General features: G+C 70.0%; 48 protein-coding genes (2 of these 48 running past the window's edge). 33 read left to right on the plus strand and 15 right to left on the minus strand.

Annotated features, from left to right (window positions below; all coding sequences use genetic code 11):
- Positions 1 to 1,120, minus strand: partial view of an adenosine deaminase family protein gene (locus tag COA17_RS12430; protein WP_096612997.1) — the 5' portion only. Its footprint begins 374 nt before the window's first position; only the first 1,120 of its 1,494 coding nucleotides appear in the window; the start codon lies at positions 1,118 to 1,120; its stop codon lies beyond the left edge, outside the window.
- A 326-nt stretch (positions 1,121 to 1,446) separates the two neighbouring features.
- Between COA17_RS12430 and COA17_RS12435 the strand changes: the two genes are divergently transcribed.
- The 24 genes from COA17_RS12435 to COA17_RS12550 all read left to right on the plus strand — a co-directional run bounded on the left by COA17_RS12435 (position 1,447) and on the right by COA17_RS12550 (position 28,647).
- Positions 1,447 to 3,894, plus strand: coding sequence for a DUF1592 domain-containing protein (locus COA17_RS12435; RefSeq protein WP_096612858.1), 2,448 nt, complete (start codon positions 1,447 to 1,449; stop codon positions 3,892 to 3,894).
- Positions 3,891 to 5,231, plus strand: coding sequence for a DUF1552 domain-containing protein (locus COA17_RS12440; protein WP_096612860.1), 1,341 nt, complete (start codon positions 3,891 to 3,893; stop codon positions 5,229 to 5,231). The genes COA17_RS12435 and COA17_RS12440 overlap by 4 nt, the downstream gene beginning before the upstream one ends.
- Positions 5,224 to 6,537 carry an ankyrin repeat domain-containing protein gene (locus COA17_RS12445; RefSeq protein ID WP_066490128.1) on the plus strand — a complete coding sequence of 438 codons (1,314 nt, stop codon included), beginning with the start codon at positions 5,224 to 5,226 and terminating at the stop codon, positions 6,535 to 6,537. The genes COA17_RS12440 and COA17_RS12445 overlap by 8 nt, the downstream gene beginning before the upstream one ends.
- Positions 6,538 to 6,572: 35 nt before the next feature.
- Complete coding sequence (locus COA17_RS12450; protein ID WP_245857787.1) at positions 6,573 to 7,025, plus strand: c-type cytochrome; 453 nt, start codon at positions 6,573 to 6,575, stop codon at positions 7,023 to 7,025.
- Positions 7,025 to 7,687 carry a cytochrome b/b6 domain-containing protein gene (locus tag COA17_RS12455; RefSeq protein WP_176484899.1) on the plus strand — a complete coding sequence of 221 codons (663 nt, stop codon included), beginning with the start codon at positions 7,025 to 7,027 and terminating at the stop codon, positions 7,685 to 7,687. Before COA17_RS12450 ends, COA17_RS12455 begins: the two co-directional genes overlap by 1 nt.
- A 316-nt stretch (positions 7,688 to 8,003) precedes the next feature.
- Positions 8,004 to 9,137, plus strand: coding sequence for a bile acid:sodium symporter family protein (locus COA17_RS12460; RefSeq protein WP_096612862.1), 1,134 nt, complete (start codon positions 8,004 to 8,006; stop codon positions 9,135 to 9,137).
- Complete coding sequence (locus tag COA17_RS12465; protein ID WP_096612864.1) at positions 9,134 to 10,474, plus strand: AtzE family amidohydrolase; 1,341 nt, start codon at positions 9,134 to 9,136, stop codon at positions 10,472 to 10,474. Before COA17_RS12460 ends, COA17_RS12465 begins: the two co-directional genes overlap by 4 nt.
- On the plus strand, positions 10,471 to 11,799 hold the full coding sequence (locus COA17_RS12470; protein WP_070321674.1) for an NCS2 family permease: 1,329 nt from the start codon (positions 10,471 to 10,473) through the stop codon (positions 11,797 to 11,799). The genes COA17_RS12465 and COA17_RS12470 overlap by 4 nt, the downstream gene beginning before the upstream one ends.
- Positions 11,796 to 12,704 carry a 5'-methylthioadenosine/S-adenosylhomocysteine nucleosidase gene (locus COA17_RS12475; protein WP_096612868.1) on the plus strand — a complete coding sequence of 303 codons (909 nt, stop codon included), beginning with the start codon at positions 11,796 to 11,798 and terminating at the stop codon, positions 12,702 to 12,704. The genes COA17_RS12470 and COA17_RS12475 overlap by 4 nt, the downstream gene beginning before the upstream one ends.
- Positions 12,705 to 12,709: 5 nt before the next feature.
- Positions 12,710 to 14,278 carry a gamma-glutamyltransferase family protein gene (locus COA17_RS12480; protein ID WP_096612870.1) on the plus strand — a complete coding sequence of 523 codons (1,569 nt, stop codon included), beginning with the start codon at positions 12,710 to 12,712 and terminating at the stop codon, positions 14,276 to 14,278.
- Positions 14,272 to 15,519: an allantoate amidohydrolase gene (locus tag COA17_RS12485; protein ID WP_096612872.1), complete on the plus strand. Its 1,248-nt coding sequence runs from the start codon at positions 14,272 to 14,274 to the stop codon at positions 15,517 to 15,519. The genes COA17_RS12480 and COA17_RS12485 overlap by 7 nt, the downstream gene beginning before the upstream one ends.
- Positions 15,506 to 16,744, plus strand: coding sequence for a pyridoxal-phosphate-dependent aminotransferase family protein (locus tag COA17_RS12490; RefSeq protein WP_245857789.1), 1,239 nt, complete (start codon positions 15,506 to 15,508; stop codon positions 16,742 to 16,744). The genes COA17_RS12485 and COA17_RS12490 overlap by 14 nt, the downstream gene beginning before the upstream one ends.
- Positions 16,741 to 17,613 carry an allantoinase PuuE gene (puuE, locus tag COA17_RS12495; protein ID WP_096612873.1) on the plus strand — a complete coding sequence of 291 codons (873 nt, stop codon included), beginning with the start codon at positions 16,741 to 16,743 and terminating at the stop codon, positions 17,611 to 17,613. The genes COA17_RS12490 and puuE overlap by 4 nt, the downstream gene beginning before the upstream one ends.
- 14 nt (positions 17,614 to 17,627) lie before the next feature.
- A complete protein-coding gene (gene hpxZ, locus COA17_RS12500) occupies positions 17,628 to 18,008 on the plus strand; it encodes an oxalurate catabolism protein HpxZ (protein ID WP_096613005.1) in 381 nt (126 codons plus the stop codon).
- The gene (gene uraD / locus COA17_RS12505; RefSeq protein ID WP_096612874.1) at positions 18,005 to 18,445 is read left to right on the plus strand and encodes a 2-oxo-4-hydroxy-4-carboxy-5-ureidoimidazoline decarboxylase; all 441 of its coding nucleotides are present in this window, start codon (positions 18,005 to 18,007) and stop codon (positions 18,443 to 18,445) included. The genes hpxZ and uraD overlap by 4 nt, the downstream gene beginning before the upstream one ends.
- Positions 18,442 to 19,845 (plus strand): FAD/NAD(P)-binding protein, encoded by a 1,404-nt coding sequence (locus COA17_RS12510; RefSeq protein ID WP_096612875.1) that lies wholly within the window; start codon positions 18,442 to 18,444, stop codon positions 19,843 to 19,845. The genes uraD and COA17_RS12510 overlap by 4 nt, the downstream gene beginning before the upstream one ends.
- Entirely contained in the window at positions 19,842 to 20,177 is a 336-nt protein-coding gene (gene uraH, locus COA17_RS12515) for a hydroxyisourate hydrolase (protein WP_066486369.1), read from the plus strand. Before COA17_RS12510 ends, uraH begins: the two co-directional genes overlap by 4 nt.
- A 1-nt stretch (position 20,178) precedes the next feature.
- Positions 20,179 to 21,579, plus strand: coding sequence for a xanthine dehydrogenase small subunit (xdhA, locus tag COA17_RS12520; RefSeq protein ID WP_096612877.1), 1,401 nt, complete (start codon positions 20,179 to 20,181; stop codon positions 21,577 to 21,579).
- Positions 21,572 to 23,851, plus strand: coding sequence for a xanthine dehydrogenase molybdopterin binding subunit (gene xdhB, locus COA17_RS12525; RefSeq protein WP_245857791.1), 2,280 nt, complete (start codon positions 21,572 to 21,574; stop codon positions 23,849 to 23,851). Before xdhA ends, xdhB begins: the two co-directional genes overlap by 8 nt.
- Complete coding sequence (gene xdhC, locus COA17_RS12530) at positions 23,848 to 24,774, plus strand: xanthine dehydrogenase accessory protein XdhC (RefSeq protein ID WP_096612879.1); 927 nt, start codon at positions 23,848 to 23,850, stop codon at positions 24,772 to 24,774. The genes xdhB and xdhC overlap by 4 nt, the downstream gene beginning before the upstream one ends.
- Positions 24,768 to 26,048 carry a guanine deaminase gene (gene guaD / locus COA17_RS12535; protein ID WP_096612881.1) on the plus strand — a complete coding sequence of 427 codons (1,281 nt, stop codon included), beginning with the start codon at positions 24,768 to 24,770 and terminating at the stop codon, positions 26,046 to 26,048. The genes xdhC and guaD overlap by 7 nt, the downstream gene beginning before the upstream one ends.
- Positions 26,045 to 27,055 (plus strand): adenosine deaminase, encoded by a 1,011-nt coding sequence (locus COA17_RS12540; protein ID WP_096612883.1) that lies wholly within the window; start codon positions 26,045 to 26,047, stop codon positions 27,053 to 27,055. The genes guaD and COA17_RS12540 overlap by 4 nt, the downstream gene beginning before the upstream one ends.
- Positions 27,052 to 27,537 (plus strand): DUF6265 family protein, encoded by a 486-nt coding sequence (locus COA17_RS12545; protein WP_096612885.1) that lies wholly within the window; start codon positions 27,052 to 27,054, stop codon positions 27,535 to 27,537. Before COA17_RS12540 ends, COA17_RS12545 begins: the two co-directional genes overlap by 4 nt.
- A gap of 21 nt (positions 27,538 to 27,558) precedes the next feature.
- Positions 27,559 to 28,647, plus strand: coding sequence for a nucleoside hydrolase (locus tag COA17_RS12550; RefSeq protein ID WP_096612887.1), 1,089 nt, complete (start codon positions 27,559 to 27,561; stop codon positions 28,645 to 28,647).
- A 121-nt stretch (positions 28,648 to 28,768) separates the two neighbouring features.
- On the opposite strand, the gene COA17_RS12555 is transcribed toward COA17_RS12550, so the two are convergent.
- Positions 28,769 to 29,692, minus strand: a complete 924-nt coding sequence (locus tag COA17_RS12555) for a LysR family transcriptional regulator (RefSeq protein WP_066490896.1) — start codon at positions 29,690 to 29,692, stop codon at positions 28,769 to 28,771.
- Positions 29,693 to 29,958: 266 nt separating this feature from the next.
- Here COA17_RS12555 and COA17_RS12560 point away from each other — a divergent pair, with 266 nt between their 5' ends.
- Together COA17_RS12560 and COA17_RS12565 are read left to right on the plus strand one after the other, a co-directional pair.
- Positions 29,959 to 32,424 (plus strand): TonB-dependent siderophore receptor, encoded by a 2,466-nt coding sequence (locus COA17_RS12560; protein WP_096612889.1) that lies wholly within the window; start codon positions 29,959 to 29,961, stop codon positions 32,422 to 32,424.
- Positions 32,424 to 33,524, plus strand: coding sequence for a purine nucleoside permease (locus COA17_RS12565; RefSeq protein ID WP_096612891.1), 1,101 nt, complete (start codon positions 32,424 to 32,426; stop codon positions 33,522 to 33,524). Before COA17_RS12560 ends, COA17_RS12565 begins: the two co-directional genes overlap by 1 nt.
- A gap of 50 nt (positions 33,525 to 33,574) precedes the next feature.
- On the opposite strand, the gene COA17_RS12570 is transcribed toward COA17_RS12565, so the two are convergent.
- The 4 genes from COA17_RS12570 to COA17_RS12585 all read right to left on the minus strand — a co-directional run bounded on the left by COA17_RS12570 (position 33,575) and on the right by COA17_RS12585 (position 39,607).
- Positions 33,575 to 36,184: a TonB-dependent receptor gene (locus COA17_RS12570; RefSeq protein ID WP_096612893.1), complete on the minus strand. Its 2,610-nt coding sequence runs from the start codon at positions 36,182 to 36,184 to the stop codon at positions 33,575 to 33,577.
- A 64-nt stretch (positions 36,185 to 36,248) separates the two neighbouring features.
- Positions 36,249 to 37,175, minus strand: a complete 927-nt coding sequence (locus tag COA17_RS12575) for a FecR family protein (protein ID WP_096612895.1) — start codon at positions 37,173 to 37,175, stop codon at positions 36,249 to 36,251.
- The gene (locus COA17_RS12580; protein WP_245857792.1) at positions 37,147 to 37,707 is read right to left on the minus strand and encodes an RNA polymerase sigma factor; all 561 of its coding nucleotides are present in this window, start codon (positions 37,705 to 37,707) and stop codon (positions 37,147 to 37,149) included. The genes COA17_RS12575 and COA17_RS12580 overlap by 29 nt, the downstream gene beginning before the upstream one ends.
- A gap of 115 nt (positions 37,708 to 37,822) precedes the next feature.
- Positions 37,823 to 39,607 (minus strand): ABC-F family ATP-binding cassette domain-containing protein, encoded by a 1,785-nt coding sequence (locus tag COA17_RS12585; protein ID WP_096612897.1) that lies wholly within the window; start codon positions 39,605 to 39,607, stop codon positions 37,823 to 37,825.
- Positions 39,608 to 39,724: 117 nt separating this feature from the next.
- On the opposite strand from COA17_RS12585, the gene COA17_RS12590 reads away from it, so the two are divergent.
- From COA17_RS12590 to COA17_RS12600, 3 genes are all read left to right on the plus strand, one after another.
- Positions 39,725 to 40,036, plus strand: a complete 312-nt coding sequence (locus tag COA17_RS12590; protein WP_096612899.1) for a hypothetical protein — start codon at positions 39,725 to 39,727, stop codon at positions 40,034 to 40,036.
- A gap of 25 nt (positions 40,037 to 40,061) precedes the next feature.
- A complete protein-coding gene (locus tag COA17_RS12595; RefSeq protein WP_066484631.1) occupies positions 40,062 to 40,727 on the plus strand; it encodes a response regulator transcription factor in 666 nt (221 codons plus the stop codon).
- A gap of 67 nt (positions 40,728 to 40,794) precedes the next feature.
- Positions 40,795 to 42,102 (plus strand): sensor histidine kinase, encoded by a 1,308-nt coding sequence (locus COA17_RS12600; protein WP_066484633.1) that lies wholly within the window; start codon positions 40,795 to 40,797, stop codon positions 42,100 to 42,102.
- 16 nt (positions 42,103 to 42,118) lie between these two features.
- Here COA17_RS12600 and gpmA read toward each other — a convergent pair whose 3' ends face one another.
- Together gpmA and COA17_RS12610 are read right to left on the minus strand one after the other, a co-directional pair.
- On the minus strand, positions 42,119 to 42,805 hold the full coding sequence (gpmA, locus tag COA17_RS12605; protein WP_070321920.1) for a 2,3-diphosphoglycerate-dependent phosphoglycerate mutase: 687 nt from the start codon (positions 42,803 to 42,805) through the stop codon (positions 42,119 to 42,121).
- Positions 42,805 to 43,269, minus strand: coding sequence for a GNAT family N-acetyltransferase (locus tag COA17_RS12610; RefSeq protein WP_096612901.1), 465 nt, complete (start codon positions 43,267 to 43,269; stop codon positions 42,805 to 42,807). Before COA17_RS12610 ends, gpmA begins: the two co-directional genes overlap by 1 nt.
- 78 nt (positions 43,270 to 43,347) lie before the next feature.
- On the opposite strand from COA17_RS12610, the gene COA17_RS12615 reads away from it, so the two are divergent.
- Both COA17_RS12615 and COA17_RS12620 read left to right on the plus strand, forming a co-directional pair.
- Positions 43,348 to 44,070, plus strand: coding sequence for a dienelactone hydrolase family protein (locus tag COA17_RS12615; protein ID WP_096612903.1), 723 nt, complete (start codon positions 43,348 to 43,350; stop codon positions 44,068 to 44,070).
- Positions 44,067 to 44,993 (plus strand): NAD(P)H-dependent flavin oxidoreductase, encoded by a 927-nt coding sequence (locus COA17_RS12620; RefSeq protein WP_096612905.1) that lies wholly within the window; start codon positions 44,067 to 44,069, stop codon positions 44,991 to 44,993. Before COA17_RS12615 ends, COA17_RS12620 begins: the two co-directional genes overlap by 4 nt.
- A 208-nt stretch (positions 44,994 to 45,201) precedes the next feature.
- On the opposite strand, the gene COA17_RS12625 is transcribed toward COA17_RS12620, so the two are convergent.
- On the minus strand, positions 45,202 to 45,483 hold the full coding sequence (locus tag COA17_RS12625) for a chorismate mutase (RefSeq protein WP_066485510.1): 282 nt from the start codon (positions 45,481 to 45,483) through the stop codon (positions 45,202 to 45,204).
- A 110-nt stretch (positions 45,484 to 45,593) separates the two neighbouring features.
- On the opposite strand from COA17_RS12625, the gene COA17_RS12630 reads away from it, so the two are divergent.
- Positions 45,594 to 46,601 carry a polyprenyl synthetase family protein gene (locus COA17_RS12630; protein WP_066485500.1) on the plus strand — a complete coding sequence of 336 codons (1,008 nt, stop codon included), beginning with the start codon at positions 45,594 to 45,596 and terminating at the stop codon, positions 46,599 to 46,601.
- Between the two features lie 10 nt (positions 46,602 to 46,611).
- Here the strand turns inward: COA17_RS12630 and COA17_RS12635 are convergent, their stop codons facing one another.
- Positions 46,612 to 47,589 carry a cation diffusion facilitator family transporter gene (locus COA17_RS12635; RefSeq protein WP_096612907.1) on the minus strand — a complete coding sequence of 326 codons (978 nt, stop codon included), beginning with the start codon at positions 47,587 to 47,589 and terminating at the stop codon, positions 46,612 to 46,614.
- A 124-nt stretch (positions 47,590 to 47,713) separates the two neighbouring features.
- On the opposite strand from COA17_RS12635, the gene COA17_RS12640 reads away from it, so the two are divergent.
- Positions 47,714 to 49,909: a PQQ-dependent dehydrogenase, methanol/ethanol family gene (locus COA17_RS12640; RefSeq protein WP_096612909.1), complete on the plus strand. Its 2,196-nt coding sequence runs from the start codon at positions 47,714 to 47,716 to the stop codon at positions 49,907 to 49,909.
- 51 nt (positions 49,910 to 49,960) lie between these two features.
- Here COA17_RS12640 and COA17_RS12645 read toward each other — a convergent pair whose 3' ends face one another.
- The 5 genes from COA17_RS12645 to lpdA all read right to left on the minus strand — a co-directional run.
- Positions 49,961 to 52,309 carry a TonB-dependent receptor gene (locus COA17_RS12645; RefSeq protein WP_096612911.1) on the minus strand — a complete coding sequence of 783 codons (2,349 nt, stop codon included), beginning with the start codon at positions 52,307 to 52,309 and terminating at the stop codon, positions 49,961 to 49,963.
- Between the two features lie 243 nt (positions 52,310 to 52,552).
- Complete coding sequence (gene ctrA, locus COA17_RS12650; RefSeq protein WP_066491474.1) at positions 52,553 to 53,248, minus strand: response regulator transcription factor CtrA; 696 nt, start codon at positions 53,246 to 53,248, stop codon at positions 52,553 to 52,555.
- Between the two features lie 102 nt (positions 53,249 to 53,350).
- The gene (locus COA17_RS12655; protein ID WP_096612913.1) at positions 53,351 to 54,484 is read right to left on the minus strand and encodes an AI-2E family transporter; all 1,134 of its coding nucleotides are present in this window, start codon (positions 54,482 to 54,484) and stop codon (positions 53,351 to 53,353) included.
- A 78-nt stretch (positions 54,485 to 54,562) separates the two neighbouring features.
- On the minus strand, positions 54,563 to 55,996 hold the full coding sequence (locus COA17_RS12660; protein WP_096612915.1) for a hypothetical protein: 1,434 nt from the start codon (positions 55,994 to 55,996) through the stop codon (positions 54,563 to 54,565).
- 41 nt (positions 55,997 to 56,037) lie between these two features.
- Positions 56,038 to 57,426, minus strand: partial view of a dihydrolipoyl dehydrogenase gene (gene lpdA, locus COA17_RS12665; protein WP_096612917.1) — the 3' portion only. 6 nt of this gene lie beyond the right edge of the window; only the last 1,389 of its 1,395 coding nucleotides appear in the window; the start codon falls outside the window, past its right edge — the gene reads right to left on this strand; it ends in the stop codon at positions 56,038 to 56,040.

Consider the following 57,426-nt stretch of genomic DNA (forward strand, 5'->3'; position numbering starts at 1 on the left):
TGGTCAGGTTGATTTCCACCGCCACCCGATCGCGCGCCATCCGGGCGAGCAGCGCGGTGGCATCGTCCTCATAGGAAATGTCGATGCCATGGCCGATCCGCCGCGCGCCAGCGACCGCAACGGCATCGCGAATGTGGAAGCGCAGGTCGCGCGGCGGGACCAGCCCCAGCGTCAGTTCCCCGGCATGCAGCGACAGCGGCACGGTCGGATGACGCGCCTTCAGGAAGGCGAACATCCGCATGTGCAGCGCATAGTCGCGGATCGCGACCGGATCATGCTCGGGCGCGGCGATATTGACCCCGACGAAGCGTGGATCGGCCCCGGCCAGCGCGAAGCCGAACGCCAGCTGCGCGAACACCTCCGCCGGCGGGCGGGTACGGATCGCGGTGTAGAGATAGCGTACCGCGACGTCGCAGGCGGGGGTGTGCTGCGGCGTGGTGCAGCCGTCGATCCGCGCCGCATCCGCCTCCGCGTGGTCGTACTCGGCGCGTGCGCTCGCCACGGCGGCGGGCAGCAGCGGGGACACCGCGGCGTATAGCGCGTCGAGATCGGTGCCGGTCGTGCCCTTCATCGCGGCCAGCAGCGGCCCGGTCGCCTCGCTGCCGCTGCTCAGTTCGAGATAGGAGACGTGGTCCCCCGCCGCCTGCTGGCGCACCAGCGACAATTCGCGGCCGGCATTGCCGGCGAAGGCGGGCCAGAAGGCGTCGAACGTCGCGAAGAAGCGATCGTAGCCGGGGACGGTCGGATCGCCGACCCCCTCCTCGTGATCGCGGGTCGAGAACGCCTGGATGGCGGCGGCGTAGCGGGGATAATCCTCCTCCAGCCCGCGCGCGGGAAAGCGGCCGGGGGCGTCGCACGGCGGCGAAACGATGCGATACGGATCGGTCGCGACGCAGCGCCCGTCCTGCGCCGCCCAGCGCAGGATATCCTCGGCATAGATCGCGCCGCCGGAGTGGTTGTGCAGGTCGCCGCCCTTGGGCATCCGTTGCAGGAAGATGCGCAGCCGCGGCGGGCTGTCGGCGATCGCGTCCAGCCGCGCGGCGGTGCGCGCCTCCGCCGTGGCGGCCGGCGATTGCGCAGCGGCGGGCGCGGCAAGCGCGCAGACGATCGCCAGCGGCATGGCCGGACGCGCGTGGCGTATGATGCGACGACAGGCGCGCATGACGATGATCCCCCGATCGGTTGGGCGCCCGCCCGCGTCGATCGCGGACGGCACCCGTTCGTTCCCCACTGCGGGGGGTAGCGGGTCGGCAGCGATCATCCCATGACAATTACCGCGACGCCATGTTGCGCAAATGTGCGCGGGGTGCGCATCGGGTGCGCACTTTTTTCGTTCGCTGCGCTGCGATAACGGCAATGGACCGCGGTGGCTGCTGGCCATAGCCAAGGGCGCATGTCGGCGGGGCCGGCGATGACGCGGCCGGTGCGTGCGGCCCGGCAGGGGCGATGACCATGGTGAGCAAGGGGTGGCGTCCGACGATCGGCGGAGGCGTGCTGGCGATCAGCGCGCTGACCGCCGCCGCGTCGGGCTGGGCGCGGATGCAGGCGGAGGCGCCGGTGACGGTCGCCGCACCCGTGGGCGCGGACGCCGCCGACGCGCCGCCCGCGATGCTCGGCCAGTTCTGCGCGCGCTGCCACAATGATGTCGACAAGGTCGCGGGTCTGTCGATCGACGACCTGCGCGGGCGCGATCCGGCGATCGGCGCCCATGCGGCGGAATGGGAGGCGATCCTGCGCCGCGTGTCGATCGGGGAGATGCCACCGCGCAACCGCGCGCAACCCGCGCCGGCGGAGCGTGCGGCCTTCGTCGCCTGGCTTCAGAATGCGCTGGACGGTTATGCCGCGGCGCATCCCGATCCCGGCCGTGCGACGATCCGGCGGCTCAACCGCGTCGAATATGCCAATGCGGTGCGCGAACTGCTGGCGCTGGACGTGGATGTCGTGCGCGACCTGCCGCAGGACAATTCGGGCTATGGCTTCGACAATATCGCCGACGTGCTCAGCGTGTCGCCGACCTTGATGGACCGTTATGTCGCGGTCGCCGGAAGGGTCGCGAAGCTCGCCACGGGCGTGGCTTCCCCGCGGCCGTTCACCACGTCGTGGGAGGTGCCCAAGGACGGGTCGATCCGCAATTCGGGGCGGCCGGCGTATAACGAACGCTCCGGCGACGACCTGCCGCTGGCATCGCGCGGTGGCGGCACGCTGCGTTATTATGCGCGGCGCGCGGGCGATTATGACATCGCCGGCTGGCTCAACGCCAACACCAACAACGAAACCGACCGGATGGTCGAGGACAAGGTGAGCGTGCGTGTGCCGCTCAGCGCGGGGCCGCATGTCATCGGGCTGGCGTTCCGGCGGCGGCTGGCGCCCGACGACAGCGTGCAGACGCTGCGCAACACGCTCGACGCGGTGCCGCTGCCGACCGCGCCGCCGGTGATGCTGCCGATGGACGTGCTGGTCGACGGGCGGCGGGTGCGCACGGTGCAGGTGCCGTCCTATCGCCTGTCGCCACGCTATTCGCAGGCCAATTTCCCGCGCGACGTGCTGCAGATCGACGTGACCGGGCCGTTCGGTGCCGGCGGGGCGGGGGACACGCCCAGCCGCCGGCGCATCTTCCTGTGCCGCCCGAAGCGCGCGCAGGACGAGAGCGCGTGCGCGCAACGGATCGTGGCGTCGCTGGCGCGGCGCGCATGGCGCCGTCCGGTAAGCGCCGACGACGTGGCGCCGGTGCTGCGCGTCTATGCCGCCGCGCGCCGTGACGGCGGTTTCGAACAGGGGGTGGCCGCCGCCGTCGAGGCGATCCTGGTCTCGCCCGGCTTCCTGTTCGCGGTCGAGCGCGATCCGGCCGGCGTGGCGCCCGGCACCGTCCGCGGGCTGACCGATCTGGAACTGGCGACGCGCCTGTCGCTGTTCCTGTGGAGCAGCATCCCGGACGAGCCGCTGCTGACGCTGGCGGAACGCGGCCAGTTGCGCGCGCCCGGCGTGCTGGATGCGCAGGTCGCGCGGATGCTGGCCGATCCGCGCGCCGATGCGCTGACGCACAATTTCGCGGGCCAGTGGCTGTACCTGCGCAACCTCGACCAGCAGCGGCCCGACATTGCGGTCTTCCCCGATTTCGACGTGCGGCTGCGCCAGGCGATGGCGCGCGAGACCGAGATGTTCTTCGCGCATGTGGTGCGCGACAACCGCAGCGTGCTGGATTTCATCGCCGCCGATTACACCTTCCTCAACCAGCGGCTGGCGCGGCATTACGGCATCCCCGGCGTGTCGGGCACCGCGTTCCGCAAGGTGGCGCTGGACCCGGCGTGGCACCGCGGCGGCCTGCTGGGGCAGGCGAGCATCCTGACCGTCACCTCCTATGGCAACCACACGTCGGTGGTGAAGCGCGGCAAGTGGATCCTCGACAACATGCTCGCCTCCCCGCCGCCGCCGCCGCCGCCCGACGTGCCGGCGCTGAAGGAGCGCGCCGACGGCCGGCTGCTGACCGCGCGCGAGCAGCTGGAACTGCACCGCAAGAACCCCGCCTGCGCGGCCTGCCACGTGAAGATGGACCCGCTGGGCTTCGCGCTCGAGAATTTCGACGCGGTCGGCGCGTGGCGCCAGCGTGACGCCGGGCAGGTGATCGATGCCAGCGCGACGATGCCCGACGGCGCGCGCTTCGCCGGGATCGACGGGTTGCGCGGCGTGTTGCTGGCGCGACGCGACGAATTCGTCGGCGCCTTCACCGAACGGATGATGACCTATGCGCTCGCCCGCGGGCTGACCCCGCGCGACATGCCCGCGGTCCGCCGCATCGTGCGCGATGCGAAGGCGGACCGGTATCGCGTGCAGACGATCGTGCGCGGTATCGTGACCAGCGATGCCTTCACCCTGAAGAGGACGGCCAGCCGATGAGGATATTGCGCGCCCCGATCGCCCGGCGCACGTTGCTGCGCGGTGCCGGTACCGCCATCGCGCTGCCGTTCCTGGAGGCGATGGCACCCGCCGCGCGCGCCGCCGATCGCGCGGCGCGGCCGAAGCGGTTGCAGGTATTCTATTCGCCCAACGGAATGATGATGGACGGTTTCCGTCCCGCCGGCAGCGGCGGCGCGCTGGTGCTGCCCGACACGCTGGCCCCGCTGGCGCCGTTCCGCGACCGGGTCAGCGTGGTGACCGGCCTGGGCCATCCGCAGGCGGCGGCGATGGGGGACCGGCCGGCGGGGCACGGCCGGTCCTGTCCGGCGTTTCTGACCGGGGTGCACGTGCGCCAGACCGAGGGCAGCGACATCCATTGCGGCGTGTCGATGGACCAGGTCTATGCCGCGCACCTGGGGGAGGGGACGCCGCTGCCCTCGCTGGAGCTGGGGATCGATCAGGCGAGCCTTCTGGGCAGCTGCGACATCGGCTACAGCTGCGCCTATACCAACGGCATTTCGTGGCGGAATGCGACGGTGCCGCTGCCCGTCACCGCCAATCCGCGCGACGTGTTCGAGCGGCTGTTCGGCGACGGCGACGCGCTGGACCCCGCCAGCCGGCTGGCACAGGCGCGGCGGCAGACCAGCATCCTCGACTTCGTGCGCGAGGATACCGCGCGCCTGTCCGGCACATTGGGGCAGGATGATCGGCATAAGCTGGACGAATATCTGGAGGCGACGCGCGAGATCGAGAAGCGCATCCAGCGTGCCGCCGCGAGCGGGGCGGGCGACGCGGCGGCGGGGATCGAGCGGCCGGCGGGGATACCGGATTCGTTCGATCAGCATGTGCGGCTGATGATCGACCTGCAGGTGCTGGCGATGCAGGCCGACATCACCCGCGTGGGCACGTTTATGATCGGGCGCGAATTGTCCAACCGCACCTATCCCGAGATCGGTGTGTCGGATTCGCACCATATGCTGAGCCACCATGGCAACAGCCCGGAGAAGATGGCGAAGCTGGCGCGCATCAACCGCCATCACATGGAGTATTTCGCTTATTATCTGAAGCGGATGGCCGAGACGAAGGACGGTGAGGCATCGCTGCTGGACCGCACGCTGGTGCTGCGCGGGTCGGCGTTCGGCGATTCGAACGAGCATGATCATATGGACCTGCCGGTGGTGGTCGCGGGCGGGCTGGTGCCGGGCGGGCGGCATGTCGCGGTGGAGAAGGGGACGACGATGTCCAACCTGCTGCTCGCCGCGCTGAACGTGCTGGACGTGCCGGCGACGGCGTTCGGCGACAGTACGGCGCCGCTGGGGGCGCTGACGCATGGTTAGCGTAATGATGCTGGCGGCGGTGCTGGCCGGACAGGACGCGCTGGCGCGTGCGGTGGCGGCGGACGATGTGGCGGGCGTGCGCGCAGCGATCGCGGCGGGTGCGGACGTCAACCGGCGCGGCGATTACGGCGCGACCCCGCTGCTGAAGGCGGTGGAGGTGCAGGATGTCGAGGTGGTGGCGGCGTTGTTGCACGCCGGCGCGCGCCCCAATCTGGCGGATGACGACGGCCTGACGCCGCTGGCGCTGGCGTGCGAGCGCGGTGGGGAGCGGGTTCTGACCGCGCTTCTCGACGCTGGCGCAGCCGTGCGGCATGCCGATCGCGACGGTGTGACGCCGCTGGCGACGTGCGCGGGGCGTGGCCCGGCGCCGGTCGTGGCGCGAATGCTGAGCGTTCGGGGGCCGGTGGACGTGGCGGATTCGCGCGGCCAGACGCCGCTGATGTGGGCCGCCTATGCCGGTCGCGCAGAGGCGGTGCGCGCGTTGCTGGCGGCCGGGGCGGACCTGCACCGGCGTTCGGACGGGGGGATGACCCCGCTGCTGTACGCGATCAAGGGCGGCGATGCGGGGACCGCGGAGGTGTTGCTGGCGGCGGGGGCGCGCACCACCGACCGCGCGCCGGAAGATACCAGCGCGCTGCAACTGGCGCTGTACCAGGCGAACTGGCGCGTCGCCGAGCGGCTGGCGGGGCTGCCGGGTGCGGACATGGCGGCGCGCGACCGGAACGGGCAGCAGCCGCTGCACGCCGCGGCGGCGGGGGGCGACGCGGCGCTGATCCGCGTCCTGCTGGCGCGCGGGGCGGACCCGAACGGGCTGACCGGCCCGTCGCGCATTACATGGGTGACGGAGGCCAATTTCGGCGTGCCGCCGCCGCCGGCCCCCCCGACCCCGCCGCTGCTGATCGCCGCCGCCAACGGCCATGCCGCGGCGATGGCGGCGATCCTGGCGGGCGGGGGAGACGCGCGCGCGATGCTGCGGGACGGCACCAATGTGGTGCTCGCGGCGGCGCGCGGCGGCAGTGCGGCGGCGCTGGCGCAGGCGCTGGCGATCGCACCCGACGCGACCGTGGCCGACCGCAACGGCGACACCGCGCTGCACGTCCTGCTGGGCACGATCGGCGACACGCCCCCGCCCGAGCTGGAGGCGATGCTGCGGCTGCTGGCGGCGCATGGCGCGCGCGCCGATACCGCCGACCGGCGCGGCACCACCCCGGCGCAGCTGGCGGACGGGGGATTGAGCGAGGTGCGGGCGATCTTCCGCACCGTCTATCCGCCCGCTACAAGTGCGACGGGCGCGGCGACGCGATGACGCACCGCCGACGGGCTTCGAGGGAGCGACACGAGATGACGATGATGCGCAACACGATCGGCGCCGCGCTGGTGCTGGCCACGCTGACCGCCGCGGCACCGCCCCCGCAGCAGGTGGTCGCCGCCCGCCATGCCGGTTTCAAGAAGATGGGCGCGGCGATGAAGGCACTGGGCGACCAACTGAAATCCGACGCCCCCGCCAAGCCTGCGATGGTCGCCGCGGCGCAGGCGATCGCCACCACGGCGCGCCAGCAGGCCGCACTGTTCCCCGCCGGCACCGGCCCGGGCGCGGGCGTCAAGACCGATGCGCTGCCCGCGATCTGGACCAATCGCGCGGCGTTCGATGCGCAGATGAAGGCGTTGATCGCCGAATCGGGCAAGCTGGTGGCGGTGACCAACGGCGGCGACGTCACCGCGATCCGCGCGCAGATGAAGGCGACCGGCGCGACCTGCGCCGCGTGCCACCGCCAGTTCCGCGCCGAGGATTGATGACGGCGGGCACCGCCCGTACCGCGCCGCTGTGGGACGTGCCGGTGCGCGCGTTCCACTGGCTGCTGGTCGCGCTGATCGCCTTTTCGTGGTGGAGCGGCGAGAACCATGAGATGGAGTGGCACCGCACGTCGGGCTACGCCATCCTGGCGCTGGTGGTGTTCCGGCTGTTCTGGGGCCTCGCGGGCGGGCGCACCGCACGGTTCACGCGCTTCGTCCGCGGGCCGCGCGCGGTGATCGCCTATGTCCGCGGCGGCGCGGGCGCAGCGCCGGGGCACAATCCGCTGGGCGGATGGAGCGTCGTGGCGATGCTGGCGACGGTCGCCGCGATGGTGACGGCGGGGCTGTTCGCCGTCGATGTCGACGGACTGGAGAGCGGGCCGCTGGCCGATTACGTCACCTTCGACCAGGGGCGGATGGCGGCGCAATGGCATGGCGTGATCTTCAACCTGCTGCTGGCGTTGATCGCGCTGCATGTCGCGGCGGTGCTGGTGTATCTGGTCCGCGGGCGCAACCTGATCGGCGCAATGATCCACGGGCGACGCGCCGTCGCGGAGGGCGAGGCGGTGGAGCCGCTGGGCGCGTCATGGTGGCGCGCGCTGGTGGGCGTGGTGATTGCAGGCGCGGTGGCGTGGTGTCTGTCGCGCGGATTTCGGTTCTGAGGCGCGGGGCATGCGCGAAAGTAGAAGGGTTTTTCGCGCAGAGACGCGGAGGCGCAGAGAGGTGGCGCTGACGCGAAGCGTCCCCTCTGCATTCGCGGAAAATGGCAAGAAGCGTCTGGGCGATGCGCATACATCTCTGCGCCTCTGCGCGAATTCCTTTTGATAGGTCGCCCCAGCGTAGGCTGGGGCCTTTAGGCGAGTGAGATCCCAGCTTTCGCTGGGATGACGGAGGCATCCCCCGCGCTCATTTTTGCAACGATCCGTTCCGATCATTGCGTTTGATCGATAGGGGCGGGGCAGGCATCAGGATCGCATCATGCGCCGTTTGTCCTTGCCGTCGGTCGACCCGTTCCTGTTGTGGCTGATCGGCACCGTCGCGGCGGCATCGCTGCTGCCCGCGACCGGGCGATGGGCGACGGCGTTCGGAATGCTGGCGGACGCGGCGATCGCGCTGCTGTTCTTCCTGCACGGGGCCAAGCTGTCGCGTGAGGCGATCGTCGCCGGGATGGGCAATTGGCGGCTGCACGCGATGGTGCTGGCGTCCACCTATATCCTGTTTCCGCTGGTCGGGTTGGCGGTGTTGCACGCGGGCGGGGCGGCGATCGATCCGGTAATGGCATCGGGGCTGTTGTTCCTGACGTTGCTGCCGTCGACGGTGCAGTCGTCGATCGCCTTTACTGCGATGGCGCGCGGCAATGTCGCGGCCGCGGTGTGCAGCGCGTCGATGTCCAACCTGATCGGGATCGTCGCGACGCCGCTGCTGGTGCAGGTCGCCATGCACCCCGCGGCGAGCGCAGGCGGCGGCATGGCGTGGGGATCGGTGAAGACGATCGCGCTGCAATTGCTGTTGCCGTTCGTCGCCGGGCATCTGCTGCGCCCGTGGATCGGTGGGTTCGTGGCGCGGCACAAGGCGGTGCTGCAACCGGTCGACCGCGGATCGATCCTGCTGGTCGTCTATGCCGCGTTCAGTGCGGCGGTGGTGGAGGGCATCTGGCAGCGTGTCGGCGCGCTCGATCTGGCGGGGCTGCTGCTGTGGTGCGCGCTGATCCTGGGGGTGGTGGTGGTGGCCAATGTCGTCGCCGCGCGGATCGCCGGCCTGTCGCGCGAGGATGCGATCGTGCTGCTGTTCTGCGGATCGAAGAAGAGCCTGGTGTCGGGCGTGCCGATGGCGGGCGCGCTGTTCGCGCCGGCGCAGGTCGGGCTGGTGGTGTTGCCGCTGATGGTGTTCCACCAGCTGCAATTGTTCCTGTGCGCCGCGCTGGCGGGGCGGTTCGCGCGGGATGCGGCGGCGCGCGATGCCGCGATGTTGCCGCCGCTGGGCGAGGCGGGCGCGATCGCCGCGGCGGCGCGGGCGGGGTTCGCGATCCCCGACGCCTGCCTGCCGGGGGTGGTGTCCAACCTGGAACTGCTGACCCGCCACGCCACGACATTGCGCGGGCCGGCGGCATGAGGCGTGCAGGCGAGATCGCGGCGGCGGTGCGCGCCGGCGCCGTATCGGCGCGCGAGGTGGCGCTGCGCGCGCTGGCGGCGATCGACGCGGCGGAGCCGGCGCTGTGCGCGGTGACGCGCCGACTGGGCGAGCGCGCGCTGGCGGAGGCCGATGCGGTCGACGCCGCGGTGGCGGCGGGGCGCGATCCGGGGCCGCTGGCGGGCGTGCCCTATGGCGTGAAGGACCTGTTCGACGTTGCGGGCCTGCCGACGACCGCCGGGTCGGCGCTCTATGCGGACGCGCCGCCCGCCGCGCGCGATGCGGAGGCGGTGCGGCGGATGCAGGCGGCGGGCGCGGTGCTGGTCGCGACGCTCAACATGGACGAATTCGCCTATGGTTTCGCGACGATCAACGCGCGCCACGGCACGACGCGCAATCCGCACGCGCCGGAGCGGCTGGCGGGCGGATCGTCGGGCGGTTCGGCGGCGGCGGTGGCGGCGGGAGTCGTGCCGCTGGCGCTGGGATCGGACACCAACGGATCGGTGCGCGTGCCCGCCAGCCTGACGGGACTGTACGGGCTGAAGCCAACGCACGGCGCGCTGCCGATGGCGGGGGTGTTCCCGTTCGCGGCGAGTTTCGACGATGTCGGCCCGTTCGCGGGCAGCGCGGCGGATATGGCGCTGGTGTGGACGGTATTGGCCGGACAGGACGTCGGCACCGGCGCGCCGCCGCGGCTGGCGCGGCTGGGCGGGCGGTTCCGCGAGAATGCCGACGCCGACCAGATCGCGGCGATCGACGCGCTGGCAGCGGGGGCGCCGCTGCTGGAACTGCCCGATATCGCGCGCGCGCGGTCGGCCGCGTTCGTCATCACCGCTTATGAGGGCGGCGCGCTGCATCGCGATGCGCTGGCGCGCGATGCGATGGCGTTCGATCCCGCGGTGCGCGACCGGTTGATCGCCGGCGCGCTGCTGCCGCGCGAGCTGTATGATGCGGCGTGCGCGTTCCGCGATGCGTTTCGCGCTGCGGTGGATGCGCTGATCGCGGACCATGACGTGCTGCTGGCGCCGGCGACACCGTGCGTCGCGCCGCGGATCGACGATCCGTTCATCACCATCGACGGCCGGCGCGTGCCGGCGCGCGCGGACCTGGGCATCCATACCCAGCCGATCAGCTTCGCCGGGCTGCCATCGCTGGCGGTGCCGCTGCGGCGCGTGGGCGGGGCGCTGCCGATCGGCGTGCAGCTGATCGGACGGCGCGGGGGCGAGGCGGCCTTGCTCCGCGCGGCGGCGGCGTGGGAGGATAGCGGGCTGATCGGTGCGACCGCGCCGGTCATCGAAGACGTGGGGGAATGGGCATGACGGGGGTGCTGGAACGACGGTTCGCGCTGGCGGAGCGCGGCACGTCGGCGCGGACGGAGGTGCTGGCGGGGTTCACCACCTTCCTGACGATGGCGTATATCGTGCTGGTCAATCCGGCGATCCTGGGACAGGCCGGGATGCCGGTGGCGGGGGTGGCGGCGGCGACCTGTTTCGCGGCGGCGTTTGCCTCGATCCTGATGGGGCTGTCGGCCAACGTGCCGCTGGCGCTGGCGCCGGGCATGGGGCTGAACGCCTATTTCAGCTTCACGGTGGTGCAGCAGATGGGCGTGCCGTGGCCGGTGGCGCTGGGGTGCGTGTTCCTGTCGGGCATCGCGTTCCTGATCTTGACGCTGACGGGGGTGCGCCAGCTGATCGTGGCGGTGATCCCGACACACCTGTTCGCCGCGGTGGCGGGGGGCATCGGGCTGTTCATCGGCTTCATCGGGCTGCGCAACGCCGGGATCATCGTTGCCAACCCGGCGACGCTCGTGGCGCTGGGCGACCTGACGCAGCCGGGCGCGATCCTGGCGCTGTTCGGCCTCGCGCTGATCGGGGCGCTGAGCGTGTGGAACGTGCGCGGGGCGATGCTGATCGGGATCGTCGCCACCACCGCCGTCGCCTGGATCGCGGGACAGGTGGTGATGAAGCCGGAGCCGTACAGCCTGTCGGCGCTGACCGGCACCGCGTTCAAGCTCGACCTGCCGGGCGTGTTCGGGCTGACCGGCAGCCATGGGCTGGGCCTTCTGGAAATCCTGTTCGTGTTCCTGTTCGTCGACCTGTTCGACAATCTCGGCACGCTGGTGGCGGTGACCAAGCGCGCGGGATTGATGGATGCGGCGGGGAAGATCCCGGGGCTGAACCGCATCCTGGTCACCGATGCGGTCGCCACAGTGGTCGGGTCGATGGCGGGGACCAGCACCGTCACCAGCTATGTCGAAAGCGCCGCAGGGGTGCAGGCGGGCGGGCGCACCGGGCTGACCGCGGTGGTCACCGGCGTCCTGTTCCTCGCGACGATGTTCGTCGCGCCCTACGCCCAGCTGGTGCCGCTGGCCGCGACGGCGCCCGCGCTGATCGTGGTCGGCGGGCTGATGCTGCTGCCGGTGACGGAGGTGGCGTGGGAGGACCCGCTGGCGGCGATCCCGGCGTTCCTGACGGTGGCGATGATCCCGCTGACCTTCTCGATCGCCAACGGGCTGGCGTTCGGCATCGTCGCGCATGCGGTGCTCAAGCTGCTGCGCGGCACGGCCACCCGGGGCGACTGGTTCCTGTTCCTGCTGGCGGCGCTGTTCGTCATCCGCTTCGCCTGGATGGGAGGGGCGGCATGATCCGGCGCATCCTGATCGCGGTCGCCGCGCTGATCGCCACGCCCGCATCGGCGCAACGGCTCGACGAGACGCCGCGCACCGTGGTGATGACCGCCTTCCCGCCGGAATGGGATGCCTTGGTCGGATCGGTGGAGCAGCCGCGCGAATATCGCATCAACGGCCTGACCTTCATGACCGGCACGATGGCGGGCAAGCCGGTGGTGCTGATGCAGAGCGCGGTCAGCATGGTCAATGCGGCGATGAACACGCAGCTGGTGCTCGACCGGTTCCGGGTGAAGCGGATCGTCTTTTCCGGGATCGCGGGCGGCGTCGACCCGCAGTTGTCGATCGGCGACGTGATCGTGCCGGAACACTGGGGCCAGTATCTGGAGGTGTCCTTCGCGCGGCAGACGCCCAAGGGCTGGGTCACGCCCGAGCCGGTCGATGCCGGCGCGCCCGCCAACTGGGGAATGATGTTCCCGCGCGGGGTGCGCGTGGGCAACGATGCGCAGCCGGCGGCGCGTCATTACCTGCTGAGCGTCGACCCGCAGCTGCTGGCGCTGGCGCGGCAGGTGGCGGGGCGCGTGACGCTGCGCCGGTGCGCGGATGCGGCGAAGGCGGCGTGCCTGGATCATCCACCGCAGATCGTCGTCGGCGGTACCGGCGTCAGCGCGGGGGTGTTCGCCGACAATGCGCAGTTCCGCACCTATCTGCACGATGCGTGGAAGGCGCGCGTGCTGGACATGGAAAGCGCCGCAGTGGTGCAGGTCGCCTATGCCAATCGCGTGCCCGCGGTGGTGTTCCGCAGCCTGTCCGACCTGGCGGGCGGGGACGAACATGCCAACCAGATGACGACGTTCATGGCGCTCGCTTCGGTCAATTCGGCCGATGTCGTGCGCGCGTTCGTCGCCGCGCTGCCGGATTGAGCGCGATGCGCACCGTCACCGGCCGCCACGGGATCGTCAGCGCGCCGCACTATCTGGCGGCGGAGGCGGGGTGCGGCGTGCTGCGCGACGGCGGCAGTGCGTCGGAGGCGTGCGTCGCGGTCGCCGCCACGCTGGCGGTCGTCTATCCGCACATGACCGGGATCGGTGGCGACGGGTTCTGGCTGATTGTGGAAGCCGACGGACGCGTCCATGGCATCCACGGGTGCGGCGGCGCGGCGGCGGCGGCGGACCTGTCGCTCTATGCCGGGATGGCGACGGTGCCGACGCGCGGACCGCTGGCGGCGAATACCGTTGCCGGCACGATTTCGGCATGGGAAGCGGCGCTGGCGGGCGGCACGCTTCCGCTCGACCGGCTGCTGCGCGATGCGATCGACCATGCCGAACGGGGTGTCGCCGTCACGGCGGGCGGCGCGGCGATCGCGGCGGCGAAGGGCGCGGAATTGCGGGGCCAGCCGGGCGCTTATGCCGCGATCTTCGAACCGGACGGCAGGCCGCTGGTGGCCGGCGACGTCCTGTGCCAGCCCGCGCTGGCCGCGACGCTGCGCACGCTGGCGGCGGACGGACTGGACAGCTTCTATCGCGGTGATCTGGCGCGGCGGATCGCGGCGGATCTGGCGGCGCTGGGCAGCCCGGTGTCGGCGGACGATCTGGCGGCGCATCGTGCGACGCGGCCCGACCCGCTGAGCGTCGCGATCCGCGGCGCGACGCTGTGGAACAGCGCGCCGCCGACGCAGGGGATCGCGTCGCTGCTGATCCTCGCGCTGTTCGACCGGCTGGAAATCGACAGCGTCGACGACCTGCCGTTCGTCCACGGGCTGGTCGAGGCGATCAAGCAGGCGTTCCGCTGGCGCGACCGGCATTGCGGCGACCCGGCGCACATGAGCGAGGACGCACAGGCGCTGCTGGACGATGCCGCCGTGCTGGATGCGATGGCCGCGGCGATCGATCCCGCGCGCGCGCTGCCGTGGCCGCAGCCGCCGCAATGGGGCGACACCTGCTGGTTCGGCGCGGCGGACGCGCGCGGGCAGGTGGTGTCGTGCATCCAGTCGACCTATTTCGAATTCGGATCGGGCGTGGTGCTGCCCGACACCGGCATCACCTGGCAGAACCGCGGCAGCAGCTTTCGGCTGGTGGCGGCGGGGTGGAACGCGCTGAAGCCCGGGCGCAAGCCGTTCCATACGCTGAACCCCGCGCTGGCGCGGTTCGATGACGGGCGCGTCATGGCCTATGGCACGATGGGCGGGGAGGGGCAGCCGCAGACGCAGGGCGCCGTGTTCGCCCGCTATGCGCGCGGCGTCGATCTTCAGGATGCGATCTCGGCGCCGCGCTGGCTGCTGGGGCGTACCTGGGGCGAGGAGACGACCTCGCTCAAGCTGGAGGACGGATTCGCGCCCGACGTGTACGACGGGCTGGCAGCGGCGGGGCATCAGGTGGAGCGCGTCGGCGCGCCGACCGCGACGATGGGCCATGCCGGGGCGGTGGTGCGCCACGCCGACGGGCGGCTGGACGGCGCCACCGATCCGCGCAGCGACGGCGGCGTGGCGACATGGTGACCGGCCTGCACCCCGGCGGCGCGCGCGCGGTGGCGCGGTGCGATGTACTGGGTACCGTCCCCTATAGCGACACGCCGGACGGGCTGTATCGCGGATGGCTTTCCCCGGCGTGGCGGGTGACACAGACGTTGCTGGGTGACTGGATGGCGCTGGCCGGGATGACCGTGCGCCGCGACGGTGCGACCAATCTGATCGGCCGTTATGAGGGAATGCGCGACGGCCCGCCGCTGCTGATCGGCAGCCATATCGACAGCGTGCGCGATGCCGGCCGCTATGACGGGATGCTGGGCGTCACGCTGGCGATCGAATGCGCCGCGGCGCTGCACGCGCGCGGTAAGCGGATGCCGTTCCCGATCGAGGTGATCGCGTTCGGCGACGAGGAAGGATCGCGCTTCCCCGCGGCGATGCTGACCAGTCGCGCGGCGGCGGGGACGCTGGCGGCGGTGCCCGACATGGCCGATGCGGCGGGCGTGACGCTGGCCGATGCGCTGGCGGAGGCGGGGACGACTCCCGCCGCGCTGCTGGCCGCGCGCCACCCCGGCGCGCTCGCCTATCTGGAGGCGCATATCGAGCAGGGGCCGGTGCTGGAGACCGAGGGGCTGGCACTGGGCGCGGTGACCGGGATCGCGGCGCAATTGCGCTTTTCCTGCTCCGTCACCGGGCAGGCGGGCCATGCCGGGACCAGCGCGATGCGACTGCGCCGCGACGCGTTGGCGGCGGCGGCGGAGATGGTGCTGGCGGTGGAGGCGCGCGGGCGGGCGGGCGGTGACGATCTGGTCGCCACCGTCGGGCAGCTGAAAGTGTCGCCCGGCGCGGCGAACGTGATCGCCGGCGCGGTCGCCTTCACCATCGACGTGCGATCGCCCGACGCGGCGGTGCGCGATGCCGCCGCGCAGGACATTCTGGCGGCGGCGCGAGAGATTGCGGCGCGGCGCGGCGTCGATTTTTCCGCGACGCCGATCCACGATCTGCCCGCCAGCCCGTGCGACGCGGCGCTGACCGACCTGATGGCGGACGCGCTGGCGGCGTGCGGCCACCCGCCGCGCCGGCTGGCGAGCGGGGCGGGGCATGACGCGATGGTGATGGCGGCTTTGTGCCCCACCGCGATGCTGTTCATCCGCTGTCGCGGCGGCATCAGCCACGATCCGGCGGAACAGGTGAGCGACGACGATGCCGATGCCGCGCTGGCGGTGATGCGGCGGTTCATCGACAAATTGGGAGAGCGTTGTGAGCGGGCTTGATCCGATGCTGTTCGGGGAGATCGATCCCCCGCAGCGGCTGCTGATGGGGCCGGGGCCGGTCAACGCGCACCCGCGCGTTTTGCGCGCCATGTCCGCCGACCTGCTGGGGCAGTTCGACCCGGAGATGACCGGGTATATGGAACAGGTGATGGCGCTGTACCGCCCGGTGTTCGGGACCGACAATCGCTGGACGTTCCTGATCGACGGGACCGCCCGCGCGGCGATCGAGGCGTCGCTGGTGTCGCTGGTCGAGCCGGGCGACACCGTGCTGGTGATCGATTTCGGCCGCTTCGGCCTGCTGCTGAAGGAGATATTGCAGCGGATCGGCGCGACGATCGTGTCGGTCGAGGCGCCGTGGGGCGAGGTGGTGCCGATGGACGCGATCGCCGCGGCGATCGCGCGGCACGGCCCGCGCGTGGTGGCGAGCGTGCATGGCGATACCAGCACGACGATGGCGCAGCCGCTGGCGGGGCTGGGCGATCTGTGCCGCAGCGCGGGCGCGTACAGCTATGTCGATGCGACCGCGACGATCGGTGGCATGGCGATCGAGGTAGACGCATGGGGCGTCGACGTCGTCACCGGGGGCTTGCAGAAATGCCTGGGCGGGCCGTCCGGTTCGGCACCGATCACCGTGTCGGACCGCGCGGCGCAGCGGATCTTCGCGCGGCGTCATGTCGAACAGGGGATTCGTCGCGCCGATATCGCCGACGGGCGGGGTCCGCGGATCGGGTCCAACTATTTCGACCTGGCGATGGTGATGGATTACTGGAGCGAGAAACGCCTGAACCATCATACCGAGGCGACGACGATGCTGTACGGCGCGCGCGAATGCGCGCGCGTCGCGCTGGGCGAGGGGTTGGCGGCGCGCTTCGATCGCCATGCGCGCGCGGGCGCTTCGGTGACGGCGGCGGCGCGGGCGATGGGCCTGACGGTATTCGGCGACGATGCGCACCGCATGACCAACGTCACCGCGATCCACATCCCCGATGGCGTGGATGGCGAGGCGGTGCGCCGCCGGATGCGCGAGGATTTCGAGATCGAGATCGGCACCGCCTTCGGCCCGCTGGCGGGCAAGGTGTGGCGGATCGGGGCGATGGGCTATAACGCGATGAAGCATAAGGTGGCGCTGACGATCGGCGCGCTGGAAGCGGTGCTGCGCGCGGAAGGCCATCCGGTGCCGCCGGGCGCGGGGGTCGACGCGGCGCTGACGGTGTGGAACCGATGAGCGCGCGCGACCTGATCGGCTATGGCGCGACGCCGCCCGACGCGCGCTGGCCGGGCGGTGCGCGTGTCGCGGTGCAGTTCGTCATCAACTACGAGGAAGGCGCGGAGAACAGCGTCCTCAACGGCGATGCGGGGTCGGAGGCGTTCCTGTCCGACATGGTCGGGGCGGGCAGCCATGCAGGCCGCGCGATGGCGATGGAAAGCCTGTACGAATATGGCAGCCGCGCCGGTTTCTGGCGGCTGCACCGGCTGTTCACCGCGCGCGGCGTGCCCGTCACCGTCTTCGGCGTGGCGGCGGCGATGGCGATGAACCCGGCGGCGGTCGAGGCGATGCTGGCCGCCGGCTGGGAAGTGGCAAGCCACGGCTGGCGCTGGATCGATTACCAGAACGTGCCCGAGGCGGTGGAGCGCGAGCATGTCGCGCGCGCGATCGAGGTGCACAGCCGGCTGACCGGCCAGCGCCCGCTCGGCTGGTATCAGGGGCGCACCAGCCCCCATACAGCGCGGATCGTGCGCGAGGAAGGCGGCTTCGTCTACGATGCCGACAGCTATGCCGACGATCTGCCTTACTATGTTCAGGGGCAGCTGATCGTCCCCTATTCGCTCGACGCCAACGATATGAAGATGGTGGCGCTGAACGGCTTTACCGAGGGCGAGCAGTTCTTCCGCTACCTGCGCGACACGTTCGAGGCGCTGCGCGGCGAGGGCGGGCGGATGATGTCGGTGGGGCTGCACGGGCGGATCGCCGGGCGGCCCGCGCGCGCGGCGGCGGTGGCGCGGTTCGTCGACCATGTGATCGCCAGCGGCGATGCGTGGATCGCGCGGCGGATCGACATCGCGCGCCACTGGCTGGCGGTGCACCCGGCATGACGATGACCATCCCCATCGCCATCAACGATCCGCAGGCGCTGGCCGAGGTGACCGCGGCGTTCCACGCCTATGAACGCGCGCTGATGGCGGACGATATCGCCGCGATGGACGCGCTGTTCCACGACGCGCCCACCACCAACCGCTATGGCGTGGGCGAGGTGCTGTACGGGATCGCGGCGATCCGCGCATTCCGCAAGGGGCGCGGCGGATCGCCGCAGCGGCGGCTCGGGCGGGTCGCGATCACCGTCTATGGCGGGCGGTTCGCGACCGCCGATGCGGAGTTCTTCCGCGAGGGCAGCGAACGGCGCGGGCGGCAGACGCAGGCCTGGGTGCGGTTCGAGGACGGCTGGAAGGTCGTGTCCGCGCATGTCAGCCTTGAGGGGACGGGATCGTGACCGCGCTGTTCGAACATAGCCCATGGGTGGAGGCGCGTGCCGATGCGCGGCCGTCGAGCGGCGACCGGCACACCGACCTGATGGCGGTGGTGGCGACCGCCAGCGACGCCGAGCGGCTGGCGCTGATCCGCGCGCATCCCGAACTGGCGGGCAAGGCGGCGATCGACGGGACGCTGACGCACGCATCGGCGGCGGAGCAGGCGTCGGCGGGGCTGGACCGGTTGACCGCGGAGGAGTTCGCGCGCTTCCACGATCTCAACGCGCGCTATCGCGAGCGGTTCGGCTTTCCCTTCATCATCTGCGTCCGGCTGACCGACAAGGCGGGCATCCTGGCGGCGATGGCGGCGCGGCTGGCGAACGACCGCGATACCGAGATCGCCACCGCGATCGACGAGATCGGCAAGATCACGAAGCTGCGGCTGGAGGAGGCGGCATGACGCTGACCGGGCTGGAGGCGCGGGTCGCGCGCGACCTGGAATGGCTCGACTGGGGCGGCGCGGACTGGACGGTGCCGCGCGGCGACGATGCCTATGACGTCGTCATCGTCGGCGGCGGACAGAGCGGGCTGGGCGCCGCCTTCGCGCTGATCGGCGAACGAGTGAACCGCCTCCTGGTGCTGGACGAAAATCCGGCCGGGCGCGAGGGGCCGTGGGCCACCTATGCGCGGATGCGCACGCTACGCACGCCCAAGCACCTGACCGGGATCGACATGGGCATCCCCAGCCTGACGTTCCGCGCCTGGTATGAGGCGCAGTTCGGGGCGGACGCCTGGGACGCGCTGGGCAAGATCCCGCGCGCGATGTGGATGGACTATCTGCGCTGGTACCGCCGCGTCCTGAACCTGCCGGTGCGCAACGAGGCGAAGGTGGTGGCGATCGATCCCGCCGGCACCGGGCTGTTCCGCGTCAGGCTGGCGGACGGAGAGGTGCTGACCGCGCGCAAGGTGGTGCTGGCCACCGGCATCCAGGGCGGCGGGGAATGGCATGTCCCCGCCTTCGTCGGCGACGCGCTGCCGCCGCACCTCTACGCCCATACCTCCGCCGGGATCGATTACGCCGCGCTGGCGGGCAAGCGCATCGGCATATTGGGGATCGGCGCGTCGGCGTTCGACAATGCCAACGCCGCGCTGGAGGCGGGCGTCGCCGAAGTGCACGTCTTCGCGCGGCGCGAGGCATTGCCGCGCGTCAACCCGATCCGCTTCATGGAGCGGGTGGGGATGACCCCGCGCTACCCCGCGCTGGCCGATGCCGACAAATATCGCGCGATGCGCGACTTCCTGATGAAGAACCAGCCGCCGACCACCGACATGTTCGAGGCGGCGAGCGCGCATCCCGGCTTCGCGCTGCATCTGGGCAGCCCGTGGCTGTCGGTGGAAACGGCAGGCGAGGGCGCACGGGTGACGACGCCCAGGGGGCATTTCGACTTCGATTTCCTGGTGCTGTCGACCGGGTTGCTGTCCGACCCGGCGCTACGCCCCGAACTGGGCGAGGTGGCGGACCGGATCGCGCGCTGGGCCGATCGCTACACGCCGCCGCCGGGGCAGGCGCATCCGCTGCTCGACGCGCACCCCTATCTGGGGCCGGCGTTCGAGCTGTTGCCGCGCCGGGCGGAGGATGCCGCGCTGCTGCACGGGCTGTTCGCGTTCAATTATTCGGCGTTGGCCAGCATCGGCCTGTCCGCCGCCGCGCTGTCGGGGCTGAAGCATGCGCTGCCGCGGCTGGCGAAGGGGGTGGCGGACCAGCTGTTCCGCGACGATGCCGGGGCGCTGGTCGACGCGTTCATCGCCTATGACGAGCCGGAATTCGCCGGACAATGGCCGCGCGGGGTGGCGGCATGACGACGCTGTCGACGCATGTGCTGGACACGATGCACGGCTGTCCCGCCGCCGGAATGGCGGTGACGCTGCATGGCCCCGATAGCGTGCTGGCGACCGGGACGACGGATGCCGACGGGCGGTGTCCGGGGCTGTTCCCGCCCGCGCTGGCGATGGGCACGTACCGGCTGGCGTTCTCGGTGGCGGATTACTTCCGCGCGCGCGGTGTGGCGCTGCCCGATCCGCCGTTCCTCGACGAGGTGACGATCGCGTTCGGCATCGCCGACGGGGGCAGGCATTATCATGTGCCGCTGCTCGTCTCGCCCTTTGCCTATTCCACCTATCGCGGGAGTTGAGGTGACGATCCGTTTCATCCTGGACGGCGAGCTGGTGGAGGTGGCGGATGCGCCCGCCACCGCGACGTTGCTCGACCATCTGCGCTATCGCCTGCGCCGCACCGGCACCAAGGAAGGGTGCGCCGAGGGGGATTGCGGCGCGTGCACCGTGCTGGTCGGCGAGGCGGACGGTGCGCGGGTGGCGTGGCGCGCGGTCAACGCGTGCATCCAGTTCCTGCCGATGCTGCATGGCAAGGCGCTGATGACGGTCGAGAGCCTTTCCGGCGACACGCCGCTGCAATCGTGCATGGCGGCCAACGGCAGTTCGCAATGCGGCTTCTGCACGCCCGGCTTCGTCATGTCGCTGCACGGGCGCAGCATCGGCGCGGCGGGGTGCGATCTTCCGGTCGAGGACGTGATCGCCGGCAACCTGTGCCGCTGCACCGGCTATGGCCCGATCCTGACGGCGGGGCGTGAGGTGGCGCCGGTCGTGCGCGACGATGCCGCGCTGGCCACCGCGCTGGCTGCGATCCCGGCGGGGGCGTCGGGTGACGGCTGGTATGCGCCCGCCACGGTCGACGAGCTGGCGGCGTTGCTGGCGGCGCACCCGCAGGCGCGGATCGTCGCCGGAGCGACCGACGTGGCGCTGTGGGTGACCAAGGGGCTGCGCGATCTGGGGACAGTGATCTTCGTCGGCGATATCGCCGAACTGCGCCGGATCGAGGAAAGCGAGGCGGGGCTGACGATCGGCGCGGCGGTGCGCTATGCCGAGGCGCATCGGGCGCTGGCGGCGCTGCACCCCGATCTGGGCGAACTGGTGCGGCGGATCGGCGGGTTGCAGGTGCGCAACGCCGCGACGATCGGCGGCAACATCGCCAACGGCTCCCCGATCGGCGACGGGCCCCCCGCGCTGATCGCGATGGACGCGACGCTGACGCTGGCGGGCGCGGACGGTCGGCGGACGATCGCGCTGGCGGATTACTTCCTCGACTACGGTCGGCAGGACCGGCGTTCGGGGGAGTTCGTGGAGAGCATTTTCGTGCCCCGCCCCCACGCCGGTGACGTGATCCATATCGCCAAGCTGTCGCGGCGGTTCGACAGCGATATCTCCGCGGTGTGCGGGGCGGTGCGGCTGCGCGTGGCCGATGGGGCGATTGTGGCGGCGCGGGTGGCGTTCGGCGGGATGGCGGCGACCCCGCGCCGCGCGGCGGCGTGCGAGGCGGCGCTGACCGGCCAGCCTTTTGCCGAGGCGACGATCGCGCGCGCGGCCGACGCGCTGGCGGGCGACTTCACCCCGTTGACCGACGTGCGCGGGAGTGCGGCCTATCGCCGGCAGGCGGCGGCGTCGGTGCTGTGGCGGATATGGCATCGCGCGGCGGGGCGCGACGTATCGGTGCGCGACGTGGAGGCGATCGGTGCATAAGCCATCCCTCCCGCACGACAGCGCCGCGCTGCATGTTGCCGGCACCGCGCGCTATGTCGACGATCTGCCTGAGCCGGGCGACCTGCTCCACCTCGCCTTCGGACAGGGGAGCGAGGCGCATGCGCGGATCGTCGCGATGGATCTGGACGCGGTGCGCGCGGTGCCGGGGGTGGTCGCGGTCTATACCGCCGCCGACATTCCGGGCGAGAATGACGTCAGCCCGCTGGCCGACGACGACCGGCTGCTGGCGGACGGCGTCGTCACCTATGTCGGCCAGCCGGTGTTCCTGGTGGCGGCGACCAGCCGCGAGGCGGCGCGGCGCGCGGCGCGGATGGGGCGGATCGACTACGAGCCGCTGCCGGCGCTGCTGACGATCGACGCGGCGCGCGCGGCGGGATCGCAAATCGAGCCGGTCCAGCGCATGGCGCGCGGCGATGCCGATGCGGCACTGGGCGCGGCGGCGCACCGGCTGGCCGGCGGCTTCGCGATGGGCGGGCAGGATCATTTTTACCTCGAAGGGCAGGTGGCGCTGGCGACGCCGGGCGAACAGGGGCAGGTGCATGTGCTCAGCTCCACCCAGCACCCCAGCGAGGTCCAGCATCTGATCGCGCAGGTGCTGGACGTCTCCTCCGCCGACGTGACGGTCGAGGTGCGGCGGATGGGCGGCGCGTTCGGCGGCAAGGAGACGCAGGCCGCCGCCTTCGCCGCCGCCGCCGCGCTGGTGGCGACGACAACCGGGCGCCCGGCCAAGTTCCGCTGCGACCGCGACGACGACATGGTGATGACCGGCAAGCGTCACGATTTCGCGGTCAAGTGGGATGTCGGCTTCGACGATGCCGGGCGGATCGGCGGGCTGCGGCTGACGCTGTCGTCGCGGTGCGGGGCGACGGTGGACCTGTCGCCGGGAATCAACGACCGCGCGATGTTCCACAGCGACAACTGCTACTTCCTGCCCGATGTGGAGATCGTGTCCGAACGCTGGCGGACCAACACCGTGTCCGCCACCGCGTTTCGCGGGTTCGGCGGGCCGCAGGGGATGCTGGCGATCGAGCGGGTGATGGATGCGATCGCCGCGCACCTGGGGCTGGATCCGCTCGATGTGCGCGTCGCCAACCTTTACGGGCCGGGCCGCGACGTCACGCCATACGGCATGACGGTGGCGGACAATATCGCGCCCGACCTGATCGCGCGGCTGCGCGCCGATGCGCGTTACGACGAACGCCGCGCGGCGATCGACGCGTTCAACGCCGACAGTCCGGTGCTGAAGCGCGGAATCGCGCTGACCCCGGTGAAGTTCGGGATCAGCTTCACCGTCACCCACCTGAACCAGGCGGGCGCGCTGGTGCATCTGTATGCCGACGGCAGCATCCAGGTGAACCATGGCGGCACCGAAATGGGGCAGGGACTGTACGTCAAGGTGGCGCAGGTGGTGGCCGACGTGTTCGCGCTGCCGGTGGAGGCGATCCGCATCACCGCCACGCGCACCGACAAGGTGCCCAACACCTCCGCCACCGCCGCCTCGTCGGGTGCGGACCTGAACGGGATGGCGGCGCACAACGCGGCGGTGACGATCCGCGAGCGGGTGACGGCGTTCCTGGCGCGCACTTATGGCTGCGACGAGGGCGCGGTGGCGTTCACCCCGGCCGGGGTGGTGGTGGGCGGCGAGACGATCCCGTTCGGCACGGTGGCGCGCAAGGCGCATCTGGGCCGCGTGTCGCTGTCCGCGACCGGCTTCTACGCTACGCCGCACATCCTGTACGACCGCGCGGCGCACAAGGGGCGGCCGTTCTACTATTTCGCTTATGGCGCGGCGGTGAGCGAGGTGGTGATCGACACGCTGACCGGCGAGCAGCGCGTGCTGGCGGTCGATATCCTGCACGACGTCGGCCGGTCGCTGAACCCCGCGATCGACCTGGGGCAGATCGAGGGCGCGTTCGTCCAGGGGCAGGGATGGCTGACCACCGAGGAACTGGTGTTCGACGATGCCGGGCGGCTGCTGACCCATTCGCCCGCGACCTACAAGATCCCGACCGCATCGGACCGGCCGGCGCGGCTGACGATCGCGTTGTGGGACGGCGGCAATGTCGAGCCGACGATCAACCGGTCGAAGGCGGTAGGTGAGCCGCCGTTCATGCTGGCGCTGTCGGTCTTCTCCGCTTTGTCCGCGGCGGTGGCGGCGACCAACCCGGCGGCGCGCGCGCCGGTGCCGCTCGATGCGCCGGCGACGCCCGAGGCGATCCTGCGCGCGATCGGGGCGTATCGCGCGGCATGAGCGACTGGTGGTCCGATCTGCGCGACCATGCGCCGCGCGGGCCGCTGGCGATGGTCAGCGTACTGGCGACCGAGGGGTCCGCACCGCGCGGGGCGGGGACGCGGATGCTGGTGACCGCGGACGCAACGCACGGGACGATCGGCGGCGGGCGGCTGGAATATCAGGCGATCGAACAGGCGCGCGCGATCCTGTCGCATGCGCCGGGGACGTGGCGGGTGCAGGATTATCCGCTCGGCCCGCTGCTGGGCCAATGCTGCGGCGGGCGGGTGCGGTTGCTGGTCGAGCATGTCGACCGCGACGCGCTTGGCTGGATCGCGGCCGCGGCGGCGGGGCGGCGGTTGCTGACGACACTGGCAACGACCCGCGTCGAGCGGCAGGTGACCGAGGAGGCGGCGACGGCGCCGCCGTCCGCGCGTGGCGACATGCCGCGGGCCGGGGCACGGTGGAGCGAGACGATCGGCGAACGCGCCCGCGCGCTGTACCTGTTCGGCGCCGGCCATGTCGGTCAGGCGATCGCGCGCCATGCGACCGGCCTGCCGCTGCGGCTCGCGTGGTTCGACACGCGCCCGCTGTTCGCGACGATCGAGGGGGTGACGCTGGTGCCGGAGGACGCGGTCGCGGCGTGCATCGCGGATGCGCCGGACGATGCCGCGATCGTCATCCTGACGCACGACCATGCGCTGGATTATGCGCTGGTGCGGGCGGCGCTGGCGCGCGATCGGGTGGCGTTCGTCGGCGTGATCGGATCGGCGACCAAGCGCGCGCGCTTCCTGGCGCGGCTGGAGCGTGACGGGGTGGAGGAGGGCGCCCGCGCGCGGCTGACCTGCCCGATCGGCTTGGAGGGCGTGACGGGCAAGGAACCGGACGTGATCGCCATCGCCACGCTGGCGCAATTGCTGCGGCTGGAGCGTGCGTCGTGCTGACGGCGTTCCGGGGCGAGATGCTGTCGGTGGCGCGCGATCCGCGCGACGATCCCGCTGCCGTCCGGTACGAGCCGGACGGGCTGCTGGTGGTCGAGGACGGCGTGGTCGTGGCGCGCGGGGCGTATGATGCGCTGGCCGAGCGATTCGGCGCCGTGCCGACCGAGCGGCTGGACGGGCTGATCGTCCCCGGCTTCGTCGACGCGCATGTTCATTATCCACAGCTGGACCGGATCGCCTCGCACGGGGAACAGCTGCTCGACTGGCTGGAACGCCATATCTTTCCCGCCGAACAGGCCTTTGCCGAGCGCGCGCATGCCGATGCGGTGGCGGCGGCGTTCCTCGACGAACTGCTGCGCCACGGCACCACCAGCGCATTGGTGTTCGCGACCGTCCACGAAGGATCGGTCGATGCGCTGTTCGAGGCGGCGCTGGCCCGCGACATGCGGATCGTGTCGGGCAAGGTGCTGATGGACCTGGGGCCGGAGGGCCTGCGCGATACGCCCGCGACGGCGCGCGGCGAGAGCGAGGCGCTGATCGCGCGGTGGCGCGGGCGCGGGCGGCTGGGCTATGCGGTGACGCCGCGCTTCGCGCTGACCTCCTCCGATGCGCAGATGGCGGCGGCGGGCGAGTTGCTGGCGGCGCATCCGGACGTGCTGCTCCACACGCATCTGGCCGAAAACCCGCGCGAATGTGCGGCGGTGGCGGGGCGTTTCCCGGACGCGGCGGATTACCTCGACGTCTATGACCGGTTCGGGCTGGTCGGCGCGCGCTCGGTGTTCGCGCATGGCTGTCACCTGACCGACCGGTCGTGCGCGCGGTTGTCGGCGACGGGGGCGGGGATCGCGACCTGTCCCAGCTCGAACCTGTTCCTGGGATCGGGCTTCCTCGATCTGGCGCAGGCGGACCGGTTCGGCGTCAAACTGGCGCTGGGCAGCGACGTCGGCGCGGGGACGGGGCTGTCGATGCTGCATACCGCCGGGCTGGCGTATCAGGCGGCGCTGGCGCGCGACGTGCGGCTGGACCCCTTCCGCGCGCTTTATTGGGCGACCGCGGGGGGCGCGGCGATGCTGCACCTGTCGGACCGGATCGGTGCGCTGGAACCGGGGCAGGAGGCCGATTTCGTCGTGCTGGACGATGCCGCCACGCCGTTGATGGCGCGGCGCACGCGCGGAGCGACGCTGGCGGAACGGCTGTTCGCGTTGCAGATACTGGGCGACGATCGGGCGATCCGCGCTACCTATCTGCGCGGACGCCGCGCCGGGAGCATGTCATGACCCAAGATTTCATCGCCGCTTTGCCCAAGGCCGAGCTTCACCTGCATATCGAGGGCAGCCTGGAGCCGGAGCTGATGTTCGCGCTGGCGGCGCGCAACGGCGTCGCCATCCCCTATGCCTCGGTCGAGGAGGTGCGCGCGGCCTATGCCTTTTCGAACCTGCAGGATTTCCTCGACATCTATTATGCCGGCGCGGACGTGCTGCGCACGCGCGCGGACTTCCACGATCTCGCGGTGGCCTATTTCGACCGCGCGGCGGCGGACGGCGTCGTCCATGCCGAGATCATGTTCGATCCGCAGACGCACACCGCGCGCGGCATCCCCTTCGCCGAGGTGATCGAGGGGCTGCTGTCCGCGATGGCCGAGGCGGAGGCGCGGCACGGCATGACCAGCGCGCTCATCATGAGCTTCCTGCGGCATTTGTCGGAGGAAGAGGCGTTCGCGACCCTGGAGGAGGCGACGCCGTGGCTGGAGCGGATCACCGCGGTCGGCCTCGATTCCTCGGAGGTCGGCCACCCGCCGGAGAAGTTCGCGCGCGTCTTCGCCGCGGCGCGGGGCAGGGGGCTGAAGCTGGTCGCGCATGCCGGCGAGGAAGGGCCGCCGGAATATGTCCGCCAGGCGCTGGACGTGCTGGCGGTCGACCGGATCGACCATGGCAACCGCTCGCTGGAAGACGCCGCGCTGGTCGAGCGGCTGGCGCGCGAGGGGATGACGCTGACCGTCTGTCCGCTGTCGAACCTGAAATTGTGCGTGGTCGACCGGATCGAGGATCATCCGATCGACGCGATGCTGGCGCAGGGGCTGCGCGCGACGATCAATTCGGACGATCCGGCCTATTTCGGCGGCTATGTCGCCGACAATTACCGCGCGGTCGCGGCGGCGCGCGGGCTGGACCGGCACGCGCTGGCGACGCTGGCGCGCAACAGCTTCACCGGATCGTTCCTGCCCCCCGACGCGATCGCGGCGCATGTCGCGCGGGTCGATGCGATGATGGCGGCGGCGGCGTGAAGCGCGCGGCGGCAGCCTGTGCGGTGCTGCTGGCGGCGACCGCGGCGGCGCCTGCACCGCGGTCGCTGGACGACCTGTCATGGATGACGGGCCACTGGCTGGAATGCACTCCGCGCGGCGAGGCGATGGAGACGTGGAGCGATGCGCGCGGCGGGGTGATGCTGGGGTTCAGCAAGTCGATCCGCGGCACCCGCACCGACTGGGAGCTGGCGCGGATCGAGCCGCGGCCCGAGGGGATCGTGTTCGCCACCAGTCCGAAGGGGCAGCCGGCCGCCACCTTCGCCGCGGTGTCGATCACCACCGGTGAAGCGTTGTTCGAGGCACGCGATCATGATTTCCCGCAGCGCGTCATCTACCGCCGCGACGGCGATCGGCTGACCGGCCGGATCGAGGGGACGATCGCGGGAAAACCGCGCGCGGTGGAATGGCATTATCGGCGCGCGGCGCCGGGCGAGGCCTGCCCGGCGGCGGCGTCCCAATAGGGAAAAGGGAGTGGGGGCGCCATGACGATACGCTGGATCGCGGCGCTGCTGATGCTGCTGGCGGCGGTGCCGGCCGAGGCGAAGCGCAAGGTCATCATCGACGACGAAGGCTTCGGCCTGATGCACATGATGTTGCTGGCCGATCCGGATGTGGAGGTGCTGGGCATCACCACCGTATCGGGCAACGTATGGGTCAACCGCGCCACCGCGCAGGCGCTGCGCGGGCTGGAGATCGTCGGGCGTCGCGACGTGCCGGTGGTGCCGGGCGCCACTTATCCGCTGGTCAACAGCGAGGCGGCGACCGAGCGGTGGGAGGCGCTGTACGGGAAGCTGACGTGGAAGGGCGCGTGGATGAAGGCATGGGCCGAACCCACGGTGCAGAGCACGCCGCCCTATCGCCGCCCCGACGATCCGGTCGACCTGCCCTGGGGCAACCCCACGACGAAGCCGGCGGACGAGATCGCGGCCAACTTCCTGATCCGCATGGTGCGCCGCTACCCCGGCGAGGTGACGATCATCGAGGGCGGCCCGATGACCAACCTGGCGCTGGCGCAGCGCCTCGACCCGGCCTTTGCCGGGCTGGCGCGCGAGCTGGTCTATATGGGCGGCAGCCTGAACCCGCAGCGGGTGCGCGACGACCGGTCGGCGCGCGATTTCGCGCGCGAGTTCGTCAACACGCCGCGGCGCGAGTTCAACATCCGCTTCGACCCCGAGGCCGCCAGCATCGTGTCGCGCAGCCCGTGGCGCGCGATCACGGTCGTGCCGGTCGATCCGTCGACCGCGACGCAGCTCACGCGCGCGTTGCGCGACCGGCTGGCCGTGGCGGCGACGCCGGAGGTGGCGCGGTTCGTCGCGCGGATGGAGCCGGGCTTTCCGATGTGGGACGAAATCGCCGCCGCGGTATGGCTCGACCCCGGCGTGGTAACCGCGCGGGAGCGATTGTATGTCGACTACGACACGATGTTCGGCCCGAATTACGGCGACCTGCTGTCGTGGCATGCGGCGTATCGCCCCGGGCTGGGCGAGCAGCCCGCCGCCGTGGTGCGGGCGATCGACCCGGCGCGGCTGGAGGCGTTGATCGAACGCGAAGTGGGGCGGCTGGGGCGGTGAGCCGCGCGGGAATTTGACGTCATCCCAGCGAAAGCTGGGATCTCTCGCCCTGGGTGCGCGGCCGATGGCGAAAGGCCCCAGCCTGCGCTGGGGCGACGTTCTGGTTGCGACGTCTGCCCGTCTATCCCCCCAGTGACGCGGGATAGGCGAGTTGCGCGAACCCGGCCTCGATCTCGCCCAGCACCATTCCCGCGGCGTGCGACGGCGTGCGCGAACTGGCCGTGCACAGCGCCAGCGTCATCGGGCGCAGCACCGGATCGACAATGCGGGTGAACGACAGCAGCCCGCGGCGCACCTCCGTCATCACGTCCAGCGAGGTGAGCACGCCGATGCCCAGCCCCTGTTGCACAAGCGAGATGATCATCTGGATATTGTCCGATTCGACGCGGCGTTGCAGCTCGATCCCGGTGGTGCCGGCGAGCACCTCCACCTGTTCGCACACCGCCAATGGGCGGGCGGGCAGGATCACCGGCGATCCGTCGCACGCCGAAAAGCGCACCTCGCGTCGGTCGCCGAACGGATGGCCCTTGGGCGTCAGGAACCCCAGCACGACCTCCACGAAGGCGCGGACCTGAAGATCGCGATAGGATTCGGGTTCGAACAGGATGCCCATGTCCACCTCGCCGCGCACGATCGCCTCGCGCACCGCATCGTTCTTCAGCACCTTCACCCCGATGGTGATGCCGGGATAGCGCGTCTGGATCGACTGGATCGCGGCGGGGACATGCCCCTTGGCCAGCGCGTCGATCACCGCGATGTCGACATGCCCGCGCTTCAGCCCGCGCAGATCCTCCATCTGCGCGCGCACGTCGGCCATGTTCTTCTGCCAGCGGCCGCCCGCCGCCATCATGATCTCCCCCGCGGCGGTCAGCCGCAGCCCGGTCGGCAGCCGTTCGAACAGCGGCATGCCCAGATCCGCCTCCACGTTCAGGATCTGCCGGTCGATCGCCGAGGCGGAGACGTTGAGTTCATCCGCCGCGCGGCGAATCGAGCCGAGGCGGCCCACGGCGAGGAAATAGCGCAGGAAACGCGAGAATGCGGGCATGATAGGCGCTCTAATTTTTGCAACGATGCGTGAAATTCATTGCGTTTGATTGCAATGTTATCCCGCCTTACGTCAACCATGGCGGGGCAAGGGGGCACCGTCCGGCACATGGCGAACGGCGCGGCGGGGGCTGCCGCGACCGGTAGCGGCCGGCGATCCTTCCTGTCCTTGCCGACGACAACGATAACATCGTCACGCGGGAGAGGCGGGGTCGGACACGGCCGGGCACGCGATGTCGCGCGTCGCCCGCCACAGGGGGTGAGAGCATGAATCGCATTGCATTGGGGATGGCGCGCGGTCGGCGCGGGCGTGGCTGGTCGATCGCGATCGCCGGGCTGTTGTCGTGTTCGGCGATGACGGGCGTGGCGCAGGCGCAGGCGCAGGAGAAGGCCAGCGAGGAGCCGGCGGGCGAGGATATCGTCGTCAACGGGTCGCTCAACGCGCTGCCGGTCGACGGCGTCGGCTCGATCTTCGGGTTCGACAAGACGCTGGTCGAAACGCCGCGCTCCGCCTCGACGATCAGCAAGGAGCAGATCGAGCGGTTCGGCATCACCGACATCTACGATCTGGTCGCGCAGGCGCCCGGGACCTTCACCAATTCCTTCTTCGGCGTCGGCGGCGCGCTCGACATTCGCGGCACCCCGGGCGAGGTCTATTTCCGCGGCGTCCGCCGCCTCGACAACCCCGGCAACTATCCGACACCGATCGGCGCGTCGGACCGGATCGACATCGTGCGAGGCCCCGCCTCGCCGATCTACGGCCCGTCGAAGACCGGCGGCTACATGAACTTCGTGCCGAAGTCCGCGCGCGTGAAGGGCGGGGCGCTGATGGACCGGCCGGCGGGCGAGATCACCTATACCGGCGGTAGCTGGGACCGGAACGTCCTGAGCGCGAACCTGCGCGGGCCGGCGAAGATCGGCAAGGCCGAATTCGGTTACAGCCTGTATGCCGAGATCGAGGATTCGGGCAGCTATTACCGCAACATGTCGACGCGCCAGACGATCCTGCAGGCCGCGTTCGACAATGACGTGACCGACACCGTCCGCATCGAATTCGGCGGCATGTACCATAATTTCAAGGGCCAGCAGAACGGCGGTTGGAACCGGCTGACGCAGGATCTGGTCGACAACGGCAATTACATCACCGGCAGCGCGCAGCCGCTGGACACCAATGGCGACGGGCAGATCTCGCCGGCCGAATTCGACGCCCGCGGCGCGTTCTCGCCGTTCGGCACGTTCGGGTGCGCGGCCGGCACGGTGAGCGCGCCGTCGCCGTTCGCCGCGTCCTTCACCGACGCGTGCTTCCAGCAGAGCTATCCCTATCTGGCGCTGACCAATGTCGGCACCGCCAAGCTCAGCCGCCGCGACGTCCTGACCGGGCGCAACGACCGGCTGGATAACAAGGCGAAGACGGGATATTTCGACATCATCTTCAACCCCGGTAACGACCTGGAGGTGAAGAACCAGCTGTTCTACGACGGCTATTACAACATGAACGAGAACACCTACGGATTCGCACAATTCCACGATTCCTGGGTGATCGAGGACAAGATCGTCGTATCGAAGGCGTTCACCACCAGCGCGGGCAAATTCTCGTTCCAGCTGTCGCCGTCGATCCGCTACACCAGCTTCAAGCATGGTGAGGACTTCACCTACGAATACTTCCACCGCGTTGACCTGACGCAGGGGTATACTGCGCTGTCGGACCGGTTGCTGGCGACGGAATCGGGCCGGGACTATACCGATTACGTCCTTGGCCATTACACCAATTACGCAATCGCGGCGCTGGCCGACCTCGACTTCAACTTCGGCCTCGATCTGACGCTGGGCGGGCGGTACGACAGCGTGACCGCGGTGTCGCGCAACGATCCGACCAAGATCCAGGGCGGTACGCCGGAAAGCGCGCGCGGCACCAAGGGCGGCTGGTCGTGGACCGCCAGCGCATCGTACAAGCTGCCGTTCGGGCTGATCCCCTATGCCACCGCGGCGCAGCAGACGACGCTGATCGCCGGGCAGGGCGCGGAGATCGCGCCGGGCGGGGTCGCCAGCGGCAACTGGTTCAGCGCGTCGCGCCTGTACGAAGGCGGCGTGAAGGCCAGCCTGCTGGACGACAAGCTGTATGCCGCGGTGTCGGTGTACAAACAGAAGCGCACCGACTTCAACGCGCAGGCGATCGTCACCAATCAGGCGGTGGAAACCCGCGGCGTGGAGGCGGAGGCGCGCTGGGCGGTCGACCGGCACCTGCTGCTGTCGGCGGGCTATACGCACGTCAACGTCTACAACCTGACCGGGCTGGAAACCGGATCGCTGTTCAGCTTCTTCGGGATCGAGGATCTGGTGAACGTGCGCAATCCGGCGCTGTATCTGGGCGGGCAGCCGGTCGGGCTGGTGCCGATTCCCGACCGCGAGGCGTCGCGGCGGCAGGGTATCCCGAAGAACCTGTATTCGCTGACCGGCAGCTATTCGTTCGACAATGGCATCGCGCTGACCGGCAGCCTGGTGAGCGTCGACTCGGTGTTCTCCGGCCAGTCGCAGAAGGTGCGCCTGCCGGCCTATGCGCTGGTCGATCTGGGCGCGTCGTACACGGTCAACAACTGGCTGTTCCGGGTGGTGGTGAAGAACGTGACGAACAAGCAGTATTTCCGCGCCAACTTCACCGAATTGTTCGGCGGCACGATCGTCCTGCCCGAACGCCCGCGCAGCGTTCAGGGCTCGCTGGTGTACAAGTTCTGATGATCGGGGTGCGCCGCGCCGTCGCCGCCGTCCTCATGCTGGCGGGGGGCATGCTCCCCGCCGCGGTGGTCGCGGCGACGCCCGCGGCGCTCGACTGCGCGCCGGGCGCGACATGCGCCACGCCGTTGCCTGTGCGCGTCGTCGTCGTGACGATGTTCGAGATCGGGGCGGACAGCGGCGATGCGCCGGGCGAGTTCCAGCTGTGGAAGGAACGCCGGCACCTGACGATGCGCATCCCGTTCCCGCAGGGCTATCACGACCTGTACTACAATCCCGACAGCCAAATCCTGTCGGTGGTGACCGGTGTCGGATCGATCAAGTCGGCGACCGCGATCATGGCGCTGGGGCTGGACCAGCGGCTGGACCTGTCGCGCGCCTATTGGCTGGTGGCGGGCATCGCGGGGATCGACCCCAAGGATGCCTCGATCGGGTCGGCGGCCTGGGCGCGCTATCTGATCGACGGCGATCTGGCGCATGAGATCGACGCGCGCGAGATGCCGAAGGACTGGAAGACCGGCTATTTCCCGCGCGGCCGGCGCGGCCCCAACGATCCTGCGCCGCCGCCGACGCCATCGGGCGAGGTGTTCGAACTGAACGCGGGCTTGCGCGACTGGGCCTATGCGCTGACCCGCGACATGACGCTGCCCGACGATCCCGGCATCGCGGCGGAGCGGCGGCGCTACACCGGCTTTCCCAATGCGCAGCGCGCGCCGTTCGTGCTGAAGGGCGACCAGCTGGCGGCGATGACCTTCTGGCACGGCGCGCTGCTGAGCGGCTGGGCCAACGACTGGACGCATTACTGGACGAAGGGGCAGGGCGAGTATGTCACCTCCGCGATGGAGGAGACGGGGACGATCCAGGCGATCGATTACCTGGACCGGATCGGCCGCGCCGACCGCGACCGCGTGATGGTGCTGCGCGCGGGCAGTAATTACGACCAGCCGCCGCCGGGCGTCACCGCCGCCGACAACCTGCTGCGCGAGAACGAGGGCTATACCGGCATGACCGCCGCGCTGGAGAGCCTGTACCTCGTCGGATCGAAGGTGGTCGATACGCTGCTGGCGGACTGGCCGCGGTACGAACGCGAAACGCCGAAATAGGCGCGCGCCGCCGCACCGCCGCCGGTCGCGGCGGTGCGGCGGCGGCGACGTTACGGCCGCTGGCGATAGAGCAGCGTCAGCCCGACGGTGCGCGGGCGGAAGCTGTTGTTGACGAAGAACGGCGAGCGGCCGCCATAATTGAACCGCTCCAGCGCGGGATGCGCGTCGAACAGATTGTCGACGAACACTTGCGCCTCCACCTGGTCGAACGTGATGCCGGTGCGCATCCGCACGTAATGCGTCGGCGGCCGGTCGCCCAGGATCGGATTGTAGAAGGCGGTGTCGGGATCGAGGCTGGAGCGTTCGCGGAAGTTGCGGCTGCTGAACTCGTAATTGCCGCGCACGAACGCCTCATGCCCACCCAGGTCGAAATCGTAGCGGCCGCCCGCCACCACCTGCCACGGGGTGCCCGCTTGGAACAGCGCATTGCCCGCGTCGGTGCCGAACGCGCCGGAGGTGGCGCCGCGGTTGACGTACACCCGCTGCGTGAAGCGCGCGTCGACATAGCCGACCGACAGGTCGAGCGTGACGCCCTGCACCGGGCGCGCGGTGACCGCCAGGTCGAACCCTTCCGACCGGACCTGCCCCGAATTGACGGTATAGGTGACCGCGCACGGATCCAGCGTCACGCGCTGCTGGATGTTCGACCAGTCGATGCGGAACGCGCTGGCATCGAAGCTGAGCCCCTTCAGCCGCCCCTTCGCGCCGACTTCGTAGGACCAGGCGCTGTCCGAAGTGTAGGGGATATCCGGCACCGGCCGCCCCGCCGCCGCCAGTTGCGCCAGGCAGCGTTGCCCGATCGGCGCGTTGATCCCGCCGGCGCGATAGCCCTTGGCGACGCTGGCGTAGAAATTGACGTCGCGTACCCCGTCGTAGCTGAGCACGAAGCGCGGGGTGACCGGGCGTTCGCGCGTGCGGCCCGCGTCGCGTCGCGGCGCCGTGCCGATATACGGGCCGGTGAAGACATTGTCGTTATCCAGCCGGATCTGCGACCAGCGGATGCCCGCCTGCGCATGGAGGCCGTCGATCGGCTCGACGTTGATGTTGCCGAACGCCGCGACCTGCCGCTCGCGCTCCAGGCGATCGCCGCTGTAGCTGATCCCGCCGGGCAGCAGCGGGATGCCCAGCGTGTCGACCACGCCGATGCCGTAGATCGCGCGGAAGAACTGTTCCAGCGACGGTTCGATCAGCGTTTCGACGTTGCGCTGGCGGTTGTTCGAATAGAAGCCGCCGACCAGCCATTGCACCCGCGCGGCCGGGTTCGCCGACTGGACGCGCACTTCCTGCGAGAAATTGGCCTGAGTGTTGCGCACCACGCCGTCGGAGTGCAGCCCGCGCGGCAGGATCGCGTAATTGGGGCCATTGGCGGTCAGCAACTGGCCCGCGAAATCCTCATACCCCGCGAAATTGTAGAGCGTGTTGTCGTAATAGCGCGTCTGGTGGCGATCGAACCACGCGGTGTTCGACGTCACCGAAAAGCCCGCGCCGTCGTAATGCAACGCCAGGCTGGGCAGGACGAAGCGGTCGCGGTTGGCGAGCGGCACCGGATTGGCGTTGACGTAGCGGTGCTGCGCGGGATCGGAGCGCGATTCCCAATATTGGTCGGTGTCTGCCCGCTCGCGCCGCTGGAAATAGACCGCCGGAGTGATCGACAGCCCCGGCGCGGGTTCGACGCGCAGCGCCGCGCGCGTGCTGGCGATCATCGTGTGATTGGCGTTGCGCTCGACCAGCGCATTCGTGTCGGGATTGTACCGGTCGACCCAGCCGCCGGCGCGGCGATAGTCGGTGGCGATGCGCAGCCCCGCCAGCCCTTCGACGATCGGCACGCCGACCGCCGCTCCCGCTTCCCAGGTCGGCGCGCCGCCCTGCGTGAACGCCAGTTCGCCGCGCGCGTAGACATCGGTCTGCGTCAGCGACGGCTGCGGGGTGATGTAGCGCACCGTCCCGCCCATCGATCCGGCGCCGAACAGCGTGCCCTGCGGCCCGCGCAATACCTCCACCCGGTCGAGGTCGAACACCAGCGGCAGCGCCGCCGCCGCGCCTTCGCCGAAGGTGCGCACCTGGATCGGCGTTTCGTCCAGATACACGCCGGTCGTCGCCGCGCCGGCATTGGAGGACAGGCCGCGAATCGCGATCTGGTTGATCTCGGGGCGCAGGCGTACGCCCGGCGTCAGCTGCGCGATATCGGCGAAGTCGCGCACGCCCAGCTGGTCCATGCGGGTACGCGACAGCGCGACGACGCTCGACGGCACCTTGGCCAGCGGCTCGGCGGTCCGCTGCGCCGTCACGACGATGTCGCTGGCGGTGCCGTGATCGGCGGTGTCCGGCGCGGCGTCGGCGGCCGGCACGGTCGCGGCGGCGTCATCGCGCACCACCACCCAGGTGCCGGTGCCCGCGGCGCGCGCGACCAGCCCCGACCCGGCGAGCATCCGGTCGAGCGCCTGCGTCACCGTCATGCGCCCGCGCACCGGCTGGGCGCGGCGGCCCTGCGCGACGGTGTCGGACACCAGGATCTGGACGTGCGCCTGCCGCGCCAGCGTGGCGACCGCCTCGGCGGCCGGCTGCGCCGGGATGTCGACATTCGCGACCTGCGCCGTGGCCGGCGCGGCCGTCGTCATGAGCGCCGCGGTCGCGGCGCCGAGAAACCAGTGGTTGTGCATCTTGCCCCCTTGCCGGGGCGCGATCGCCCCTTCGCCGGCAAGGACGATCGACGGCGCGGTTTCCTTATCGCCCGATGACGATCCGGTCGTTTTCGACGCGCGATCGGGTGCCGAGCGCCAGCGCGACGGTGCGCGCGAACCCTTCGGGATCGTCGTTGCGGAACGCGCCGTGCAGCGGCTGCCGCGCCAGCGCGGCGTCGGCGACGACGATCGGGCGGCGGTTGTAGCGGTTGATCGCGGCCACCGCGCTGGCCAGCGTCTGTCCCTGCAATTCCAGCCGGCCGTCGCGCCAGTCGAGCGCGCGCGCCATCGCATCCGCCGACAAAAGGTCGGTCGCTGCCGCATCGCCGACACGAAAGCGCCCGCGCTCGCCCGCGCGCAGCCGGGCGGGGCGCAGCGCGCCGGTCACCTCCACCACGCCCTCGGTCACCAGCACCTCGACGTCGTCGTCCTGCGCGACCGAGAAGGCGGTCCCGACCGCGCGGATGCGGATGCCCGCCGCCTCGACGACGAACGGGCGCGCGGGATCGTGCGCGACGCGGAACAGCGCGCGCCCGCGATCCAGCCGGATGTCGCGCGCGGCGGCGGAGAAGCGCGGCGTGACGCAGGTGGCGGTGTCCAGCACGACGCTGGACCCGTCGTCGAGCGGGGTCTGGCGGATCTCGCCGATGCCGGTGGCCAGCGATGGGGCGGGGCGCAGCGCCAGCCCCAGCCCCGCCAGCGCGCAGGCCGCCCCCCCGGCCAGCAGCGCGCGGCGGCCGAGCGTGCGGCGCGGCGGCGCCGCCGCGACCGCCTGCGCCGGCGACTGCGCCAGCGCGGCGAGCGCCGCCTGCGCGCGGATCAGCGCACCGCGATGGCGCGTATCGGTGTCGAGCCAGGCGCGCAGTTCCGCCTCACGCGCCGCCGGCAAGGGGCCGGTCGCCAGCTGCGCCGCCCATTCGGCGGCGCGGGCATCGCGTTCGTCACGCGCGTCGGCGGGTGGCCGTTCCACCGGCTAGCGTCTCACCATCGGCGCGCATCGCCGACATGAGATGACGGACCGCCTTTGCCGCATCATTCTCGACCACACCTTCGCTGACGCCCATCCGTTGCGCGATCTCCCTTTGCGAGAGACCTTCCACCCGCCGCAACCGGAAAATCTCCCGGCAGCGCGCGGGCAACCCCGCCAGCACCGCGGCGACCATCGACAATTGCCGCCGGGCATCCGCGGCGCGTTCGGGATCCGCGCGCTCGTCAATGATGGACGACGCGTGCGTTTCCGTCAGCATGTCGAACCGCACCACCTTCTGCCGGCGGAACGATTCGCGGCGCAGGTTCTGGACGATGCGCACGAAATAGGCGCGCGGCGCGTCGATATGGTCGACCGAGGACAGCTCGCCGAGCCGGCAGTAGGCGTCATGAATCAGGTCGTCCGCCTCGTCAGGGGAGGCGCCGCCCGCAATCAGCCACCGCCGCACCCCCGCCTCGTGCGGCAGGATGTGCGTCGCCAGCCATTCGATCGTCGTGGGTGTCGCGCCCGCCATAAGCCCCCCTGGACGTATCGGCTGTGGCGAACGGCGGTTGCGGCATGATGACAATCGCGACGCGGCCGGCGGGGGGGAAGAGTGGCGGGCGCGGCAAGGCTGGGGCGGGGCGGGGTCAGCCCGCTCCCTCGACCCGTTCGGCCAGTTCCAGCCAGCGCATCTCCGCCGTGTCCTTCTCGTCGCGCAGCGCGGCGATTTCCTTCGTCAGCCGGTCGAACGCCGCCGGATCGCGGGTGTAGAGCGCGGGGTCGGCCAGCCGTTCCTCGCGCGCGGCGACGTCGCGGTCGATCGCCTCGATCCGCGCGGGCAGCAGGTCGTAGTCGCGCTGGTCCTTGAAGCTCAGCTTGACGCGCGTCGGGGCGGCGGGCGGGGGCGCGGCGGTCGGCTTCGTCGCCGCGGGCCTGCGCGCGTCCGGGCGACGCTGGCGCTTGGCCTCCCAATCCTCGTAACCGCCCGCGACGACATCGACCGTCCCCGACCCGTCGAGGCCGAGCGTCACCGTCACGGTGCGATCGAGGAAGTCGCGATCGTGGCTGACGATCAGCACGGTGCCGCCGTAATCGGCGATCACCTCCTGCAACAAATCGAGCGTTTCGAGGTCGAGGTCGTTGGTCGGCTCGTCCAGCACCAGCAGGTTCGATTCGCGCGCGAACTCCCGCGCCAGCAGCAGCCGCGAGCGTTCGCCGCCGGACAGCGTTCCCACCTTCGCCTCCGCCAGCGACGGATCGAACAGAAATTCCTTGAGATAGCCGTGCAGGTGCTTGCGCGTGCCCAGTACGTCGATCCACTCGCCGCCGTCGGCCAGCACGTCGCGCACCGTCTTCTGCGGCGCCATCAGGCTGCGCTGCTGGTCGATGACGATCCCGTCCAGCGTCCTGGCGCGCTTCACCGTGCCGCTGTCCGGCGCCAGCTCTCCGGTCAGCAGGCGCAGCAGCGTCGTCTTGCCTGCGCCGTTGCGCCCGACGATGCCGATCCGGTCGCCGCGCGCGACGCGCAACGTCAGGTCGCGGATGATCGTGCGATCGCCGTAGCTCTTCGTGACATGCTCGACGTCGATCACCACCTTGGTCTTCACGTCGTCCGCGGCGACCTGCAACGCGGCGGCGCCCTGCGGCCCGATCATCGCGGCGCGCGTGGCGCGCATCTCCTTCAGCTTGGCCAGCCGCCCCTGGTTGCGCCGTCGCCGCCCGGTGACGCCGCGTTGCAGCCAATGCTCCTCGATCTTCAGCTTGGCATCGAGCCGCGCGGCATTGCGCTCCTCCTCGGCATAGACCTGCTCGGTCCAGGCATCGAACCCGCCGAAGCCGACCTCGGCGCGGCGCAGCAGCCCGCGGTCAAGCCACAGGGTCTGGCGCGTCAGCCGCGTCAGGAAGGTGCGGTCGTGGCTGATGACCACGAACGCGCCGGTGAACCGCTTCAGCCAGTCCTCCAGCCATTCGATCGCGGCGATGTCGAGGTGGTTGGTCGGCTCGTCCAGCAGCAGCACGTCCGGGTCCATCGCCAGCGCGCGGACGATCGCCGCGCGGCGCCGCTCCCCCCCCGACGCGGTCGCCGCCTCCCGCGACAGGTCGATGCCCAGCTGGTCGGCGATCGCCGCGGCCTCATAGGCGGCGGGCGCACCCGCGCCGTTCAGCACATATTCCTCCAGCGTGGCGAAGCCGGCGACGTCGGGGTCCTGCTCCAGCATCACCACCTTGGTGCCGGGCACGATCGTGCGCCGCCCCTCATCGGCGTCGATCGCGCCGGCGATCAGCTTCAGCAGCGTCGATTTGCCCGCGCCGTTGCGCCCGATCAGCGCCAGCCGGTCGCGCGCGCCGACGAACAGGTCGAGGTGGCGGAACAGCCAGCCCGCGCCCTGGACCAGCCCCAGATCCTCATATGCCAATATCGGTGCAGCCATGGCGCGCACCTAGGGAACCGGGTCGGTGGCGGCAAGTTGCATGGTCAGGTTGCCGGCGGCTGACACCGCCATTCACAGGCTGTTCAATCCCTTCCCGCTATGCCAGCAAAGGTGAGAATGCTGCTTCGCCTCCTTTCGACCGGCCCGGCCGTCCTGCTCCCGGTGCTTGCCGCGCCTGCGCTGGCCGTGCCCGGCGAACAGGCGCACGACGGGCTGGCCGCGCGGCAGGCGACGCGCGACGGCCGCATCCTGCCACTGCCGGAGATCGAGCGCCGCGTCGTGCCGACGATGAAGGGCGCGCAATATATCGGCGTCGATCTGGAGATGCCGAGCGGGGTGTACACGCTCAAGTTCCTGCGCGACGGCAGCGTCATCTGGGTCGACGTGGACGGGCGGACCGGGCAGGTGATCGGCCGTACCGGCCATTGACGATATCAGGAACAGGGAGACCCACATGCGCGTGCTCATCGTCGAGGACGAGCCGAACCTCGGCCAGCAGCTGAAATCCACGCTGGAGGGCGCCGGCTACGCCATCGACCTGGCCACCGATGGCGAGGAGGGGCATTTCCTCGGTTCGACCGAGAACTACGATGCGATCGTCCTCGACCTCGGCCTGCCGGAGATCGACGGGCTGACCGTGCTCGACCGCTGGCGCAAGGAAGGGAAGACGACCCCCGTGCTGGTGCTGACCGCGCGCGACAGCTGGTCCGACAAGGTCGCCGGACTGGACGCGGGCGCCGACGATTACGTCGCCAAGCCGTTCCAGACCGAGGAGCTGATCGCCCGGCTGCGCGCGCTGATCCGCCGTGCATCGGGCAATGCCTCGTCCGAACTGACCGCGGGCGACGTGCGGCTGGACACGCGATCGGGCAAGGTCACCCGCGCGGGCGAGCCGGTGAAGCTGACCGCGCAGGAGTATAAATTGCTTAGCTACCTGCTCCATCACAAGGGCAAGGTGGTGAGCCGCACCGAGTTGATCGAGCATATCTACGATCAGGATTTCGATCGCGATTCGAACACGATCGAGGTTTTCGTGACGCGCATCCGCAAGAAGCTGGGTCAGGACGTCATCACCACCATCCGCGGGCTTGGCTACAGCCTGGAAGATCCGGACGCCTGACGCCGTGACCGATTCGGGCGCGATCGAGCCGCTGGGGCTGCGCGCGCGCGGCTCGCTGTCGCGGCGCATGATCCTGATCGCGGCGCTGTGGATCTCCGTCCTGCTGGGCGCGGGCGGGTTCGCGCTCGACCGCGTGCTGGTGGCGGCGGTGACGACCAATGCCGACGACCAGCTGGAATATGTGCTGCGCTCGCTGCTGGTGTCCGCCGAGATCGACACCGCAGGGGAGGTGACGTTCAACCGCGAACCCGCCGACCAGCGGTTCCTGGAGCCGTATTCTGGCCTCTACTGGCAGGTTTCCGCGCCGGGGCATGAGGTGTTCCCCTCGCGCTCGCTGTGGGACCGGCAGATCGCCTATGGCGTGCAGCACGACGACCGAGGCGTCCACATCTACGACAGCAAGCAGTTCGGCGACGAGAAGCTGCGCATCGTCGAGCGCGACGTGAAGCTGCCGGGATCGCCGGTGCGATGGCGGTTCCAGGTGGCGGCCAGCCGCGAGGCGCTGGATGCGCAGATCACGATATTGCGGCGGACGCTGGTGCGCAGCTTCGTGCTGCTGGGCGTCGGCCTCATCATCCTGGCCGCGCTCCAGACCTTCTACGGCCTGTGGCCGCTGCGCAAGGTGCGGCTGGAGATCGCGAAAATGCGCGCTGGCCGTTCGAACCAGATCGCCGGCGACATGCCGCTGGAAGTGCTGCCGCTGGTCGAGGAACTGAACGCGCTGGTCGCGCACAACGAAACGCAGGCCGAGGAGGCGCGCCGCCATGCCGGAAACCTGGCCCATGCGCTCAAGACCCCGCTGACCGTCATCATGAACGCCGCCACCGCGCAGTCGGACGATCTGGCCGATACCGTGGTGCGCGAGGCGCGGACGATGCGGCGGCAGGTCGACCACCATCTGGCACGCGCACGCGCGGTCGGCCGGCGTGGCTCCGCGCACAGCCGCGCGCAGGTGTGGCCCAGCGTCGAATCGGTCGAGCGCGCGGTCCGTCGCCTGTACCCGCATGTTCGCGTCGACATGGACGGGCCGAAGGATCTGGTCGCGCATATCGAGCGGCAGGATCTGGACGAGATCATGGGCAATCTGGTCGAGAATGCCGCCAAATACGGCGGCGGCAGCGTGTTCGTGACCGTTGCGGCGCAGGCCGGCTTCGTCGAGATCATGGTCGAGGACGACGGCATGGGCATCCCCGAGGCGGATCGTATCCGCATCTTCGACCGCGGGGTGCGGCTCGACACCGGCAAGCCGGGCACGGGCCTGGGCCTCGCGATCGTGCGCGACGTCGCGGAAATCTACGACGGAACGGTCACGCTGGAGGAGAGCGAGGATCTGGGCGGGCTGCTGGTGCGGCTGCGCCTGCCGATGGCCGGGTAGGCGCAGCCGCCGCGGATTACCGCTCGTTCAGGTAATAGCGGTCGGTCGCGTTCAGCTGCGCGTCCAGTTCGTAGACGATCGGCTGGCCGGTGGGGATTTCCAGCCCGGTGATCTCGTCGTCGGAGATGTGCGACAGATGCTTCACCAGCGCGCGCAGCGAATTGCCGTGCGCGGAGATCAGCACGCGCTGCCCGTCCTTCAGCGCGGGGGCGATGCGTCCTTCCCAATAGGGCAGCACGCGCGCGATCGTGTCCTTCAGGCTTTCCGTGGCGGGGACCGCGATCCCGGCGTAGCGGCGGTCGCCCGACAGGTCGAACTCGCTGCCCGCCTCGATCGGGGGCGGCGGCACGTCGAAGCTGCGGCGCCAGATGTGCACCTGTTCGTCGCCATGCTTCGCCGCGGTCTGCGCCTTGTCCAGCCCGGTCAGTCCGCCGTAGTGCCGTTCGTTGAGGCGCCAGTCCTTCTCGACCGGCAGCCACAGCCGCCCCATCGCCTCCAGCGCAAGGTTCAGCGTCTTGATCGCCCGCGTCTGCAGGCTGGTGAAGGTCTGGTCGAAGTCCAGCCCCTTCGCCGCCATCAGCTCGCCCGCGGCACGTGCCTCGGCCGCGCCCTTTTCGGTGACGTCGACGTCCCACCAGCCGGTGAAGCGGTTTTCGAGGTTCCAGGCGGACTGGCCGTGGCGGATCAGGACGAGCGTGGGCATCAATTTTCCCCTAGGTCGAGCGTGAAGAACTGGTTGTGCGGGCTGGCGGCGTAATCGCCGAACGGTGCGCAGGGAACGAAGCCGGCGCGCCGGTACAGCGCCAGCGCCGCGTCATAGGCGGGTGTGGTGCCGGTTTCGAGGAACAGGCGCGTGTAGCCGCGCGCGCGGGCGGTGGCGATGATGTGGGTGAGCGCGGCATGGCCCGCGCCGCGCCCGCGCGCGGCGGCGGTGCTGCGCATCGACTTTACCTCACCGCTGGCGGCGTCGAGCTGTTTCAGCGCGCCGATCCCGGCCAGCGTCCCACTGTCCCAGACCGAGAAGAAGGTGACGTCGGGCGCGGAAAGACCCTCCGCACCCAGCGCGAAGGCGAAGCCGGCCGGCGTATTGCCATGCTGGTCCGCGACATGCTCCGCCAGCAGCGGCGCCACTGCGGGGTTGTGCGGATCGTCGATACGTACCTGCATTCGCTTGCCCCCCTTCGTCGCCCCGTCTAGCGAAAGAGCACGCGCAGACAAGCCGCGCAGGCGGGCGGGAGAGGACGAGTGACGGTACAGCGCCGCACGATCGTATATGACGGGCCGGGCGGCCCGTTCGAGGGCGTGTTCGCCTGGGACGACGCCGACAGCGCGCCGCGACCCGGCATCCTGGTGATTCCCAACGTTCTGGGGCAGAAGGAAGCCGACAATCGCAAGGCCGAGGATCTCGCCGCGCTCGGCTATGCCGCGCTGGCCTGCGACGTGTTCGGCCAGGGGCGGCGCGCGCAGCCGGGGCCGGACATGGCGCGCTACATGAACGAGCTGAACGCCGACCGCGCGCTGCTGCGCGACCGGCTGGCCGCCAGCCTCGCCACGCTGAAGGGGCAGGGGGAGGTCGATGCCGGCAAGACCGCGGCGGTCGGTTTCTGCTTCGGCGGCAAGTGCGTGCTCGACATGGCGCGCGCCGGGCTGGACACGCTGGGCGGCGTCAGCTTCCACGGTGTCTACGACCGGCCGGACTATGCCAGTGTCGATCCGATCGCGATGAAGCTGCTGGTCTGTCACGGCTGGGACGATCCGCTCGGCCCGCCCGAGGTGACGGTGGCGCTGGCACAGGAGCTGACCGCGGCGCGCGCCGACTGGCAGCTGCACGCCTATGGCCATGCCGGGCACGCCTTCACCGACGAAAGCCGTCGCGATTCGACGATGCCCGGTGTCGCCTATGAACCGCGCGCCGACCGCCGCAGCTGGCAGGCGATGCGCGATTTCCTGAAGGAGCTGTTCGCATGAAGACGCGCGTGACCGAGATGCTGGGCATCGAAAAGCCGATCATCCAGGCGGCGATGGGCTGGATCGCCCGGTCGCAGCTGTCCTCCGCGGTGTCGAACGCGGGGGGGATGGGGATCATCGAGACATCGTCCGGAGAACTGGACGCGGTGCGCGCCGAGATCGTCAGGATGCGCGCGCTGACCGACAAGCCGTTCGGGGTGAACGTGGCGCAGGCGTTCGTGCGCGATCCGTCGATCGTGCAGTTCGTGATCGACCAGGGGGTGCGGTTCGTCACCACCTCCGCCGGCGATCCGATGAAATATACCGCGATGCTCAAGGATGCGGGACTGACCGTCTTCCACGTCGTCCCCAACCTGGCGGGTGCGCTGCGCGCGGTCGAGGCGGGCGTCGACGGGCTGATCGTGGAGGGCGGCGAGGGCGGCGGGTTCAAGAACGCCAAGGACGTGTCGACGATGGTGCTGGTGCCGCAGGTGGTCGCCGCGGTCGACGTGCCGGTGGTCGCGGCCGGCGGGATCGTCGACGGGCGCAGCATGGCCGCCGCCTTCGCGCTGGGCGCGGAGGGCGTGGTGATGGGCACGCGGATGCTGACCGCCACCGAATGCCCGGTGCACCACAACTGGAAACAGGCGATCCTGTCCGCTGACGCGACCGACACGGTGTTCCTGAACCGCGCCGGGCCCGGCCCGGCCCTGCGCGCGCTGCGCACCGAGCGCACGACGCGGATCGAGAAGGAGGGTGCCCCCGGCGGCATCTTTGCTGAGTTCGCGGACACGCAGGCGGTCTATTTCGGCGGCGACCTGGAGGCTGGCGTCGCGCTGACCGGGCAGGTCGCGGGGCGGATCGATTCGGTCACGCCGGTTGCGCAGATCTTCGAGGAGACGATGCGCGAGTATGACGCGGTGATCGCACGCCTGCCGCGGTAGGGGGCGTCGCTGACGCCTTGAGCCGTCATGCCGGACCTGTCCGGCATCCACTGTGCCGCAAACCCATAAGGTTATGATATTGCGGATCGGTGGACCCCGGAACAGGTCCGGGGTGACGCGTATTGCAAGGCGGGCCGAGCGAATCGCGCAGAGGTCTGAAGACGTGGGTAGGGCACCAATGTCCGCCAGACCATCGAACGACCGGGCGCTATCCCCGCGCCGCCGCTTCGTGGTGGCGAATCACCTCGTCGATAATGAAGCGCAGGAATTTCTCGGAGAATTCCGGGTCCAGCTCGGCTTCCTCGCTCAGTGCGCGCAGCCGGGCGATCTGTGCTTCCTCACGCCCCGGATCTGCGGGGGGCAGGTTGGCGGTCGCCTTGTACGCGCCAACCGCCTGCGTCACCTTGAACCGTTCCGCCAGCAGGCACACCAGCGCGGCATCGATATTGTCGATGCTCTTGCGGTACCGTTTCAGCACCTCGTCCGTCATCCGCGCCTCTTCCCCGTCATCGGCCAACGGGCGCTTCCATGCGGCGACCGGCGGAGATGGGCAAGCCCGCGCTTGCCTTGCGCGCCGCCTCGACCGTAAGGGCAGGGCAGATGAGCGTCACCCTTCACCGCTTCGCCGGCCACGCGCCCTCGCTCGACCCGATGATCGGGTTGGTCGCGCGCGATATGGATTCGGTCAATGACGTGATCGTGGACCGGATGCGGTCCGAGATCCCGCTGATTCCCGAACTGGCGGGGCACCTGATTGCCGGCGGGGGAAAGCGGCTGCGCCCGATGCTGACGCTCGCCAGCGCGCGGCTGCTGGGCTATGACGGCGATCGCCACCACCTGCTCGCCGCGGCGGTGGAATTCATCCATACTGCCACCCTGCTCCACGACGACGTGGTCGACGGATCGGACCTGCGCCGCGGGCGGCGTACCGCCAACATCATCTGGGGCAATCCCGCCAGCGTGCTGGTCGGCGATTTCCTGTTCTCGCGCTCGTTCGAGCTGATGGTCGAGGGTGGCAGCCTGCGCGCGCTGGAGATATTGTCGAACGCCTCGGCGGTCATCGCGGAGGGCGAGGTGAACCAGCTGACCGCCGTCCGGCGCGTCGACCTGGCCGAGGAACGCTATCTCGACATCATCGGCGCGAAGACAGCGGCGCTGTTCGCGGCGGCGTGCCGGGTCGCGGCGGTGGTGGCGGACCGTCCCGCGGACGAGGCGCCGCTCGACGCCTATGGCCGCAACCTGGGCGTGGCGTTCCAGCTGGTCGACGATGCGATCGACTATACCAGCGACGCGGGCACGATGGGCAAGGATGCCGGCGACGATTTCCGCGAAGGCAAGATGACCCTGCCGGTGATCCTGGCCTATGCCCGCGGGGACGAGGAGGACCGCCTGTTCTGGCGCGATGCGGTGGAGGGGCGCCGGTCGGGCGATACCGATTTCGCGCACGCCGTCGATCTGGTCCGCCGCACGCGCGCGGTCGAGGACACGTTCGCTCGCGCGCGCCACTACGGGCAGCAGGCGATCGACGCGCTGGCGGCGTTCGAAGACGGCGCGGCGAAGGATGCGATGGTCGAGGCGGTGGAGTTCGCGGTCGCCCGCGCCTACTGACCGGGCGCGGTTATACCCGCGCCGGATCGGCCAGCTTGCAGTCGGCGTCATGATCGCCGGTCTCGATCTGGATCGTGGCATGGCCGATGCCGAAGCGGCGGTGGAGCATTTCCTGCGTTTCGCCCAGGAACGCATCGCCCGGATGCCCGCCGGGGATCAGCAGGTGCGCGGTCATCCCCGGCTCGGTCGTTGACATCGGCCAGATGTGCAGATCATGGACGGCGGTAACACCCGGCAGCGCCGCCAGCGCGTCGTGCACGCCGTCATAGTCGATGCCGCGCGGCACCGCCGCCAGCGCCATCTCCACCGTTTCGCGCAGCAGCCCCCAGGTCTGCCAGAAGATCAGCGCCGCGATCACCAGGCTGACCATCGGGTCCAGCCATGCCGCCCCGGTCGCCCAGATCGCGATGCCCGCTGCGACCACTCCGGCAGAGACCACCGCGTCGGACAGCATGTGTAGATACGCCCCGCGGATGTTGACGTCGCCCTTGCGTCCGCGCGCGAACAGCCACGCGGTGACGGCGTTGACCGCGATGCCGAGGCCCGCGACCAGCGCGACGTCCAGCCCCCGTACCGGCGCGGGATCGCCCAGCCGCTGGATCGCCTCCATCGCGATCGCGCCGATCGCCACGAGCAGCAGCAGCGCATTGGCCAGCGCCGCCAGGATCGTCGATCCCTTCAGCCCGTACGTGAACCGCTTCGACGGCGCGCTGCGCGCCAGCGCCGCACCGCCCCAGGCGATTGCCAGCCCCAGCACGTCGGACAGGTTGTGCCCCGCGTCGGCCAGCAGCGCGACCGATCCCAGCACGAAGCCGGCCACCCCCTCTGCCACGACATAGACCAGGTTGAGCGCGATGCCGATCGCGAAGGCGCGGTCCCAGCGTTCGGGCGGGGGATGATGCGCGTGGTCGTGGCCGTGCGAATGCCCGTGCCCGTGCCCGTGCCCGTGTCCATGGGAGTGCCCGTGATGATGATGACCGTGCGCCATGGCCGCAGGTCTATCATCGCCGCGGCGGGAGATACTAGCGCATGGGGCTCCCAAAGCCCTTCCCTTCGCCGGCGATCTAAGTCAGTCTCATCAGGCGACCGCAACGACGGCGCATGGGGAGAGGATGAGGATGCGCAGATGCGTGGGGCCGCTGCTGGCCATGACGATCCTGGCGGGCTGCGGCAGCGGCCAGCGAGAGGCCGGGGCGCCGGCCGCCGCCGCGACCAGCGGCGTGGGGAAGGTGGATGCCGCGCTGCTGACCACCGGCGGCGACGGCAGCGACTGGGCGATGACCGGGTTCAATTACCAGGAACAGCGCTTTTCCCCGCTGAAACAGGTCAACGCCGGCAATGTCGGCCAGCTGGGGCTGGCGTGGTATGCCGATATGCCCGATGCGCGCGGGCAGGAGGCGACCCCGGTGGTGGTCGATGGCAAGCTGTTCGTCACCGGCCCGTGGTCGAAGGTGTTTGCCTATGACGCGGCCACCGGCGCGAAATTGTGGGAATATGACCCGAAGGTCGATCCGCAGAAGGGCGTGCAGGCGTGCTGCGACGTCGTCAATCGCGGCGTGGCGGCGTGGAAGGGGCAGTTGTTCGTCGGCACGCTGGATGGGCGGCTGATCGCGCTCAACGCCGAAACCGGCACCCCCAATTGGTCGGTGCAGACCACCGACAACGGCAAGCCCTATACGATCACTGGCGCGCCGCGCGTGGTGAAGGACATGGTGCTGATCGGCAATGGCGGCGCGGAGTTCGGCGTGCGCGGCTATGTCACCGCCTATGACGTGGCGACGGGCGCGCAGAAATGGCGCTTCTACACCGTCCCCAACCCCACGGGGGCGAAGGACGGCGCCGCATCCGACGCGGCGATGGCGAAGGTGGCGCCGACCTGGTCCGCGAACGGCCAGTGGAAACAGTCCGGTGGCGGCGGGACGGTGTGGGATTCGATCGTCTATGATGCGGAACTGGACCAGCTGTACCTGGGCGTCGGCAACGGCAGCCCATGGAACCACGGGCTGCGCAGCGAAGGGCAGGGGGACAATCTGTTCCTGTCCTCGATCGTCGCGCTGAAGCCGGAAACCGGGCAATATCTGTGGCATTATCAGGAGACTCCGGCCGAAACCTGGGACTTCACCGCCACCCAGCCGATCGTGCTGGCGACGCTGACGATCGGGGGGCAGCCGCGCAAGGTGCTGATGCAGGCGCCGAAGAACGGCTTCTTCTATGTCGTCGATCGCACCAACGGGCGGCTCATCAACGCCGGGCAGTTCATTCCCGGCGTCAACTGGGCAAGCGGATACGATCTGAAGACCGGGCGTCCGATCGAGAATCCGGCGTCGCGTTACTATCGCACCGGCAAGCCGTTCCTGGCGGTGCCTTCGGCGATCGCGGCGCACAACTGGCAGCCCATGGCCTTTTCGCCGCAGACCGGGCTGGCGTACATCCCCGCTCAGACGGTGGGCGCGGCCTATCTCAACCCGTCTTCGCCGCTCGACCAGCGCAAGCCCATCGGGTTCAACGTCGGGCAGGACCTGGGCAATGCCATGTACCCGCGCGATGCCGCCGCGGTGAAGGGCGCGATCGCCAGCGCCACCGGATCGCTGGTGGCGTGGGATCCGGTCGCCAACAAGCCGCGGTGGAAGGTCGATTACCCGACGTCATGGAACGGCGGGACGATGGCGACCGCGGGCAATCTGGTGTTCCAAGGCACGTCGCTGGGCGAATTCCGTGCCTATGCCGCCGATACCGGCAAGCAGCTATTCGCTTTCCCGGCGGGCACCGGGATCATGGCGGGCGCGGCGACCTATATGGTCAAGGGCAAGCAATATGTCGCGGTGCTGGCCGGGCGCGGCGGCGCGCTGCCGCTGTCGATCGGCTATGCGATCGGCAAGGCGCGCGACGTGCCCAATAATCCGCGGCTGCTGGTGTTCGCGCTGGGCGGCAAGGCGGTGTTGCCGCCGTCGCCGGGGGCGACACCCGCCGCGCCGGTGCCGCTGCCCGATGAGAAGGCGCCGCCCGAGCAGGTGGCGCAGGGCAAATTGCTGTTCGGCCGTTACTGCCAGGTGTGCCACGGCGCCAGCGCGATGGGCGGCGGAGTGCTGCCCAACCTGCAGAACGCGCCCGTGCTGTCCGACGCGGAGACGTGGAAGTCGATCCTGATCGACGGCGCGCTGAAGGACCGCGGGATGGTCAGCTTCGCGCGGGTGATGACACCGGAGCAGGCGCAGGCGATCCGCCACTATGTCATCGACGAGGCGCGCTGGGCGCGCGCCAATCTGGGCGACGGCGGCGCGGCGGCGAAGCGCGCGGCCAAGCCGTGATCCGGTCGGCGGGAGGGGGCAGGTGCCGCCCCCTCCCGCGCGATCGTTAGCTTAGAAGCCGCGACGCAGCGTCACGAACCACTGGCGCGGCGCGCCGGTCAGCAGCGTCTGGTTGTCGCCGCTGGCGGTGTAGCCGTTGGTGCCGATGGTCGAGATATACTGTTCGTCGGTCAGGTTGGTCACGCTGCCCTCGATCGCGAAGCCGCGGAAGAAGCCGAAGCCGTCGCCGAAGCGGAAACCGATGCTGGCGTCGACCAGCACGCGCCCGTCGACCGACTGGTCGTTGAGGTAGGTGAAGTACCGCTTCGACATATAGTCCGCGCCGACGCGGCCGAAGACGCGGCTGTCGTCATAGACGATCTCGCCCTTGGCCATATGCTCCGGCGTGTCGACCACGGTCTTGCCCTTGGTCGCGGTCAGGATCGTGCCCGCAGCGTCGACGACGTTGTCCTGGTACGTCGCCTTGTTGTACGAATAGCTGGCGAACAGCGTCAGCGGACGCATGACGCGGTAGAAGGCCGACACTTCCGCGCCATAGCTTTCGACGTCGCCGGCATTGTTGAGCGTCGGCGGATTGCCCTGGATGCCCGATCCGTTGGAGAAGGTCAGCAGGCGATCGGCGAAGTGGATGTAATAGCCTGCCGCCGACAGCTGCAGCCCGCCGCTGCGCAGGCGAACGCCGCCTTCGCCGGTCTTCGACGTTTCCGGCTTCAGCGTGTTGCGGATGCCGTCGAACCCGGCCTGGGTCGTCGCGAACGGCCCGGTCGTGGCCGAGGAGACGAAGGCGCGCATGTTCTCGGTATAGCTGGCGAACACTTCGGCGCCGCCGCCCAGGTGGAACACCGCGCCCACCTGCGGCAGGAACCAGTCGCGCGACTGGATGCGGCCCGACACCAGCGATCCGGTGCGCAGCGTCGCCTGGTTGCGGACCTGCATCCCCTTCCACCCGCCGCTCAGCGTCAGCCGATCGAGCGTCAGCGTGTCGGCGACATGGTACTGGATCGTCTCGGTATCGTACTTCCCGTTCCACTGGGTGAAGAACGGATTGTTCTGGAAATCGCGCACGTTGCGGTTGGGCGTCGCGGCGCTGGTCATGCCGTAGAAGCGGCGCGCCTGGTCGAAGGTGTTGGTTTCGTACCAGCCGCCCACTTCCAGCCGGTTCGCCCCCGTGTCGAGCGCCACGCTGGTCAGGTTACCGGCACGGCGGATGGCGTATTCGGTGGTACGGAACGACAGCGGCGAGGCGGCCGACAGCGTACCGCCGTTCCCGTCCGCTACACCCGCCGGCGAACCGACATAGGGTGTGATCCACGAACCCTGGCCCTTGTTCTTGTGCCCGTAGCTGGTCGACACGATCGACAGCATGTCGGTCAACTTCGCATCGAAGGTGATCCCGCCCAGCCAGTCGCGGCGCACGCCGGCCGCATCGTAATATGCGTCGTCGACCGTGCCGATACCCGCCGGGAAGGTAAGGCCGGCGGACGGATAGGGCAGCACGGCATTGGCATTGCCCGCGCGCGCGGCCTGGTTCTGATAGACCTGCCCGATCTGCAGCGCGAGCGGGTAGTCGTTCGAGATATTGTCGGCATAATAGCCGCGGCGACGCAGGATGTCGTAGCTGAGATCCTGATAGTCGTTCTCACGCCGGTCGGAGAAGTTCAGGAACGCGGTGATCGCGCCGCGGTCGCCGAAGTCCTTCACCAGCTTGGCATTGGCCTGATGCTGGCGCTGCACGCCATAGCCCTTCCACTTGTCGGTGGTGAGGAAGCCGTAGCTGAGATAGCCCTTCAGCCCGTCGGCGATATCGCCGGTGTCGGCGCGGACGAACGCGCGCCACGTGTCGTTGCTGCCATAGGTGCCCGACGCGACGATATCGGCATCGTTCGACGGCGCACGGCTGACGAACTGCAGCGTGCCGCCCAGGTTGCTGGTCGATGCGGTGCCCAGCGCGCCGGCGCCCTGCGCGACCGTGGTGCTGGCGAGGTTCTCCGAAATCGCCGCGCGGCTGATGTGCAGGCCGTTGACGTTGCCGTAGCTCATGTCGCCCAGCGGCACACCGTCCAGCGTGAAGCCCAGCTGGTTCTGGTTGAACCCGCGCAGCGAGATGCGCGTCGACCATTCATAGGCGCCGAAGGCGTCCGCCGACTGGAAATTGACGCCCGGCAGCTTCGACACCGCCTTCAGCGGGGACGTGCCCGGGGTCAGTCGCTCCAGGTCGGCGGCGGTCACCGTCTGCACCTGCCGCGCCTGGCCGAAGCCGAGGACGACGATGTCGCCGTTCTCCTCGGCGGCCGGCTGATCGGCGGGGGCGGTCGGTGCGGGGGCTTCCTGCGCGGCGACGGCGGGCGCGGCGAACATCAGCGCGGTGGCGCCGGCGAGCAGCATGGACTTGGTGTTCATTATCTTTTGTTTCCCCCAACAGGTTCGGGGGGCCGGTGCCGATGTTTGGGGACACGGCGATGACGGTTCCATTGCGGTTTCGTAACGGGCCGTACCGCCGCCGCGCGCGCATCGCGTCGAAGCAGCGAATCGCGCCGCGGTGATGCGCGGCGGCCACAGCGATGCGCACAAAAAAGGCCGCGGCGCCCCCCGGTGCCGCGGCCTTTCTGTTCCCCGGACGGGCCGGGGGAAACGGTGATCGCGTCAGGCGACCGCGACGATCTCTTCCGGCTCGCGCAGCACATAGCCGCGGCCCCAGACCGTCTCGATATAATTGTCGCCCTCGCAAGCCGTGCTCAGCTTCTTGCGCAGCTTGCAGATGAAGACGTCGATGATCTTCAGTTCGGGCTCGTCCATCCCGCCGTACAGGTGGTTGAGGAACATTTCCTTGGTCAGCGTGGTGCCCTTGCGCAGCGACAGCAGCTCCAGCATCGCATATTCCTTGCCGGTCAGGTGCACGCGCGCGCCGTCGACCTCGACCGTCTTGGCGTCCAGGTTGACCGACAGCTTGCCGGTCTTGATGACCGATTGCGAATGGCCCTTCGAACGGCGGACGACGGCGTGGATGCGCGCGATCAGCTCTTCGCGGTGGAACGGCTTGGTCACGTAATCGTCGGCGCCGAAGCCGAAGCTGCGGACCTTCGAATCCATCTCGTTGATGCCCGACAGGATCAGTACCGGCGTCTGCACGCGCGCAACGCGCAGCTTCTTGAGCACGTCATAGCCGTGCATGTCCGGCAGGTTGAGATCGAGCAGGATGATGTCGTAATCGTACAGCTTGCCCAGATCGAGGCCTTCCTCACCCAGGTCCGTCGAATAGACGTTGAACCCTTCGGTGGAGAGCATCAGCTCGATAGCCTTGGCGGTGGTCGGCTCGTCCTCGATCAGCAGAACGCGCATATTGCAGTCCCCCGGTTCGCAAGCGCGGCACCACCCTGTCGGCCCGCCTCACCAGATATCCATTTACCAAACCGCTTCTGAACGCAAAAGGTTAATTTCGACTTAAGCCAATGATTCCGGCGAGTCGTCTGCCGAATCTGATTTGGGGTCTGTGGCTGGCGGTTCACGCGGGGTGCCCTTGGCGGTAAACAGGCGGCGTTCGCGGCTCGGCGGAATGTCCTCGCCCAGCACCTCGCGCAGGTACAGGCTGCGCATCAGCGTGTAGGTGACGACCAGGATTCCGCCGGAAAAGAACAAGCCGAACACGCCGAAGACCGCCCCGGTGCCGATGATCGCGAACAGGCTGAGCGCCGGCGGGATCGCGATGACGCGCCCGGTGACATAGGGGGTGACGAGGTTCGTCTGCACGATTCGCACCAGCGCGAACGTCGCCAGCGCGCCCAGCAGCGGCTCGGTCCCCGCCGTCGCGGCGAGCCCGAGCGCCGGCAGCATCGCGGCGAGCGGACCGACATAGGGGATGAACTCCGATATGCCCGTCAGCAGCCCCAGCAGCGCGGCGGACGGCACGCCCGCGATCCACAGGCCGATGCCCACCATCGTGCCCATCGCAGTCATCTGGATCAGCTGCGCGCGCAGCCACAGCAGCAGCGTCGATCCGACGTCGCCTAGCGCATCTTCGACCGCCGCGCGCTTGGCCGGCGGGATCAGCAGCAGGAGGCCGCGTTCGTACACCTTGGGATCGACCGCGAAGAAGATCGCGCCGAACAACACGATGAACGTATTGAGCAGCAACTGTCCCGCACCGCGCACGATCTGGCCGATGTCCTGCGCCACGCGGCTGCCGGCGAAGGCGGCGCGGACCGCATCGACCACCTTCGCGCCCACCGGGCTTTGCGACATGTAATCGTCCAGCTGGTCGATCAGGCCCGGCAGGGCGACGACCAGCGTGTTCACCTGCGCGCGGAATTCCACCCCGAACAGCCACACCATCAGCGCGATAAACCCCAGCACCGACAGGATTGCCGCGATCAGCGCCGGGCGCTTGGGAAAACGCGCATGGGTTTCGTACAGGTCCGCCAACGCGTGGATGACGATCGCGATCAGCACCGATCCGAACGCCAGGATCAGCAGGTCCTGCGCCAGATACAGCGCCGTGGCGACGGCGGCGATGACGATCAGCCACAGGACGCGGCGCAGGAAGCGCGCATCCGAATCGTCGGGGGCCAGGCGGTTCATGCCGCGGGGCGGGCGGATCGTTTCATGCGCGGCACAACGCATGTGGTGGAAAAAAGGACGCGCGACCGCGTCGCGTTATTACAGCGCGATCGTCCCCGGCCACCAGCCGATCAGCGCGGCATAATCCTGCGGCGGGGCGGGCAGCGCGAACCGTGCCAGCGTGGCGGTGACGACGACCACCGCCAGCGGCACGAACGCGCGCCGCGGCACCGGCCGGTCCCCCAGCAACACCGCCGCCAGCGCGGTCGCGATCATCGGCCACAGGTGATAGCGCAGGTCCGACGCGATCGACACCGCGACGAAGCTTGCCTCCAGCGCGATCGCCGACGCCAGCAGCGCCGCCGCCAGGTCGCGCGCCGGGGCAGGGGGGCGCCGCCACGCCGCCCACGCCAGCCCGGCCGCCAGCGCCAGCCATGCGATCGGCCAGCCGAGCGGGGTTTCGACCAGCCACGCCGCAATCCCCTGCCAGCGGTGCATCGCCGCGCCCCCAACGGTGGGCAGGCCGACGTCGTTCGGCTCGCCCCAGGCGGGCGGATCGGCGAAGGGCAGGTGCGCGGGGACGATCCACCGCTCGGTCATGTTCCAGTGCGCGGCGCGGTGCGAAAGATAGGCCAGCGGATGGCGCACCACGCTCATCGCCAGCCGCGGGTAGAGCGTCGCGGGCGGCTGCGCCCACAGCCGCCGGGTCACCGGCCCGCACTGCGCATCGTCGCCGATCGAGTCCCAGAACAGCGGCGACACGCAATGCCGCGCCGCCATCACGCGCGCGGCCGCGGCCGGCAGCCCGGTGCCGTCGTCTCCGCCGGTACGCACCGCGATGCCGGCCAGATCGTAGAAGGGCTGCGTCTTCTGCACCCCGCTGGGCCGCGTCGCGCCCAGCAGGTGGCGGTTGACCGGTCCCGACAGCGCCAGCCCCGCCGCAAGGATCAGCACCCCGGCGATCACGCGATGGCGTGTCCGCCGCAGCGGCAGCAGCATGGCGATCAGCGGCGCCAGTGCGAACACCGCATTGGCGCGCAGCAGCATGGCATAGCTCAGCAGCACCGCCGCGGCGATGCCCGCCGCCCATGGCACGGCGCGTCCGCGCAGCCGCCAGAACGCGACCAGCCCGACCGCCGCCAGCGTCGCGCCGACGAATTGCGTGTCCTTCACGACGACGCCCTGCCAGCCCAGGAACGGCGGCAGCGCAGCCACCGCCACCGTCGCCCAGCCGGCCCGCGCCCGTCCGCTGCGCGAGAGGGCGGCGGCGATCAGCCCGATCGCCAGCCAGTAGAGCGCGAGTTGCGCGGCCAGCAGCGGCGCCAGATCGCGGCGCCATGACAGCGTCCATTCCCACAAACGCGCCAGCGCCGGGGGATGCCAGTCGTCTAGCCGCCCCGCGACGATCTGTTCGTACTGGCGCAGGACGTCATATTCGACGATTCCCGGCCAGAATATCGCCAGCGATGCCGCGAACAGTGCGGCGGCGGCGATCGCCGCACCGTCGCCGGTCGCCCGAAACAGGCGCGTCATCGCTCGCTAACCCTCCGATGCGGCACGGTGCCGCCGCCGCGTCAGATGTGCAGCGCGCGGCCGTAGGCGCCCAGCACGCTTTCGTGCATCATCTCGCTCAGCGTCGGGTGCGCGAACACCGTCTCCGTCAGCTCATGCTCGGTCGTTTCCAGCTGGCGCGCGACGACATAGCCCTGGATCAGCTCGGTCACTTCCGCGCCGACCATGTGCGCGCCCAGCAGTTCTCCGGTCTTCGCGTCGAACACCGTCTTCACGAAGCCGTCCGCCTCGCCCAGCGCGATGGCCTTGCCGTTGCCGATGAACGGGAATTTCCCGACCTTCACCTCGCGGCCCTGTTCCTTCGCCTTCGCCTCGGTCAGGCCGACGCTGGCGACCTGCGGGCGCGAATAGGTGCAGCCGGGGATGTTCCACGTCTCGAACGGATGCGGGTTCTGCCCGGCGATCTTCTCGATGCACACGATGCCCTCATGGCTCGCCTTGTGCGCCAGCCACGGCGCGCCGGTGACGTCGCCGATCGCGTAGATGCCCTCCACGTTGGTGCGTCCGAAGCCGTCGACCTTGATATGGCCGCGGTCGGTGGCGATGCCCAGCTTCTCCAGCCCGATCTCCTCGGTGTTCGGCACGATGCCGATCGCGACGATGACGTGGCTGTACTCCTGCGTCGCGGACGTGCCGTCCTTGCCCTTGATCGTCGCCTTCACCGCATCGGCGCCGGTCTCGATCTTCTCGACACCCGCGCCGGTGACGATCTTGATGCCGTCCTTGGTCAGGCGCTTTTCCATGAAGGCGCTGACCTCCTCATCCTCCACCGGCAGGATCCGCGGCAGCATCTCGACGATCGTAACATCGGCGCCCATGTCGTTGTAGAAGCTGGCGAACTCCACGCCGATCGCGCCCGATCCGATGACCAGCAGCTTGGTCGGCATCACTTCGGGCACCATTGCGTGGCGGTACGTCCAGATGCGCTTGCCGTCGGCCTTGGCGAACGGCAGGTCGCGCGCGCGCGCGCCGGTGGCGAGCAGGATATGCTTGGCGGAAAGCTCGACGGTTTTGTCGCCCTGCTTCACGGACAGCTTGCCCTTGCCCGCCAGGCTGCCGAACCCTTCGACCACCGTCACCTTGTTCTTCTTCATCAGCCCCTTGACGCCGGCGTTCAGCGTCCCGGCGACCTTGCGGCTGCGCTCGACGATCTTGCCCAGGTCGAAACCGACATTGTCCGCCTTCAGCCCGTAATCGGCGGCATGGGTCATGTAGTGATAGACTTCCGACGTGCGCAGCAGCGCCTTGGTCGGGATGCAGCCCCAGTTGAGGCAGATGCCGCCCAGCCGCTCGCGCTCGACGATCGCGGTCTTGAGGCCCAGCTGGCTCGCGCGGATCGCGGCGACATAGCCGCCGGGGCCGGAGCCCAGAACGATCAGGTCGTAGGTGTC

This window comes from Sphingomonas ginsenosidimutans, assembly GCF_002374835.1.
GTDB lineage: Bacteria > Pseudomonadota > Alphaproteobacteria > Sphingomonadales > Sphingomonadaceae > Sphingomonas > Sphingomonas ginsenosidimutans.

What these genes read in the sequence shown, in the direction of transcription:
- COA17_RS12455 (WP_176484899.1), top strand. Translation starts at nt 7,025, where the DNA reads ATGACGGCGGGCACCGCCCGTACCGCGCCGCTGTGGGACGTGCCGGTG.
- COA17_RS12510 (WP_096612875.1), top strand. Translation starts at nt 18,442, where the DNA reads ATGACGCTGACCGGGCTGGAGGCGCGGGTCGCGCGCGACCTGGAATGG.
- COA17_RS12595 (WP_066484631.1), top strand. Translation starts at nt 40,062, where the DNA reads ATGCGCGTGCTCATCGTCGAGGACGAGCCGAACCTCGGCCAGCAGCTG.
- COA17_RS12590 (WP_096612899.1), top strand. Translation starts at nt 39,725, where the DNA reads ATGCTGCTTCGCCTCCTTTCGACCGGCCCGGCCGTCCTGCTCCCGGTG.
- gpmA (WP_070321920.1), bottom strand. Translation starts at nt 42,805, where the DNA reads ATGCCCACGCTCGTCCTGATCCGCCACGGCCAGTCCGCCTGGAACCTC.
- COA17_RS12580 (WP_245857792.1), bottom strand. Translation starts at nt 37,707, where the DNA reads ATGGCGGGCGCGACACCCACGACGATCGAATGGCTGGCGACGCACATC.
- COA17_RS12540 (WP_096612883.1), top strand. Translation starts at nt 26,045, where the DNA reads ATGACCCAAGATTTCATCGCCGCTTTGCCCAAGGCCGAGCTTCACCTG.
- COA17_RS12640 (WP_096612909.1), top strand. Translation starts at nt 47,714, where the DNA reads ATGAGGATGCGCAGATGCGTGGGGCCGCTGCTGGCCATGACGATCCTG.
- ctrA (WP_066491474.1), bottom strand. Translation starts at nt 53,248, where the DNA reads ATGCGCGTTCTGCTGATCGAGGACGAGCCGACCACCGCCAAGGCTATC.
- COA17_RS12445 (WP_066490128.1), top strand. Translation starts at nt 5,224, where the DNA reads ATGGTTAGCGTAATGATGCTGGCGGCGGTGCTGGCCGGACAGGACGCG.
- COA17_RS12460 (WP_096612862.1), top strand. Translation starts at nt 8,004, where the DNA reads ATGCGCCGTTTGTCCTTGCCGTCGGTCGACCCGTTCCTGTTGTGGCTG.
- COA17_RS12440 (WP_096612860.1), top strand. Translation starts at nt 3,891, where the DNA reads ATGAGGATATTGCGCGCCCCGATCGCCCGGCGCACGTTGCTGCGCGGT.
- COA17_RS12550 (WP_096612887.1), top strand. Translation starts at nt 27,559, where the DNA reads ATGACGATACGCTGGATCGCGGCGCTGCTGATGCTGCTGGCGGCGGTG.
- COA17_RS12450 (WP_245857787.1), top strand. Translation starts at nt 6,573, where the DNA reads ATGACGATGATGCGCAACACGATCGGCGCCGCGCTGGTGCTGGCCACG.
- COA17_RS12630 (WP_066485500.1), top strand. Translation starts at nt 45,594, where the DNA reads ATGAGCGTCACCCTTCACCGCTTCGCCGGCCACGCGCCCTCGCTCGAC.
- xdhC (WP_096612879.1), top strand. Translation starts at nt 23,848, where the DNA reads ATGAGCGACTGGTGGTCCGATCTGCGCGACCATGCGCCGCGCGGGCCG.
- COA17_RS12560 (WP_096612889.1), top strand. Translation starts at nt 29,959, where the DNA reads ATGAATCGCATTGCATTGGGGATGGCGCGCGGTCGGCGCGGGCGTGGC.
- COA17_RS12465 (WP_096612864.1), top strand. Translation starts at nt 9,134, where the DNA reads ATGAGGCGTGCAGGCGAGATCGCGGCGGCGGTGCGCGCCGGCGCCGTA.
- COA17_RS12620 (WP_096612905.1), top strand. Translation starts at nt 44,067, where the DNA reads ATGAAGACGCGCGTGACCGAGATGCTGGGCATCGAAAAGCCGATCATC.
- COA17_RS12565 (WP_096612891.1), top strand. Translation starts at nt 32,424, where the DNA reads ATGATCGGGGTGCGCCGCGCCGTCGCCGCCGTCCTCATGCTGGCGGGG.
- COA17_RS12435 (WP_096612858.1), top strand. Translation starts at nt 1,447, where the DNA reads ATGACCATGGTGAGCAAGGGGTGGCGTCCGACGATCGGCGGAGGCGTG.
- COA17_RS12635 (WP_096612907.1), bottom strand. Translation starts at nt 47,589, where the DNA reads ATGGCGCACGGTCATCATCATCACGGGCACTCCCATGGACACGGGCAC.
- uraH (WP_066486369.1), top strand. Translation starts at nt 19,842, where the DNA reads ATGACGACGCTGTCGACGCATGTGCTGGACACGATGCACGGCTGTCCC.
- COA17_RS12645 (WP_096612911.1), bottom strand. Translation starts at nt 52,309, where the DNA reads ATGAACACCAAGTCCATGCTGCTCGCCGGCGCCACCGCGCTGATGTTC.
- puuE (WP_096612873.1), top strand. Translation starts at nt 16,741, where the DNA reads ATGAGCGCGCGCGACCTGATCGGCTATGGCGCGACGCCGCCCGACGCG.
- COA17_RS12475 (WP_096612868.1), top strand. Translation starts at nt 11,796, where the DNA reads ATGATCCGGCGCATCCTGATCGCGGTCGCCGCGCTGATCGCCACGCCC.
- COA17_RS12480 (WP_096612870.1), top strand. Translation starts at nt 12,710, where the DNA reads ATGCGCACCGTCACCGGCCGCCACGGGATCGTCAGCGCGCCGCACTAT.
- COA17_RS12610 (WP_096612901.1), bottom strand. Translation starts at nt 43,269, where the DNA reads ATGCAGGTACGTATCGACGATCCGCACAACCCCGCAGTGGCGCCGCTG.
- COA17_RS12555 (WP_066490896.1), bottom strand. Translation starts at nt 29,692, where the DNA reads ATGCCCGCATTCTCGCGTTTCCTGCGCTATTTCCTCGCCGTGGGCCGC.
- COA17_RS12485 (WP_096612872.1), top strand. Translation starts at nt 14,272, where the DNA reads ATGGTGACCGGCCTGCACCCCGGCGGCGCGCGCGCGGTGGCGCGGTGC.
- COA17_RS12625 (WP_066485510.1), bottom strand. Translation starts at nt 45,483, where the DNA reads ATGACGGACGAGGTGCTGAAACGGTACCGCAAGAGCATCGACAATATC.
- COA17_RS12470 (WP_070321674.1), top strand. Translation starts at nt 10,471, where the DNA reads ATGACGGGGGTGCTGGAACGACGGTTCGCGCTGGCGGAGCGCGGCACG.
- COA17_RS12655 (WP_096612913.1), bottom strand. Translation starts at nt 54,484, where the DNA reads ATGAACCGCCTGGCCCCCGACGATTCGGATGCGCGCTTCCTGCGCCGC.
- COA17_RS12570 (WP_096612893.1), bottom strand. Translation starts at nt 36,184, where the DNA reads ATGCACAACCACTGGTTTCTCGGCGCCGCGACCGCGGCGCTCATGACG.
- COA17_RS12660 (WP_096612915.1), bottom strand. Translation starts at nt 55,996, where the DNA reads ATGACGCGCCTGTTTCGGGCGACCGGCGACGGTGCGGCGATCGCCGCC.
- COA17_RS12600 (WP_066484633.1), top strand. Translation starts at nt 40,795, where the DNA reads ATGATCCTGATCGCGGCGCTGTGGATCTCCGTCCTGCTGGGCGCGGGC.
- COA17_RS12585 (WP_096612897.1), bottom strand. Translation starts at nt 39,607, where the DNA reads ATGGCTGCACCGATATTGGCATATGAGGATCTGGGGCTGGTCCAGGGC.